This window comes from Aeromonas sp. s5, assembly GCF_040907865.1.
Lineage (GTDB): Bacteria > Pseudomonadota > Gammaproteobacteria > Enterobacterales > Aeromonadaceae > Aeromonas > Aeromonas dhakensis.
In genome coordinates this window covers 110,405-168,075 of sequence record NZ_JBFOCO010000033.1, presented here as the reverse complement: position 1 = coordinate 168,075, position 57,671 = coordinate 110,405, and the positions used below count along the sequence as shown (strand labels likewise).

General features: G+C 60.0%; 51 protein-coding genes (2 of these 51 running past the window's edge). 19 read left to right on the top strand and 32 right to left on the bottom strand.

Annotation, left to right across the window (positions count from 1 at the left end):
* A protein-coding gene (locus tag AB5Y94_RS20120; RefSeq protein ID WP_368206413.1) for a dicarboxylate/amino acid:cation symporter crosses the window boundary here: on the top strand, positions 1-783 show its 3' portion. 477 nt of this gene lie to the left of the window's left edge; 783 of the gene's 1,260 nt are visible here — the last part of the coding sequence; its start codon lies off the left edge, out of view; it ends in the stop codon at positions 781-783.
* Between the two features lie 72 nt (positions 784-855).
* Here the strand turns inward: AB5Y94_RS20120 and AB5Y94_RS20115 are convergent, their stop codons facing one another.
* Complete coding sequence (locus AB5Y94_RS20115; protein WP_368206412.1) at positions 856-1,302, bottom strand: isoprenylcysteine carboxylmethyltransferase family protein; 447 nt, start codon at positions 1,300-1,302, stop codon at positions 856-858.
* Between the two features lie 189 nt (positions 1,303-1,491).
* On the opposite strand from AB5Y94_RS20115, the gene alr reads away from it, so the two are divergent.
* A complete protein-coding gene (alr, locus tag AB5Y94_RS20110; protein ID WP_368206411.1) occupies positions 1,492-2,718 on the top strand; it encodes an alanine racemase in 1,227 nt (408 codons plus the stop codon).
* Positions 2,719-2,774: 56 nt separating this feature from the next.
* On the opposite strand, the gene AB5Y94_RS20105 is transcribed toward alr, so the two are convergent.
* From AB5Y94_RS20105 to AB5Y94_RS20075, 7 genes are all read right to left on the bottom strand, one after another.
* On the bottom strand, positions 2,775-3,719 hold the full coding sequence (locus tag AB5Y94_RS20105; protein WP_368206410.1) for a TerC family protein: 945 nt from the start codon (positions 3,717-3,719) through the stop codon (positions 2,775-2,777).
* A 301-nt stretch (positions 3,720-4,020) separates the two neighbouring features.
* Positions 4,021-5,016 carry a murein tripeptide/oligopeptide ABC transporter ATP binding protein OppF gene (oppF, locus tag AB5Y94_RS20100; protein ID WP_005302185.1) on the bottom strand — a complete coding sequence of 332 codons (996 nt, stop codon included), beginning with the start codon at positions 5,014-5,016 and terminating at the stop codon, positions 4,021-4,023.
* On the bottom strand, positions 5,017-5,997 hold the full coding sequence (locus AB5Y94_RS20095; RefSeq protein WP_017786762.1) for an ABC transporter ATP-binding protein: 981 nt from the start codon (positions 5,995-5,997) through the stop codon (positions 5,017-5,019).
* 119 nt (positions 5,998-6,116) lie between these two features.
* Complete coding sequence (gene oppC / locus AB5Y94_RS20090) at positions 6,117-7,028, bottom strand: oligopeptide ABC transporter permease OppC (protein ID WP_005302192.1); 912 nt, start codon at positions 7,026-7,028, stop codon at positions 6,117-6,119.
* 14 nt (positions 7,029-7,042) lie between these two features.
* Positions 7,043-7,963: an oligopeptide ABC transporter permease OppB gene (gene oppB / locus AB5Y94_RS20085; protein ID WP_005302198.1), complete on the bottom strand. Its 921-nt coding sequence runs from the start codon at positions 7,961-7,963 to the stop codon at positions 7,043-7,045.
* Positions 7,964-8,060: 97 nt separating this feature from the next.
* Complete coding sequence (locus AB5Y94_RS20080) at positions 8,061-9,680, bottom strand: ABC transporter substrate-binding protein (RefSeq protein WP_017764221.1); 1,620 nt, start codon at positions 9,678-9,680, stop codon at positions 8,061-8,063.
* Between the two features lie 279 nt (positions 9,681-9,959).
* Positions 9,960-10,595, bottom strand: a complete 636-nt coding sequence (locus tag AB5Y94_RS20075; protein WP_005302204.1) for a YchE family NAAT transporter — start codon at positions 10,593-10,595, stop codon at positions 9,960-9,962.
* A 269-nt stretch (positions 10,596-10,864) separates the two neighbouring features.
* Here AB5Y94_RS20075 and AB5Y94_RS20070 point away from each other — a divergent pair, with 269 nt between their 5' ends.
* From AB5Y94_RS20070 to AB5Y94_RS20020, 11 genes are all read left to right on the top strand, one after another.
* Positions 10,865-11,497, top strand: a complete 633-nt coding sequence (locus AB5Y94_RS20070) for a 2OG-Fe dioxygenase family protein (protein WP_005302208.1) — start codon at positions 10,865-10,867, stop codon at positions 11,495-11,497.
* A gap of 295 nt (positions 11,498-11,792) precedes the next feature.
* Positions 11,793-14,456 (top strand): bifunctional acetaldehyde-CoA/alcohol dehydrogenase, encoded by a 2,664-nt coding sequence (gene adhE, locus AB5Y94_RS20065; RefSeq protein WP_005302211.1) that lies wholly within the window; start codon positions 11,793-11,795, stop codon positions 14,454-14,456.
* A 109-nt stretch (positions 14,457-14,565) separates the two neighbouring features.
* The gene (locus AB5Y94_RS20060; RefSeq protein WP_005302214.1) at positions 14,566-15,801 is read left to right on the top strand and encodes an HD-GYP domain-containing protein; all 1,236 of its coding nucleotides are present in this window, start codon (positions 14,566-14,568) and stop codon (positions 15,799-15,801) included.
* Between the two features lie 353 nt (positions 15,802-16,154).
* Positions 16,155-17,825 (top strand): sensor histidine kinase, encoded by a 1,671-nt coding sequence (locus AB5Y94_RS20055; protein ID WP_005302216.1) that lies wholly within the window; start codon positions 16,155-16,157, stop codon positions 17,823-17,825.
* Positions 17,826-17,877: 52 nt separating this feature from the next.
* Positions 17,878-18,582, top strand: coding sequence for a two-component system response regulator BtsR (gene btsR / locus AB5Y94_RS20050; RefSeq protein WP_195879240.1), 705 nt, complete (start codon positions 17,878-17,880; stop codon positions 18,580-18,582).
* A 140-nt stretch (positions 18,583-18,722) separates the two neighbouring features.
* Positions 18,723-20,144: a carbon starvation protein A gene (locus tag AB5Y94_RS20045; RefSeq protein WP_010633644.1), complete on the top strand. Its 1,422-nt coding sequence runs from the start codon at positions 18,723-18,725 to the stop codon at positions 20,142-20,144.
* 288 nt (positions 20,145-20,432) lie between these two features.
* Positions 20,433-20,765 carry a DUF3302 domain-containing protein gene (locus AB5Y94_RS20040; protein WP_005302225.1) on the top strand — a complete coding sequence of 111 codons (333 nt, stop codon included), beginning with the start codon at positions 20,433-20,435 and terminating at the stop codon, positions 20,763-20,765.
* Between the two features lie 2 nt (positions 20,766-20,767).
* Positions 20,768-21,805, top strand: coding sequence for an HlyD family secretion protein (locus AB5Y94_RS20035; protein WP_005302227.1), 1,038 nt, complete (start codon positions 20,768-20,770; stop codon positions 21,803-21,805).
* Between the two features lie 113 nt (positions 21,806-21,918).
* The gene (locus AB5Y94_RS20030) at positions 21,919-23,679 is read left to right on the top strand and encodes a DEAD/DEAH box helicase (RefSeq protein WP_368206699.1); all 1,761 of its coding nucleotides are present in this window, start codon (positions 21,919-21,921) and stop codon (positions 23,677-23,679) included.
* Between the two features lie 124 nt (positions 23,680-23,803).
* A complete protein-coding gene (gene dacB / locus AB5Y94_RS20025; RefSeq protein WP_010633641.1) occupies positions 23,804-25,240 on the top strand; it encodes a D-alanyl-D-alanine carboxypeptidase/D-alanyl-D-alanine-endopeptidase in 1,437 nt (478 codons plus the stop codon).
* A gap of 142 nt (positions 25,241-25,382) precedes the next feature.
* Complete coding sequence (locus tag AB5Y94_RS20020) at positions 25,383-25,646, top strand: GrxA family glutaredoxin (RefSeq protein ID WP_010633640.1); 264 nt, start codon at positions 25,383-25,385, stop codon at positions 25,644-25,646.
* Between the two features lie 57 nt (positions 25,647-25,703).
* Here AB5Y94_RS20020 and AB5Y94_RS20015 read toward each other — a convergent pair whose 3' ends face one another.
* Positions 25,704-25,916 carry a DUF1653 domain-containing protein gene (locus AB5Y94_RS20015; protein WP_368206409.1) on the bottom strand — a complete coding sequence of 71 codons (213 nt, stop codon included), beginning with the start codon at positions 25,914-25,916 and terminating at the stop codon, positions 25,704-25,706.
* A gap of 380 nt (positions 25,917-26,296) precedes the next feature.
* Between AB5Y94_RS20015 and AB5Y94_RS20010 the strand changes: the two genes are divergently transcribed.
* Positions 26,297-27,511, top strand: a complete 1,215-nt coding sequence (locus AB5Y94_RS20010) for a pyridoxal phosphate-dependent aminotransferase (protein WP_005302243.1) — start codon at positions 26,297-26,299, stop codon at positions 27,509-27,511.
* A gap of 131 nt (positions 27,512-27,642) precedes the next feature.
* On the opposite strand, the gene AB5Y94_RS20005 is transcribed toward AB5Y94_RS20010, so the two are convergent.
* The 11 genes from AB5Y94_RS20005 to AB5Y94_RS19955 all read right to left on the bottom strand — a co-directional run bounded on the left by AB5Y94_RS20005 (position 27,643) and on the right by AB5Y94_RS19955 (position 44,615).
* Positions 27,643-29,274 carry a mechanosensitive ion channel family protein gene (locus tag AB5Y94_RS20005; protein ID WP_201971250.1) on the bottom strand — a complete coding sequence of 544 codons (1,632 nt, stop codon included), beginning with the start codon at positions 29,272-29,274 and terminating at the stop codon, positions 27,643-27,645.
* Positions 29,275-29,704: 430 nt separating this feature from the next.
* The gene (locus AB5Y94_RS20000) at positions 29,705-31,180 is read right to left on the bottom strand and encodes a YfcC family protein (RefSeq protein WP_042050680.1); all 1,476 of its coding nucleotides are present in this window, start codon (positions 31,178-31,180) and stop codon (positions 29,705-29,707) included.
* Positions 31,181-31,343: 163 nt separating this feature from the next.
* Positions 31,344-32,537, bottom strand: a complete 1,194-nt coding sequence (gene fabV / locus AB5Y94_RS19995) for an enoyl-ACP reductase FabV (RefSeq protein WP_017764212.1) — start codon at positions 32,535-32,537, stop codon at positions 31,344-31,346.
* A gap of 218 nt (positions 32,538-32,755) precedes the next feature.
* Positions 32,756-32,980, bottom strand: a complete 225-nt coding sequence (locus tag AB5Y94_RS19990; protein ID WP_349933316.1) for a hypothetical protein — start codon at positions 32,978-32,980, stop codon at positions 32,756-32,758.
* Positions 32,977-34,929 (bottom strand): hypothetical protein, encoded by a 1,953-nt coding sequence (locus AB5Y94_RS19985; RefSeq protein ID WP_368206408.1) that lies wholly within the window; start codon positions 34,927-34,929, stop codon positions 32,977-32,979. The genes AB5Y94_RS19990 and AB5Y94_RS19985 overlap by 4 nt, the downstream gene beginning before the upstream one ends.
* A gap of 12 nt (positions 34,930-34,941) precedes the next feature.
* On the bottom strand, positions 34,942-35,346 hold the full coding sequence (locus AB5Y94_RS19980) for a hypothetical protein (RefSeq protein WP_368206407.1): 405 nt from the start codon (positions 35,344-35,346) through the stop codon (positions 34,942-34,944).
* A gap of 15 nt (positions 35,347-35,361) precedes the next feature.
* Complete coding sequence (locus tag AB5Y94_RS19975) at positions 35,362-36,537, bottom strand: hypothetical protein (RefSeq protein ID WP_368206406.1); 1,176 nt, start codon at positions 36,535-36,537, stop codon at positions 35,362-35,364.
* 2 nt (positions 36,538-36,539) lie between these two features.
* A complete protein-coding gene (locus AB5Y94_RS19970; RefSeq protein WP_368206405.1) occupies positions 36,540-37,736 on the bottom strand; it encodes a hypothetical protein in 1,197 nt (398 codons plus the stop codon).
* A 71-nt stretch (positions 37,737-37,807) separates the two neighbouring features.
* Positions 37,808-41,422, bottom strand: a complete 3,615-nt coding sequence (locus AB5Y94_RS19965; protein ID WP_368206404.1) for a curculin (mannose-binding) lectin protein — start codon at positions 41,420-41,422, stop codon at positions 37,808-37,810.
* Complete coding sequence (locus AB5Y94_RS19960; protein WP_368206403.1) at positions 41,419-41,787, bottom strand: hypothetical protein; 369 nt, start codon at positions 41,785-41,787, stop codon at positions 41,419-41,421. The genes AB5Y94_RS19965 and AB5Y94_RS19960 overlap by 4 nt, the downstream gene beginning before the upstream one ends.
* The gene (locus tag AB5Y94_RS19955) at positions 41,784-44,615 is read right to left on the bottom strand and encodes a tape measure protein (protein ID WP_368206402.1); all 2,832 of its coding nucleotides are present in this window, start codon (positions 44,613-44,615) and stop codon (positions 41,784-41,786) included. The genes AB5Y94_RS19960 and AB5Y94_RS19955 overlap by 4 nt, the downstream gene beginning before the upstream one ends.
* An 86-nt stretch (positions 44,616-44,701) precedes the next feature.
* On the opposite strand from AB5Y94_RS19955, the gene AB5Y94_RS19950 reads away from it, so the two are divergent.
* From AB5Y94_RS19950 to AB5Y94_RS19935, 4 genes are all read left to right on the top strand, one after another.
* Positions 44,702-45,484, top strand: a complete 783-nt coding sequence (locus AB5Y94_RS19950) for a hypothetical protein (protein WP_368206401.1) — start codon at positions 44,702-44,704, stop codon at positions 45,482-45,484.
* Between the two features lie 254 nt (positions 45,485-45,738).
* Positions 45,739-46,143: a hypothetical protein gene (locus tag AB5Y94_RS19945; protein WP_368206400.1), complete on the top strand. Its 405-nt coding sequence runs from the start codon at positions 45,739-45,741 to the stop codon at positions 46,141-46,143.
* Positions 46,144-46,515: 372 nt separating this feature from the next.
* On the top strand, positions 46,516-46,800 hold the full coding sequence (locus AB5Y94_RS19940; RefSeq protein ID WP_368206698.1) for a hypothetical protein: 285 nt from the start codon (positions 46,516-46,518) through the stop codon (positions 46,798-46,800).
* A 212-nt stretch (positions 46,801-47,012) separates the two neighbouring features.
* Positions 47,013-47,612 (top strand): hypothetical protein, encoded by a 600-nt coding sequence (locus AB5Y94_RS19935; protein WP_368206399.1) that lies wholly within the window; start codon positions 47,013-47,015, stop codon positions 47,610-47,612.
* Positions 47,613-47,720: 108 nt separating this feature from the next.
* Here the strand turns inward: AB5Y94_RS19935 and AB5Y94_RS19930 are convergent, their stop codons facing one another.
* The 7 genes from AB5Y94_RS19930 to AB5Y94_RS19900 form a co-directional block, all read right to left on the bottom strand.
* Positions 47,721-47,903: a hypothetical protein gene (locus tag AB5Y94_RS19930; protein WP_368206398.1), complete on the bottom strand. Its 183-nt coding sequence runs from the start codon at positions 47,901-47,903 to the stop codon at positions 47,721-47,723.
* 192 nt (positions 47,904-48,095) lie between these two features.
* Positions 48,096-48,845, bottom strand: a complete 750-nt coding sequence (locus AB5Y94_RS19925; protein WP_368206397.1) for a hypothetical protein — start codon at positions 48,843-48,845, stop codon at positions 48,096-48,098.
* Entirely contained in the window at positions 48,842-49,291 is a 450-nt protein-coding gene (locus AB5Y94_RS19920) for a hypothetical protein (protein ID WP_368206396.1), read from the bottom strand. Before AB5Y94_RS19920 ends, AB5Y94_RS19925 begins: the two co-directional genes overlap by 4 nt.
* Positions 49,288-49,704, bottom strand: coding sequence for a gp436 family protein (locus tag AB5Y94_RS19915; RefSeq protein ID WP_368206395.1), 417 nt, complete (start codon positions 49,702-49,704; stop codon positions 49,288-49,290). The genes AB5Y94_RS19920 and AB5Y94_RS19915 overlap by 4 nt, the downstream gene beginning before the upstream one ends.
* Positions 49,701-50,009: an HI1506-related protein gene (locus tag AB5Y94_RS19910; RefSeq protein ID WP_368206394.1), complete on the bottom strand. Its 309-nt coding sequence runs from the start codon at positions 50,007-50,009 to the stop codon at positions 49,701-49,703. The genes AB5Y94_RS19915 and AB5Y94_RS19910 overlap by 4 nt, the downstream gene beginning before the upstream one ends.
* 117 nt (positions 50,010-50,126) lie before the next feature.
* Positions 50,127-51,035, bottom strand: a complete 909-nt coding sequence (locus tag AB5Y94_RS19905; RefSeq protein ID WP_368206393.1) for a Mu-like prophage major head subunit gpT family protein — start codon at positions 51,033-51,035, stop codon at positions 50,127-50,129.
* A gap of 58 nt (positions 51,036-51,093) precedes the next feature.
* Complete coding sequence (locus AB5Y94_RS19900; RefSeq protein WP_368206697.1) at positions 51,094-52,263, bottom strand: phage protease; 1,170 nt, start codon at positions 52,261-52,263, stop codon at positions 51,094-51,096.
* A 134-nt stretch (positions 52,264-52,397) separates the two neighbouring features.
* Here AB5Y94_RS19900 and AB5Y94_RS19895 point away from each other — a divergent pair, with 134 nt between their 5' ends.
* The gene (locus AB5Y94_RS19895) at positions 52,398-53,525 is read left to right on the top strand and encodes an HNH endonuclease (protein ID WP_368206392.1); all 1,128 of its coding nucleotides are present in this window, start codon (positions 52,398-52,400) and stop codon (positions 53,523-53,525) included.
* A 117-nt stretch (positions 53,526-53,642) separates the two neighbouring features.
* On the opposite strand, the gene AB5Y94_RS19890 is transcribed toward AB5Y94_RS19895, so the two are convergent.
* The 5 genes in view from AB5Y94_RS19890 to AB5Y94_RS19870 are tightly spaced (at most 2 nt apart) and all read right to left on the bottom strand, a layout consistent with a single transcriptional unit that may run on beyond the window.
* On the bottom strand, positions 53,643-54,089 hold the full coding sequence (locus AB5Y94_RS19890) for a phage virion morphogenesis protein (RefSeq protein WP_368206391.1): 447 nt from the start codon (positions 54,087-54,089) through the stop codon (positions 53,643-53,645).
* Positions 54,090-54,091: 2 nt separating this feature from the next.
* Complete coding sequence (locus tag AB5Y94_RS19885) at positions 54,092-54,292, bottom strand: hypothetical protein (RefSeq protein ID WP_368206390.1); 201 nt, start codon at positions 54,290-54,292, stop codon at positions 54,092-54,094.
* Positions 54,292-55,764 (bottom strand): phage minor head protein, encoded by a 1,473-nt coding sequence (locus AB5Y94_RS19880; RefSeq protein WP_368206389.1) that lies wholly within the window; start codon positions 55,762-55,764, stop codon positions 54,292-54,294. The genes AB5Y94_RS19885 and AB5Y94_RS19880 overlap by 1 nt, the downstream gene beginning before the upstream one ends.
* Positions 55,764-57,347, bottom strand: coding sequence for a DUF935 domain-containing protein (locus AB5Y94_RS19875; RefSeq protein ID WP_368206388.1), 1,584 nt, complete (start codon positions 57,345-57,347; stop codon positions 55,764-55,766). Before AB5Y94_RS19875 ends, AB5Y94_RS19880 begins: the two co-directional genes overlap by 1 nt.
* Positions 57,347-57,671: the end of a hypothetical protein gene (locus AB5Y94_RS19870; protein ID WP_368206387.1), read on the bottom strand. It continues 1,247 nt past the right edge of the window; the window shows 325 of its 1,572 coding nt (coding positions 1,248-1,572); the start codon falls outside the window, past its right edge; it ends in the stop codon at positions 57,347-57,349. Before AB5Y94_RS19870 ends, AB5Y94_RS19875 begins: the two co-directional genes overlap by 1 nt.

Genomic DNA, 57,671 nt, shown 5'->3' with positions numbered 1-57,671 from the left:
TTCTTCGGACTGGCTGCCGCCGCCCTGGGGGACGCCGCCAAGCCGGTGGTGAAGCTGATGGCCAGCGGCGCCGAGATCATGCTCAAAGTGACCGGCTACGTGATGAACTTCGCCCCGTTTGCGGTGTTTGGCGCCATCGCCGCCATGGTCGCCAAGGAAGGGCTCGGCATCCTCGCCACCTACGGCACCTTCATGGCCCAGTTCTACCTGGCACTGGGTTGCCTCTGGCTGCTGCTGATCGCCATGGGCAGCCTGTTCATCCGCCGCCGCATCCTGACCCTGCTGGCCCTGATCCGCGAGCCCATCCTGCTGGCCTTCTCCACCGCCAGCTCCGAGGCCGCCTATCCGAAAACCCTGGATCGGCTGGAGAAGTTCGGTTGTGACAAGCGCATCGCCAGCTTCGTGCTGCCCATGGGCTACTCCTTCAACCTGGACGGCTCCATGATGTACTGCACCTTCGCGGTGATGTTCATTGCCCAGGCCTACGGCATCGAGCTCTCCATGGCCCAGCAGATCACCATGCTGCTGCTGCTGATGGTCACCTCCAAGGGGATGGCCGGCGTACCACGCGCCTCCCTGGTGGTCATTGCCGCCACCCTCAACCAGTTCCAGATCCCGGAGGCGGGCATACTGCTGCTGCTCGGCATCGACCACTTCCTCGACATGGGCCGCTCCGCCACCAACGTGCTAGGCAATGCCATCGCCGCCAGCGTGGTGGCCAAGAGCGAAGACAGCCTGGGGGAAACCGCACCGCTCGGCGAGGTGGATACCGCCAAGGCGTGATCCTCGCCCTCCCATCAAAACGGCCCGCATCTGCGGGCCGTTTTCTTGTGCCTCATGGCAACAGTGCGGTTCCTAGCACCAGCGCCGTACCCGCTGGCAGTAATTCGCATAGGCCTCACCAAAGCGCCCCTGCAGCGCCCGCTCCTCCGGCACTATCTGCCAGCGGCTGAGCCAGCCCCACAGCAGCAGCGGACCGAGCCACACCAGCAGCCCACCCAGATAACAGGCCAACGCCATGGTCCAGCAGAGCAACCCCAGGTACATGGGATTGCGGCTGACACGAAAGATCCCCCCGGTCACCAGTGTACTGGCCTGCTCAGGGCGCAGCGGCGTGACCGTGGTGCCCTGGCGGCGAAAGCGCAGCACGCCCCCCAGGCCAAACACAGTGCCCAGCATGGCCAGCAACAGGGCCGGCAGCGGCCAGCCACCGTTCACGTCACCCGCGCCCCATCCAAGCATGGCTGCCACGATCAGGCCAAACAGCAGCAGCGGTGGTACCCGACACTCAAAACTCATCATCTATTGGCTCCCGGAAGGTGCCACGATCGGCACCTTGCGTTACACTCCCCGGCGGGAAAGCGCCGTGGAAAATTGACAAAGTTCATAATGATAACAATGCCTTGGCTACACTTTATCCCATCTGCATGAAAACGGTCAGCCGCTGACCGTCATGCGCCTCAACCCAAACAATAAAAAAGGAACCACCCCATGCACAAGAAGACACTGCTGGCCACCCTGATCCTGGGCCTGCTGGCCGGTCAGGCCGTCGCAGCCCCCTATCTGCCGCTCGCCAGCGATCACCGCAACGGCGAAGTGCAGACCGCCAGCAATGCCTGGCTGGAAGTTGATCTCGGCGCCTTCGAGCACAACATCCAGACCCTCAAGGATCGCCTCGGCGACAAGGGACCCAAGATCTGCGCCATCATGAAGGCGGACGCCTACGGCCACGGCATCGACCTGCTGGTCCCTTCGGTGGTCAAGGCGGGCATTCCCTGCATCGGTATCGCCAGCAATGAAGAGGCCCGCGTGGCCCGCGAGAAGGGCTTCACCGGCCGCCTGATGCGGGTGCGTGCCGCTACCCCGGCCGAAGTGGAACAGGCCCTGCCCTACAAGATGGAAGAGCTCATCGGCAGCCTGGTGAGTGCCCAGAGCATCGCCGACATCGCCCAGCGCCACCACACCAATATCCCGGTGCACATCGCGCTCAACTCCGCCGGCATGAGCCGCAACGGCATCGATCTGCGCCTGGCTGATTCCAAGGAAGACGCGCTGGCCATGCTCAAGCTCAAAGGGATCACCCCGGTCGGCATCATGACCCACTTCCCGGTGGAGGAGAAAGAGGACGTCAAGATGGGGCTGGCCCAGTTCAAGCTGGACTCCCAGTGGCTGCTGGAAGCGGGCAAGCTGGATCGCAGCAAGATCACCATCCACGCCGCCAACTCCTTCGCCACCCTGGAAGTGCCGGACGCCTACTTCGACATGGTGCGCCCGGGCGGCCTTCTGTACGGTGACTCCATCCCCTCCTACACCGAGTACAAGCGGGTGATGGCGTTCAAGACCCAGGTTGCCTCAATCAACCACTACCCGGCCGGCAACAGCGTCGGTTATGACCGCACCTTCACCCTCAAGCGCGACTCCTGGCTCGCCAACCTGCCGCTGGGTTACTCCGACGGCTATCGCCGGGCGCTGAGCAACAAGGCCTATGTGCTGATCCAGGGCCAGAAGGTGCCGGTGGTGGGCAAGACCTCCATGAACACCATCATGGTGGACGTGACCGATCTCAAGGGGGTCAAACCCGGTGACGAGGTGGTGCTGTTCGGCCGCCAGGGTGAAGCCGAGGTGAAACAGGCGGATCTCGAGGAGTACAACGGCGCCCTGCTGGCGGACATGTACACCATCTGGGGTTACACCAACCCCAAGAAGATCAAGCGCTAAGCCACTCTTTGCCATAAAAAAGGGCTCCCGCGGGAGCCCTTTTGCTTGTTTACCAATTATGTCGTTTTCTTGCGGGTCACCCAGAGGCTCAGCCCCATGGAGGCCAGCAGGATCAGCGCAACCACACCCAATGCAATTCCGGTGGGGATCTTGAACACATCCAGCAGCAGCATCTTGACCCCGATGAACATCAGGATCAGCGCCAGACCGTATTTCAGCAGGGCGAAGCGCTCGGCCACGCCGGCCAGCAGGAAGTACATGGCACGCAGACCCATGATGGCGAAGATGTTGGAGGTCAGCACGATGAAGGGATCCGTGGTCACCGCGAAGATGGCCGGGATGCTGTCCACCGCGAAGATGAGATCGCTCACCTCCACCAGCACCAGAATGAGCAAGAGCGGCGTGGCGTAACGCACCCCATCGCGCCAGACGAAGAAGTTCTCCCCCTCCAGCGTCTCCGTCACCTTGAAGCGGCGGCGCATCCAGCCCAGCAGCGGGTTGTTGGCCAGATCTGGCTCCTTGTCGGCCGCCCACAACATCTTGACCCCGGTCAGCAGCAGGAAGGCGCCGAACAGGTAGAGAATCCAGTGGAACTGCTCGATGAGCCAACTCCCCGCAAACACCATGCCGGCCCGCATCACGATGGCACCCAGTACCCCGTACAGCAACACCCGGCGCTGCAGCTCGGCCGGAATGGCAAAGTAGCCGAACAGCATCAACCAGACGAAGACGTTGTCTACCGCCAGCGCCTTCTCGATGAGGTAACCGGTGAGGAACTCCAGCCCCTTCTGGTTGGCGATCTCGCGGCCGGCGCTGTGATCCAGCCAGAACCAGATGGCCAGGTTGAAGAGGAGCGCCACGCTGACCCAGATGAGGGACCAGATGCCCGCCTCTTTGAGGGACACCTTGTGCGCCTTGCCGCCGCCGACAAAGCGAATATCAATCCATAACAGGACCAGCACTATGCTGAAGAAACCGGCCCACATCCACCATTCACCCATTTTCACTTCTCCCAAAAACGACAAAACCCACGGCCGGGAGGCAGTGGGTTCGCGTCTGGAGCAGATACACCTTGCCTCTCGGCAAGGTCTCACTTACAGCCGATTTTCATCGACTGCCCAGCTGCCGGGTGCACTGCAGGATATGGGTGCACCGTAATGACGACAAACCGGCGAGAAGTTACTCCCCTTGTGCGGCGGATAGTAACAGCGGCAAAAGCGAACGCCAAGGGGCATCTTCATCTCTCTCGCAAAAAAATGGGGCGCCACCTGGGCGCCCCGTTTTTTCGTTGCGACTCATCCATCAAAGCGGGTCGGCCTTGAGGCAGGAGACCGCATGGTCAAAGTTGCCCTCAAGCTGGGGCCGGGTCTTGGCGCACTCCGGACCGGCCACCGGGCAGCGGGTACGAAACACGCAGCCTGAGGGCGGATTCATCGGCGATGGCAGCTCCCCTTCCAGGATCTGGATGGTCTTGCTGCGCTCCAGATCCGGATCCGGAATGGGCACCGCCGACATCAGCGCCTTGGTATAGGGGTGCAAGGGGTTGGCGAAGATCTCCTTGCCAGTCCCCAGCTCCACCGCATTGCCCAGATACATCACCAGCACCCGATCCGAGATGTGCTTGACCACCGACAGGTCGTGGGCGATGAAGATGAGCGACAGCCCCATCTCCTTCTGGATGGACTTGAGCAGGTTCACCACCTGGGCCTGGATCGACACATCCAGCGCCGACACAGGCTCGTCACAGATGATCATCTTGGGCTCCAGGATCAGCGCCCGGGCGATGCCGATGCGCTGGCACTGGCCACCGGAGAACTCGTGGGGGTAGCGGTTGACCAGGTTGGGCAAGAGCCCCACCTTGCTCATCATGGCGCGCACCTTCTCCTTCACCTCCTCTTTCGGCAGAGCCGGGTAGAAGGTGATGAGGGGCTCGGCGATGATGTCACCTATGGTCATGCGCGGGTTGAGGGAGGCCAGCGGATCCTGGAAGATCATCTGGATCTCCTTGCGTTTTTCGCGCAGCGCCTTCTGGTCGAGCTTGGTCAGATCGTTGCCAAGCCACACCACCTTGCCGTCGGTGGCCGGCACCAGGCCGATCAGCGCCCGGGCAAAGGTGGACTTGCCGCAACCCGACTCCCCCACCACGCCTAGGGTCTCCCCTTCGTAGAGGCGCAGAGTCACCCCGTCCACCGCCTTCAGGGCGGAGGGTTTGGCCCAGGGCCAGGCCTTGTCACTCTTGATGCTGAAGTGGACCTTGAGGTCAGACACTTCCAGCAGCAGTTTCTTGTCAGTCCCCATTTAGTTCACTCCCTTGATGATGGCATCCGATACCCAGTGGCAGGCCCGCTCCCGGCCGTCGTTGAACGGCGTCAGAACTGGGGATTGCCGGCCGCAAATCTCGCTCACCCGGTGGCAGCGCTCCTGGAAGGGGCAGCCGGTGGGCAGACGCAGCAGGTTGGGCGGATTGCCCGGGATGGTGGGCAGCACTTCCCCTTCGGTATCGAGGCGGGGAATGGCGCGCAGCAAGCCTTCGGTATAGGGGTGGCTCGGGCGATAGAAGATGTCGTTGACCCGGCCGTACTCCATGGTACGGCCGGCGTACATCACCAGCACCTTGTCGCAGATGCCGGCCACCACACCCAGGTCATGGGTGATCATGATGATGGCGGTGTTGAACTCGCGCTTGAGCTCGTTCATCAGGGTCATGATCTGGGCCTGTACCGTCACGTCCAGCGCCGTGGTCGGTTCATCGGCGATGAGCAGTTGCGGCCGGCACAACAGCGCCATGGCGATCATCACCCGCTGGCGCATGCCGCCGGAGAACTCGTGCGGATACATCCCCATCCGCTTGCGCGCCTCGGGGATCTTCACCGCATCCAGCATGCGCACCGACTCCTCGAACGCCTCGGCCTTGCTGACCCCCTTGTGCAGCATCAGCACTTCCATCAGCTGATCCTTCACCTTCATGTAGGGGTTGAGCGAGGTCATGGGGTCCTGGAAGATCATGGCGATCTTCTCGGAGCGGATCTTGTTGAGCTTGTGCTCCGGCAGGTTGAGGATCTCGTCGCCCTGAAACTTGGCAGACCCTGTGATGATGCCGTTCTTGGCCAGCAGCCCCATGATGGCGAACGCGGTCTGGGACTTGCCCGAACCGGATTCCCCGACGATACCCAGGGTCTCACCGGCAGAGAGAGAGAAGTTGAGGTCGTTGACCGCCACCACATTGCCGTCCGGGGTCTTGAACTCGACCCGCAGATCTTTTACATCCAGTAACTTCATAAAAACTCCTTATCGATCTTTCGTGACGTTTTCCTGTCGATCCGATGCGCTGTCCGCCCGATTGAGCCGCACTGTGCGGCCCTTCGGCGCGTTGTTCCAACGCTCTTTCCGCCGCTTTATCAGCGATCCTTCGGATCGAGGGCGTCACGCAGACCATCCCCGAGGAAGTTGAAGCAAAACAGGGTCACCACCATGAAACCGGCGGGGAACAGGAGTTGCCAGATGGCCACTTCCATCGACTTGGAGCCTTCATCCAGCAGGGCGCCCCAGCTGGTCATGGGCTCTTGCACCCCCAGCCCCAGGAAGCTCAGGAAGGATTCGAACATGATCATGCCCGGCACCAGCAGGGTGGCGTAGACCGCCACTATTCCCAGCACGTTGGGCACGATGTGACGGGTGATGATCTTCCACTTGGAGACGCCGCAGACATGGGCCGCCTCGATGAACTCCTTGCTCTTGAGGCTCAGGGTCTGACCACGGACGATCCGCGCCATGTCGAGCCAGCTCACCGCACCAATGGCGATGAAGATGAGCGCCAGGTTGCGGCCGAAGAAGGTCACCAGCATGATCACGAAGAACATGAAGGGGAAGGCGTTGAGGATCTCCAGTACCCGCATCATCAGGCTGTCGACCCGACCGCCGATGAAACCGGATGCCGCGCCATACAGGGTGCCGATGATGACGGCCACCATGGCCCCCATGATGCCGACCATCAGCGAGATGCGCCCGCCAAGCAGGGTGCGCACGAACAGATCGCGCCCCAGGCTGTCGGTGCCGAACCAGTGGCCGGTCTCCATGTCGGGGCCGGTCTGCATGGCGCCCCAGTCAGGATCGTCGAAGGTGTACTGGGACAGATGGGGCCCCACTATCACCGCCAGGCCGATGATGGAGAGAATGATAAGGCTGGTCAGGGCCGCCTTGTTGCGCAGGAAACGGCGACGGGCATCCTTCCACAGGGAGCGTCCTTCCACCACTTCCACTTTCTGGGCGAACGCCTCGATGGCTTCGCGTTTTTCAGTTGTGACAACCATGATGTACTCCCGGCTTAGTAACGGATCTTGGGATCGATAAAGGCATAGAGAATATCGACCACGGCGTTAAAGGTGATGGTGAGGGCACCGACCAGAATGGTCAGACCGAGCACCATGGAGTAATCACGGTTGAGAGCACCGTTGACGAACAGCTGGCCAATCCCCGGCAGACCGAAGATGGTCTCGATCACCACGGAACCCGTGATGATGCCGACGAAGGCAGGGCCCAGGTAGGAGACCACCGGCAGCATGGCCGGGCGCAGCGCGTGTTTCAGGATGATGTGGCGCAGCGGCAGTCCCTTGGCGCGGGCGGTACGGATGAAGTTGGAGTTCATTGTCTCGATCATGCTGCCCCGCATGATCCGCGAGATGGCGGAGATGTAATACATCATCATGCCGAACACCGGCAGCACCATGAACTGCACGCCACCACCCTGCCAGCCACCGGCCGGGAACCAGCCCAGATGGATACTGAAGAACAGCACCAGCAGGGGCGCCAGCACAAAGCCCGGGATCACCACCCCGGCCATGGCCGACGACATCAACAGGTAGTCGATGACGGTATTCTGTTTGAGGGCGGCAATGGTGCCGAAGGTGACCCCCAGCGTCACCGCAAACAGAAAGGCGAAGGAGCCTATCTTGGCGGAAACCGGCAGTGCCTGGCTCACCAGATCATTGACGGTGAAGTCCTTGTACTTGAAGGAAGGACCGAGATCCCCCTGCACCAGGTTGCCCAGATAGGTGAGATATTGCACCCCGATCGGCTTGTCGAGGCCATATTTGGCTTCGATGTTGGCCATCACTTCGGGTGGCAGGGTGCGTTCGCTGCTGAAGGGGTTACCCGGCGCGAAACGCATCATGAAGAAGGAGACGGTGATCAAGACCAGCAGAGTCGGGATCGCTTCCAGTAGACGTTTAAAAATGAATTTCAACATAGACAATTCCTGTCCTGTACTGCTTCCAAAGGGTCGCGGTTGTAATAAAGGCCCGCCGTCTGGCGGGCCCTGCTTGTTATGCGACTTGTAACGAAAATCAGTGGGCGATGATGTACATGTCTTTGCTGTACAGGTTGTCCAGCGGGTTGGCCGGATAGCCGCCCACGTAGGGCTTGACCATACGGGAAGTCACGTACTGATAGATGGGGGCAATCGGCATGTCCTTGGCCAGGATCTCTTCAGCCTGGACGTAGAGCTTGTTGCGCGCCTCGGCATCCACCTGGTTGCGCGACTCGTTCATCAGCTTGTCGAACGCCAGGTTGGAGTATTTGCCGTCGTTGTTGCCGTGGGTGGTCTGCATCAGATCCAGCATGGAGGAGGCTTCGTTGTAGTCGGCGATCCAGCCGGCACGGCCCACGTCAAACTGACCCTGTTTCTTGGTCTCCAGGTAGGTTTTCCACTCCTGGTTGACCAGGCTCACCTGCACGCCCAGCTTCTTCCACATGGAGGCCACGGCAACCGCCACCTTCTTGTGGTTGTCGTCGGTGTTGTAGAGCAGCTCGAACTTGAGCGGCTTGCCTGGACCGAAACCGGCTTCGGTCAGCAGCTCTTTCGCCTTGGCATCGCGCTCTGCCTGGGTCAGCTTGGACCAGGCCGGCGCCACCGGCTTGAAGCCATCCACGAAATCAGGGACCAGGGTGTAGCCCGGGGTTTCCCCCTTGCCCATCACCTTGTCGGCGATCACGTTGCGGTCGATGGCATAGGAGAGCGCGGTACGCACCCGAACATCATCAAACGGCTTCTTCTTGAAGTTGTACTGGTAGTAGTAGGTACCGACGTAGCCGCTCACCTTCACCTCGTTCGGCAGATCCTTCTTCATCTGCTTGAAGCGCTCGATGGGCATGTTGTAGGTGAGATCCACTTCGCCGGCCAGATAGCGGTTCAGCTCGGCGTTGGTGGACTGGATCGGCAGATAGGTCACCTTGTTGATGACGGTCTTGGCGTCGTTCCAGTAGTTTTTGTTGCGTTCGACGTCGACGCGCTCGTTGACCACCCAATCCTTCAGCACATAGGCGCCGTTGGATACCATGTTGCCGGGCTGGGTCCACTTGTCACCGAACTTCTCGATCACCTTCTTCGGCACCGGGTAGGTGGTGGTGTGGGAGAGCATGCTGACGAAGTAAGGCACCGCCTTCTCCAGCTGCACCTCGAAGGTGTAGTCGTCCACCGCCTTCACGCCCAGCGTATCTGACGGCTTCTTGCCGGCAATGATGTCGGAGGCGTTGACGATGGTCGGGATCTCCAGATACCAGGAGTAGGGAGAGGCGGTTTTCGGATCGACGGCCCGTTTGAAGGCATATTCGAAGTCGTGGGCAGTGACCGGATCCCCGTTGGACCACTTGGCGTTTTTACGCAGGTGGAAGACGAAGTGTTTGTTGTCCTTGGTTTCCCAGGACTCGGCCATGGCGGGGAGCACTTCCCCCTTGGGGCCGGAGGAAACGAGACCTTCGAACAGGTCACGCAGAATATTGGATTCAACCGTTCCTTCGGTTTTGTGCGGGTCGAGGGTTGCGGGCTCGGAGCCGTTGCCTTTCACCAGCTGCTGAACCTCAGCCAGCTTGGTACCTGCGGGCACATCGGCGGCTTGTGCCGCGTTGACACCGCCAAACAGAGCTGCCACCAATAGGGTATTAATCATTGTTTTTTTATGAGTCATTTCCATACTCCACAAGAACATTCCATGCATTTTTCCATCAACGAGATAAGTACCCCGCTGCCAGCATAATTCCCTGACATTTCTGATAATGCAATAGATATCGTCAGGCAGGACTGGACTTCATGGTCAAAAAAGCAGCTTTTGACCAATTATTCAGAATTTAAATATCCCGTAATGGACGTTTTTTATACAAACCCGCTCGATTCTAGGAAATGACCAACAAAAAAGAAACAATAAAAAGCCGGTCACAAGGACCGGCTCCAACAAAACAGACCTGAATCACATCAATCCGGGGAAGACCCCCTTGATCCCCGCCACCATGATCTCGATACCCAGCGACATCATGATGAGACCCATGATCCGGGTCACCACGTTGATGCCGGTGTTACCCATCACCTTGAACAGCAGGGGGGCGGCGCGGAAGATGAGCCAGGAGCAGAAGGCAAACACCATCACCACCAGCGACATGCCCAGCATCTGGGACCAGGTGCTCTGACTGGCGTAGACGATGGAGGAGGAGATGGCACCTGGGCCCGCCATCAACGGCAGCGCCAGCGGCACCACAGCGACAGATTCCCGCGCGGCCAGTTCCCCTTTCTCCTGTTTGTTGTGCTTCACCTCCCCCAGCTTGCCCTGCAGCATGGACCAGGCGATCAGGGTGATGAGCGAGCCGCCGGCGATGCGAAAGGAGGCCAGCGAGATGCCAAACCCGTCCAGGATCAGTTGCCCCATGGACATGGAGACCAGCAGGATGATCATCACCGCAATGTTGGCGGTGGTGTTAGTCTTCATCCGCTCTTCCGGCGTCTGATGGCTGGTCAGGCTGACGAACACAGGCAGCAAGCCGAGCGGGTTGATGATCGCAAACAAACCGATGAAAAACTTCAGATATAAAGAGACGTCAATCGCTGCCATAGGCGCCATCCAGAAGTAGTACGAGGCCCTGTGGGCCACCCCGATAAACCGAGCGTAAATTTACATCATGCCCGAAACCTTCACCAATCAAATAATCTCACCCTTTCCGTGGCTTTTCAGTTAGTTCCTCTAATGCATCGACAAAATTCGACAGATTGAATTGTTAATAAAGATTGTCGCGATTTAACACTCTGATAAAATCGCTTCGAGTTTTATCCGGCCATGGAGTTTGGCCGCAACATTTCATCTCAGCAAACAAGGATTTCGTGATGATTGATACGGACATCAAGTTGCAGTGGCACCTGGATGCACTGCCCGCAGGCACCCTGACCCCATTGCAGGGCTTCTTCGGGCGACTGCCGGTTGATCCCTACATTCAGGGCAGCTTTCGCCAGCGCCGCTACGGCCGGGTGGAGAAAGAAGGCTCCCGCTTTCAGCCTCTCGACAACGGCGTCTTCTTTCAGGCGGCCGCCATCAACAAGTTTCTGGGGGATGTGCCCAGAACCTATGCCGAGCTGGAGCCTGCCTTCGTCGCTCACCCCTCCTTTATACAGCTGCTGAAACTGTTCGCCCGTCACACCCGGCTGGAAGACGGTCAGGCCATCGGCATTCACCAGATGCGCATCGTCACCGGTGAAGGAGAGAGCGTCCCGCCCGCGCCGGAGGGGGTGCACCAGGATGGCTTTGACTTCATCGGGGTCTTCTTCTGCGGCAGCGAAGGGGTCAGCGGCGGCGCCTTGCAGCTCTATCATGGATTAAAAGAACAACCATTTTTCCAACAACAATTAAACGTCGGTGAGTATCTGATCCTGGATGATCGCCGTTTCTATCACAACGCCGCCCCCATTCTGCCCCTGGGCACGGACCGGGGACATTGGGACGTGATCGTGCTAACTGCTTGAAAAATGGCGCGTGAGCCCCTGTTCACGCACCATTCATCCCGCCTCTGGCTCACTAAACAACTGCGCAACATCTGGCAAACATGTATTGTGAAACAAAATTTCTTTTGTTCTTTTGTTACACATGATCCAGATCAAGTTTTTCTGAGTCAGCCCCGCTCTATAATCGACTCAGAAAGCGATTTAGTAAGGCATGTAAATACCCCGTTGTGGTGATTCTGTTCTTGACAGGGCATCTATAATTGCCGGGCATTGCCAAGGTCTTACTAAACAGTTTTCAAATCATCAGGAGATAAACATGGCAGTAACCAATTTGGCTGAACTGGATGCACTGGTTGCCCGCGTCAAAGAAGCGCAGCGTGAATTCGCCAGCTTCTCGCAAGAGCAGGTAGACAAGATCTTCCGTGCCGCCGCCCTGGCCGCCAACAACGCCCGTATCCCCCTGGCCCAGATGGCCGTGGAAGAGTCCGGTATGGGTATCATCGAAGACAAGGTTATCAAGAACCACTTCGCCTCCGAATACATCTACAACAAGTACAAAGAAGAGAAGACCTGCGGCATCCTCAGCGAAGATGACGAGATGGGTACCATCACCATCGCCGAGCCGGTAGGCATCATCTGCGGTATCGTACCGACCACCAACCCGACCTCCACCGCGATCTTCAAGTCCCTGATCTCTCTGAAGACCCGTAACGCCATCATCTTCTCCCCGCACCCCCGTGCCAAAAACTCCACCAATACCGCTGCCAAGCTGGTACTGGATGCAGCCATTGCCGCCGGTGCACCGAAAGACATCATCGGCTGGATTGACCAACCCTCTGTTGAGCTCTCCAACGCCCTGATGAAGCACAACGACATCAACCTGATCCTGGCCACCGGTGGCCCGGGCATGGTGAAGGCCGCCTACTCCTCCGGTAAACCCGCCATCGGCGTAGGTGCCGGTAACGTACCGGTCGTCATCGACGAAACCGCCGATGTGAAGCGTGCCGTCGCCTCCATCCTGATGTCCAAGACCTTCGACAACGGCGTGGTCTGTGCCTCCGAGCAAGCCGCCATCGTGGTCGACTCCGTCTACGACCAGGTGAAAGAGCGTTTCGCCACTCACAATGGTTATGTGCTGTCCAAGGAAGAAGCCGACAAGGTCCGCAAGGTCATCCTGATCAACGGCGCCATGAACGCCAACATCGTGGGTCAGCCTGCGGTCAAGATCGCCGAAATGTCTGGCGTCACCGTGCCTGCCAACACCAAGATCCTGATCGGTGAAGGCGTGAAGATCTGTGAAGAGGAAGAGTTCGCTCACGAGAAGCTCTCCCCGACCCTGGGTCTGTTCCGTGCCAAGAACTTCGAAGAAGCCGTCGAGATGGCCTGCGACATGGTCAACCTGGGTGGTATCGGCCACACCTCCGGTCTCTATACCGACCAGGATCGCAACGCCGACCGCATCAAGTACTTCGGCGACAAGATGAAGACTGCCCGTATTCTGATCAACACCCCGACCACTCAGGGTGGTATCGGTGACCTGTACAACTTCGCGATGGCACCGTCTCTGACGCTGGGCTGCGGCTCCTGGGGCGGCAACTCCATCTCCGAGAACGTGGGTCCCAAGCACCTGATCAACAAGAAGACAGTCGCAAAACGGGCAGAAAACATGCTGTGGCACAAACTTCCGAAATCCATCTACTTCCGTCGTGGCTCCCTGCCGATCGCTCTGGGCGACCTGGAAGGTAAGAAACGCGCCATGATCGTGACCGACCGCTTCCTGTTCAACAACGGCTACGCCGACGAAGTGGTTCGTCTGCTCAAGGGCCTGAAGATGGAAGTGGAAGTGTTCTACGAAGTCGAAGCCGACCCGACCCTGTCCGTGGTGCGCAAGGGTGCCGAAATGGCCAACTCCTTCAAGCCGGACGTGATCGTCGCCCTGGGCGGTGGTTCACCGATGGATGCGGCCAAGATCATGTGGGTGATGTACGAGCACCCGAACACTGCGTTCGAAGATCTGGCCATGCGCTTCATGGACATCCGCAAGCGTATCTACAAGTTCCCGAAAATGGGCGTGAAGGCCGAACTGGTCTGCATCACCACCACGTCCGGTACCGGTTCTGAAGTGACCCCGTTTGCGGTCGTGACCGACGACGCCACCGGCGTGAAATACCCGCTGGCCGACTACGAGCTGACCCCGAACATGGCCATCGTCGACGCCAACCTGGTGATGGGCATGCCCAAGTCCCTGTGCGCCTTCGGTGGTATCGATGCCGTGACCCACGCCATGGAAGCCTATGTTTCCGTGCTGGCCAACGAGTACTCCGACGGTCAGGCACTGCAAGCCCTGAAACTGCTGAAGGACTACCTGCCCTCCAGCTACCTGAACGGTGCCAACGACCCGATCGCTCGTGAGAAGGTACACAACGCGGCCACCATCGCCGGTATCGCGTTCGCCAACGCCTTCCTGGGTGTGTGCCACTCCATGGCCCACAAGCTGGGTGCCGAGTTCCACATCCCGCACGGCCTGGCCAACGCCCTGCTGATCAGCAACGTCATCCGCTACAACGCGAACGACAACCCGACCAAGCAGACCGCGTTCTCCCAGTACGACCGTCCGCAGGCTCGTCGTCGCTACGCCGAAGTGGCCGACCACCTGGGTCTGACCGCCGCCGGTGACCGTACCGCCGCCAAGATCGAGAAGCTGCTGGTATGGCTGGACGAGCTGAAGGCAACCCTGGGTATCCCGGCCTCCATCCGTGAAGCCGGTGTCGCCGAGGCCGACTTCCTGGCCAAGGTTGACCAGCTGGCCGTGGAAGCCTTCGATGACCAGTGCACCGGCGCCAACCCGCGCTACCCGCTGATCAGCGAGCTGAAAGCCATCCTGCTGGACACCTACTACGGCCGTCCGTTCACCGAGGAGGCCCAAGTTGCCGCCAAGGTTGATGCCAAAGTAGAAGGCAAGAAGAAGTCCAAAGCCTGATAAGCTGAGTCGACTCGAGAGCCCGCGCACATGCGCGGGCTTTTTTGTTTGTCTATCTGCTTAATTTTGCTAGCTTGTTCATAGGCATTCATGAAATGCGAGCGAGCGTATGGCGCTGATACAGGCATCCATAGAACAGTTGCGGGTCGGTCACTATATCCATCTTCCCACGGGATGGACCAATCACCCTTTTATGTTCAATGCCTTCAAGATCAAGGATCAACAGCAACTCGACATCATCCGCCACCTTGATCTCAATCTGCTGATGGTCGACCCCGACAAGAGCGACCTCCCTCTCGAGCCCCTGTTGCGTGGCGATATTCCGAGCCCAGGCCCCGATCTCTCCGTTGTCGAAGAGCCGGAGGATAGCGGCCCTCCCCCGTTTGACGAGAAGGCATTTCGTCGCTCCCTGCGCGCCGCCGACAAGGCCTTCGGCCAGTCCATGTCCGAGCTGCGCGATGCCCTGGGCGCCCTCAACCTCAAGCCGGACGAAGGGCTCGCCAACACGGCGCAGATTGTGCGCAACGCTGCCGCCCGCATCAGCGCCCACGAGGGCCCACTCGGGCTGCACCTCATTCGCAGCCCCCATACCGACATCCTGCTGCAGCACAGCCTGAACGTGGCCTTCATCGCCATGTTGATGGCACGGGAGCTGGGCATGACTCCCATCGAGATCGAGGAGACCGGCCTGGCCGGGCTGGTGCACGACATTGGCGAGCTGAAGATCCCGACCCAGATCACCCAGAAGCGGGGGGAACTCAACAAGTCGGAGCAGAACTTCCTCAAGATGCACCCCCAGTACGGACTGGAGATGCTGACCCAGTTGCAGGCCTTCGAGCCCAAGATCCGTCAGGTGGCCCACCTGCATCACGAGCGGCTCGACGGCAGCGGTTTTCCCCTTGGCATCAAGGGGGGGGAGATCCCGCCGCTGGCACGGATCATCGGGTTGGTGGATTACTATGACGAGCTGCTGCACCCGCGCAACAGCGCGACACCGGCGGCGCCGAGCCAGGCCATCAGCCAGCTCTACAAGCTGTCGCAAAAGAAATTCGACCAGGATCTGGTCAAGCTGCTGATCAAGGTACTGGGGGTCTATCCGCCGGGCTCCCTGGTGCTGCTCTCCGACGACTCGGTGGCCCTGGTGCTCTCCACCGAACCCACCATGCCCCTCAAACCCAAGGTGTTGCCCTACATCAAGGCACAACGACCGGAAGGGGTGGCCATGGTCGACCTGCGGGAGGATGAGCGCACCATCAAATCCTTTCTCAAGCAGGAAGATCTGGACGAAGGGCAGCGTCTGTTTTTCAACCTGACCCGACGCTTCTGTTACTATTTTGCATTCTGAGTTATCCCCAGAAGCTGGGGATAACTCATTGGACAAACCTGAATAATTGCCCGATTACCCTCAAAATGGTTTGCCACGTCCCCTGGATAAAAAACGCCCGACCTGCTGGTCGGGCGGAGCATGCCACCTCCGTGTGGCGTATCCAACGGATACATTCATGCTCAATTCAGCAATATCAATCCTTGGGCAATTACACAAATATCAATTTAACATGCTGATTTGATATGGTTTTATTCCGCGTTTCTGGCACACTTCGCCGGCGTTATGGCCAGAATGGCCCACAGAACAAGATCCTGATCACATTTATTCAAGACTGCCGCTTTTTTCGGCACGGACTCTGAGGAACGTTTTTTATGCAGTTGGTCCTCTCCCTGCTTCAACAGATGAGCGTCAGTCTGGTCATCGCCTACCTCTTTTCCAAGAGTCCGCTGCTGCGCCCACTGACCAACTATTCGGTCAGGCTGCCCCACAAGGTGCTGATTTACCTCATATTCTCCTGCTTCTGCATTCTGGGTACCTATGTGGGGCTGGATATCGACGATGCCATCGCCAATACCCGCGCCGTGGGCGCCGTGCTGGGGGGACTGCTGGGAGGCCCGCTGGTGGGATTTCTGGTGGGACTGACCGGCGGGATACACCGTTATACCCTGGGGGGATTCACCGATCTCGCCTGCGCCATCTCCACCACCTGCGAAGGCTTGCTGGGCGGACTGGTGCACTGGCGACTGATGCGGGCAGGCAAGATGGATGCGTTGTTCGAGCCGCGCATCGCCTTCTTCACCACCCTCTACGCCGAGATCATGCAGATGGTGATCATCCTGCTGGTAGCCAGCCCGTTCGACAAATCCCTGCTGCTGGTGCGCACCATCGCCACCCCCATGATCCTCGCCAACTCCTGCGGTGCGGCCCTCTTCATCAGCATGATCCGCGACCAGCAGCGGATGTACGAGAAGTTCTCCCGGGTTTTTTCCGCCAAGGCGCTCACCATCGCCAACCGCACCGTGGGGATCATGAGCCAGGGGTTTACCCCCGAGGCCAGCACCCGCATCGCCCAGATAGTGCAGGAGGAGACCGGGGTCGGTGCGGTCGCCATCACGGATACCGACAAGATCCTCGCCTTCATCGGCATCGGCGAGGATCACCACAAGCCGGGTACCCCCATCACCTCCGCCATCACCATGCAGGCCATCGCCCAGAACAAGGTGCTGTTTGCCGACGGCAACAGCCAGCCCTACCGCTGCAGCATCTCGCCCCAGTGCCAGCTCGGCTCTGTGCTGGTGATCCCGCTGCACGGCGACGAGGGGGTGATCGGCACCATCAAGCTCTATGAACCCAAGAAGCGGCTGTTTCTCAAGATCAACCACACCCTGGGAGAAGGGATCGCCAACCTGCTCTCTCAGCAGCTGCTGACCGGCCGGCTGGAGCAGCAGCAGCGGCTGCTGGTGCAGTCCGAGCTCAAGCTGGTGCAGGCCCAGATCAACCCCCATTTTCTGTTCAACACCCTCAACACCATCAGCGCCATCACCCGGCGCGAGCCCGAGCGGGCGCGTCAGCTGCTGCTCCACCTCTCCCTGTTCTTTCGCAAGAACCTCAAGCGCCAGAGCGGGCTGGCCACCCTGCAGGAGGAGCAGGAGCACTGCCAATCCTATCTGGAGATCGAGCTGGCCCGCTTTGGCGACCGGCTGACGGTGCAAAACGACATCCCGCCCGATCTCGCCGGCCTCAAGCTGCCGAGCTTCACTCTGCAGCCACTGATTGAAAACGCCATCAAGCACGGCATCTCCACCCTGCTGGAGCAGGGGCGCATTCGCCTCTACACCGAGCAGACGGCGGATCGGGTCACCATTCACGTCGAAGACAATGCCGGCACCTGGCAGGAGAAACCGGCCGGTGACGGGCTCGGCATGACCCTGGTGGATCGGCGCCTCAAGAGCGCCTTCGGCAACCGCTACGGCCTGAGCGTCAGCTGCGAGCCCGACTGCTGGACCCGGGTTTCCGTCACCCTGCCCAGGGAAGCGCCATGATCCGGCCGTCACACCAAGCCAGTTTTGTCCCCCAGCCACGCAGGAGAACACCATGATCCGCACCCTCATCGTCGATGACGAGCCGTATGCCCGCGAGGAGCTGATGCAGCAGCTGGCCGCCGAGCCCGATATCGAGCTGCTGGGGACGGCCGCCAACGCCATCGAGGCGCTGCCGCTCATTCAGCGGCTCAGACCCGACGTGGTGTTTCTCGACATCCAGATGCCCAAGCTGAGCGGCATGGAGCTGGTGGCCATGCTCGATCCCCTGCCCCGCATCGTGTTCGTGACCGCGTTTGACGACTATGCCATCCAGGCGTTCGAGGAGAACGCCTTCGACTACCTGCTCAAGCCGGTGGAGCCGGCCCGCCTCGCCAAGACGCTGGCGCGGCTGAGACAGGATCTCAGCCCGCAGCCCATGACGGCGATCGCCCCCACCATTCGCCACATTCCGGGCTACCTGCACAACCGGGTGCGGCTGCTGCCCATCGAACAGGTGGAGTACGCCTTCTCCGATCTCGGCGGCGTGCACGTCGCCAGCCAGGGTGAGCTGTTTCACACCCAGCTCACCCTCAAATCACTGGAAGAGAAGACCCCGCTGCTGCGCTGCCACCGCCAGTATCTGGTGGCCCCGACCGCCATCTTCGAAATCCGGCTGCTGGAGAATCAGCTGGCGGAGATAGTGACCCCGAGCGGTGCCCAGGTGCCGGTCAGCCGCCGCTACCTGAAGGAGTTGAAGGAGCAGCTCGGGCTGGAGTGAGCCGCGCGGTGTGAGCCGGATCACGAGCGCCAACCGCTCGGGTCGCCATACGGCCGCTCGCCCCTTTTTACCTGCCGTTAACAGTGCAAGCCCCTACACTGGCCGCGCACACCAAAAAATAACAAAGCAGGAGCGTAGCAATGATCTGGTTCTTCCTCTGTGTCGGCTTGCTGATAGCCGGCTACTTCGTATACGGCAAATTCATCGAGCGGATATTCGGGCCAAAACCCGAGCTGAAAACCCCCGCCATCACCATGGCGGACGGGGTGGACTATGTTCCCATGTCGGACAAGAAGGTCTACCTGGTGCAGCTGCTCAACATCGCAGGCGTCGGCCCCATCTTCGGCCCCATCCTGGGTGCCCTCTACGGCCCGGTCGCCATGCTCTGGATCGTCTTCGGCTGCATCTTCGCCGGCGCGGTTCACGACTACTTCTCCGGCATGCTGTCGGTACGCGCCAAGGGCGCCTCTGTACCGACCGTGGTTGGTGAGCACCTGGGCACCGCCGCCAAGCACTTCATGAACCTGTTTGCCGTGGTGCTGTTGATGCTGGTGGGCGTGGTGTTCGTGCTGAGCCCGGCGGGCCTCTTGGCCAACCTCACCTCCACCGACCTGGTCTACTGGATTGTGGCCATCTTCGCCTACTACATCCTGGCGACCATAGTCCCCATCGACAAGATCATCGGCCGCTTCTACCCCATCTTCGGCGCCCTGCTGGTGTTCATGTCGGTCGGCCTCATCATCGGCCTCATCGTCTCCGGCAAAGGCTTCTACAACACCGGGATGGACTTCTCCAACCTGCACCCGACCGAGCTGCCGCTCTGGCCGCTGCTGTTCATCACCATCGCCTGCGGCGCCGTGTCCGGTTTTCACGCCACCCAGTCCCCGCTGATGGCGCGCTGCATGCAGAACGAGAAATCCGGCCGCTTCATCTTCTACGGGGCCATGATCGGTGAAGGCATCATCGCCCTCATCTGGTGCACCCTGGGGCTCTCCTTCTACGACAGCACAGAAGCGCTCAACGCCACCCTGGCAAGCGGCGGTCCCTCTGCCGTGGTGCACGAGGTCTCCACCAGCCTGCTCGGCACCGTTGGTGGCATCCTGGCCATCCTCGGTGTGGTGATCCTGCCCATCACCTCCGGTGACACGGCGTTTCGCAGCGCCCGCCTCATCGTGGCGGACTTCCTCAACCTGACCCAGAAACCGATGGCCAAGCGACTGCTGATCGCCATCCCCATGTTCATCCTCGGTTTCATCATCTCCAAGGCCGAATTCGGGGTGATCTGGCGCTACTTTGGCTGGGCCAACCAGACCACCGCCGTGATGATGCTGTGGGCCGCCGCCGCCTACCTCGCCAAAGAGGGCAAGCTGCACTGGGTCTGCACCCTGCCGGCCATGTTCATGACCGCCGTGGTGTTCACCTATCTGGCCAACGCCCCCATCGGGTTCGGACTGGAGATGGGCGTCTCCACCCTCATCGGTCTGGCCAGCACTCTGGTGGTGACCGTCGCCTTCCTGATGAAGTTCAGACCCGCCCTGATCGGCAAGGCCAGCGAAAGCTGATCCACGCCAAACATGTCAGAAAAGGAGCCATAAAGGCTCCTTTTTTTGCTGCTAATTTCCCCTCACTGATGCCATACTCCCTGCGTAAGTCCTTGTCATGGATACGACTTTATGGACTCGCCCCAATAATACCGTCATCTATCTTGACGATTTCGAAGCCACTTAAGCTTCAGTACAACAAGATTGCTTAAGATTTCGGGCCCAACAGGATGGAAACCCGGTTGCTGGTTGTGTTGCAGAACCCGGGATCCAATGACAATGCTGTGCGTCACGCCGGTGGAGGCATAAATGACACTCGATTATTTTGCTCTTGGTCTGCTTTTTTTTGTGGGTTTGGTCATCTTTTACGGGGTCATCGTCATTCACGACATTCCCTATGAAATAGCCAAGCATCGTCAGCATCCCCATCAGGATGCCATTCACGTGGCAGGCTGGGTCAGCCTGTTTACCCTGCACGTGCTGTGGCCCTTCCTCTGGATCTGGGCGACCCTCTACCGGGAGGATCGGGGCTGGGGCTTTACCCAGCGTATCGAGCGCGACGAGAAGCATCTCGCCGAGCTCAAGGATGAGGTCGCCGCCCTGCGCAGCCGCCTCGATCAGCTGACCCAAGAGAAGGAGTGATCATGGATCTCTTGCTGGTACTCACCTACACCGCCATCTGTGTAGCTGTCTTCAAAATCTTCCGCATCCCGCTCAACAAGTGGACCGTGCCCACCGCAGTGCTCGGCGGCGTGCTGCTCATCGGCACCCTCATCATGCTGATGAACTACAACCACCCCTACTCCGAGATGGCGCGCAACTACTATGTCTCCACCCCCATCGTTCCCCTGGTCAAGGGCCGGGTCAGCGAGGTCGCGGTCAAGCCGGACCAGAAGGTGAAGAAGGGTGACGTGCTGTTTCGTATCGACGACGAGCCGTTCCGCCAGCGCGCCGCGAGCCTGGAGGCCAGGGTCAGCTCCAACGAGGAGCACCTAAAATCCATCGAGGCGCGTATGCGCTCGGCCAAGCTCGACCGGGATCGTGCCGCCGAGCTGATGCGCCGCGGCATCGGCAAGCAGCGTGATCTGGACGTGACCCAGGCCAACGTCGACGATCTGGTCGCCCAGCTCGATCAGCAACAAGCCACCCTGGACGATGTACGGGCCCAGCTGCGCGAAGCCAAGTACCAGCTCGACCAGACCGTGGTCTATGCCCCGAGCGACGGCCATGTGGTACAGCTGGCCCTGCGCCCGGGCATGATCGCCACCCCCTTCATGTATCGCCCTGTGATGACCTTCATCCACGAGGACGACAATGCCTACGTCGGCTGGTTCTGGCAAAACAGCATGCAGCGCCTGGCGGTAGGGGACGAGGCCGAAGTGGTGATCGACGGCATCCCCGGCAAGATCTTCAAGGGTGAAGTAGAAGCAGTGATCCCCGCCATCGCCTCGGGCAACGTGCAGGCCAATGCCGCGCTGATCGACCAGAGCTCGGCGGTGATCCCCGGCCGCCTGCCGGTGCGCATCAAGATCACCGACCCGCGCTGGCAGGAGTATCAGGTGATAGCCGGCTCCAGCGGTCAGGCTGCCATCTACACCAAGCATTTCCATCACGTGGCCATCATGCGCAAGGTACTGCTGCGCATGGCCAGCTGGATGAACTACATCTTCCCCTTCCACTAAGCCGCAACGACGCAGCCAGCGGGCCGGCACCATGCCGGCCCGCTGTTTTTTGGCGCCAAGTTCCCTATAATGGCGCCACCCTGCTCCGCCCCTCGTCGATGTACCCAGCCTGCATGTTCGTGCTCAGACCCTACCAGACCGACGCCGTCAACGCCGTCATCAGCCACTTTCGCAAGCACCCAGATCCCGCCGTGGTGGTGCTGCCCACCGGGGCCGGCAAGAGTCTGGTGATCGCCGAGCTGGCCCGCAAGGCGCGCGGCCGGGTGCTGGTGCTGGCTCACGTCAAGGAGCTGGTGGAGCAGAACCACGCCAAGTACGAAGCCTGGGGGCTCCAGGCCGACATCTTCGCCGCCGGGCTCAATCGCAAGGAGGCCCGCGCCCAGGTGGTGTTCGGCTCGGTGCAGTCGGTGGCGCGCAATCTGGACGCCTTCGACGGCGCTTTTTCTCTGCTCATCATCGACGAGTGCCACCGGGTCTCGCTCGATGATGACAGCCAGTACCATCAGGTGTTAGGCCACCTCAAGGCCGCCAATCCGGCCCTCAAGATCCTCGGCCTCACCGCCACCCCCTATCGGCTCGGGCTGGGCTGGATCTACCGGCGCCACTACCACGGCATGGTCAAGAGCCACGGCGAGCGGCTGTTCGGCGACTGCGTGTTCGAGCTGCCGCTGCGCTTCATGGTCAAGAACGGCTACCTGACGCCGCCGCGCATGGTGGATGCCCCCATCGTCCACTACGACTTCAGCCGGCTGGTACCGCGGGAGAATGGCCTCTTCAGCGAGGCGGATCTCAACGGCGAGCTCAAGCGTCAGGAGCGGGTCACCCCCCATATCCTGAGCCAGGTACTGGAGTATGCCCGCGATCGGCAGGGGGTGATGATCTTCGCCGCCACCGTCGAGCATGCCCGGGAAATTCACGGCCTGCTGGGTGCCAGAGGGGAGCAGGCGGCCCTCATCACAGGTGACACCCCGGGGCCGGAGCGCGACGCCCTCATCAGCGCCTTCAAGGCGCGCGAGCTCAAGTTTCTGGTCAACGTGGCGGTGCTCACCACCGGCTTCGATGCCCCCCACGTCGACCTCATCGTGATGCTGCGCCCCACCGAGTCGGTCTCCCTCTACCAGCAGATCGTGGGCAGGGGCCTGCGCCTGTCGCCCGGCAAGACCGACTGTCTGGTGCTCGACTATGCGGGCAACAACTTCAACCTGTTTGCCCCCGAAGTGGGGGAGCCCAGACCCCATGCCGGCACCGAGCCGGTGCAGGTGCCCTGTCCCGCCTGCGGCTTTGCCAACACCTTCTGGGGCAAGACCGACGAGGATGGCAAGGTGATCGAGCACTACGGCCGCCGCTGTCAGGGGCTGTTTGAAGATGACGAGGGCAACCGCGAGGAGTGCGACTACCGCTTTCGCGCCAAGATCTGCCCCGCCTGCGGCAGTGAAAACGACATCGCCGCCCGCCGTTGCCAGAGCTGCGATCAGTTGCTGGTGGACCCTGACGACAAGCTCAAGGAGGCGCTCAATCTCAAGGACTGCATGGTGATCCGCTGCGCGGGGCTGACCTTGACGGCCGGGCGCGGCAAACAGGGGGAGCGGCTGGAGGTGGTCTATCACGACGAGGATGGCCTCACCCTCAATGAGTACTTCGGATTTCACTCGGCAGGCGCACGGCGCTTGTTTCAACAGCACTTTGTGCGTCATCATTGGCCCGCCCCGGGGCTGGAGCCCGAATTTGCCACTCTGGCGAGCGTGCTGGCGGTGGAACACCAGTTTCGCCACCCCGATTTTGTCATCGCCCGCAAGTCAGGGCGCTTCTGGCAGATCAAAGAGAAGATTTTTGATTATGACGGCCGCTATCGCACCGCCAATTCACTGGCGTGATGGCGACCGGCATAAGGCGTATGAATTGCGTTGCCACGGCCGAACAGGCATCGGCGGGTACAACAAGGTTTGAGTTATCAGGGCCGGCCCACTGCCGGGCCCCTTCGTCACGTTAGAGGATGTTATGCAGCGGCTGTTGATTGGTTTTTGTGCTCTCTTTTCCCTGGCGGCCCAGGCCGCCCCGCTGACGCCCCCCCAGGGGGGCCAGTACGCCATAGTGGTGCAGGGCAACAACGGCATCGAGTTTGCCCGCCATGCGGATCAGATGATCGCCCCCGCCTCCACCATGAAGGTGCTCACCGCGCTGGCGGCCCGTCTCGAGCTCGGCGCCGACTTCCGCTTCGCCACCGACATCCAGGCCCAACCTGGCGCCAAGCAGGGCAATGTCATCAACGGTGATATCTGGATCAACTTCGTCGGCGACCCCACCCTGTCACGGATGGACCTGCTGGCCCTGTTCAAGCAACTCGGCGTCAACCAGATCAAGGGCAACGTCTACGTCAACACCGGTGCCTACAACGGCTACGAGCGCGGCAACGGCTGGTCCTGGGGGGATCAGACCCTCTGCTTCGCCGCCCCCGTCTCCTCGGTCATCATCGACAAGAACTGCGCCTACGCCACCATCACCGCCACCCAGATCGGCAAGCCGGCGGTGGGCAACGTGGCCACCGGGGTCCCCATCGGGGTCGGTGCCGACAACGTGGAGGTGATGAGCTATGGCGACATGGCGCGCCAGTTCTGTGCGCTGGAAGTGGACATGGCCAAGGGCAACTTCTACGAGCTCAAGGGCTGCATCACCCCGAACAAGGAGCCCCAGGGGCTGCGTTTCGCCATCCACGACGTGGAAGCCTGGGGCTGGGACAACATCCGCTGGGCCATGGACCGGGCCGGCATCAAGCATGACGGCCTGCTGCGCGTTACCCACAAGTCGCCGGACAATGCCGAAACCCTGGGGACCCACTACTCGGTTTCCCTGCCGGTGATGCTGGCCAAGATGTTGAAGAAATCGGACAACCTCTACGCCGATACCTTCCTCAAGACCGTCGGCCGCCACTACTACAACAAGCCGGGCAGCTATCGCAGCGGCACCATGGCGGTGCGCGCCATCCTGACCAAGAACGGCATCGATCTGGGCAACGCCACCCTGGCCGACGGCTCGGGCCTCTCCGCCCACAACCTCATCAGCGCCCGCCAGATGCTGTCGGTGCTCAACTTCATCCAGAAAAATGATGCCGAACTCGGTCTCATCAAGCTGCTGCCAAGCTCCCAGGTGGACGGCACCCTGGCCTGGCGGCGCAGCGTCACCGCCCCCATGATGAAGAACAAGGTGCATGCCAAGACCGGCACCATCACCGGCACCTCCAACCTGGTGGGCTTCATCGACACCGCCGGCGGCCAGCGCAAGGCGTTCGTGATGTTCCAGCGCGGCCTGTCGCAGGATCCGGCCACCCACGAGCGTTACCGCGCCAGCAAGGCCCCCTGGCCCTGGACCGTGTTCGAGAAAGGGGTGCTGGAGAGCATCTACCAGCAGCAGCCGATCCAGATCGCCGATGAGGGGTGATCCGCTGCGAGGTGAGTGACGATGACGGCCGGCGCAGTGCGCCTTATCGAAGATGGCGAACGGCCGTATCGACAATTTCCACTTTGACTAGTCACGAGGCGGGGCTATCCTGTGCCCAGCCTCAAATGAATGGAGAGAGAACATGTTTGCAGTGATTTTTGGTCGTCCCGGTTGCCCCTATTGTGTCCGTGCCAAGCAGATTGCCGAGCAACTGGTCGAACAGCGTGACGATTTCAAATTCCGCTACGTGGACATCCACGCCGAGGGCATCACCAAGGAAGATCTGGCCAAGAGCGCCGGCAAGCCGGTCAATACCGTGCCGCAAATCTTCCTGGACGAGCAGCACATCGGTGGCTGCACCGATTTCGAAGCCTATGCCAAAGAGAACCTGGGTCTCTACCAGTAAGCTCACGTTGTAAAAAAGGCGCCATCAGGCGCCTTTTTTCATGGTCGTTCCCCGGCGTCACTCCGCCACCGGGCTGAAGCGGCTCACCACCTGACCCTGATGCTCGATCCACTCCATGAACATGACCACGGGACGGGCATAGACGGCGCCATTCTGCTCCGATTGATAGACCACCAGCTGCTCCCCCGTCTCGGTGTGCAAGGCCAAGGTCAGCACCTGATAATAACCACCCTTGAAGTGACGATAACGACCGGCGGCGGGGGCTTGCATGATGACTTCTCCATGGTGTGGGTAGGGGGTCCGGACAGGCCTGACAGCACGCGTCAGCTCCTGTTTTTGGCCGCCGTGGGCAAAAAGAACGGCATTTTTCACGCAAGCCAATCGTGCCAGCGAGCGTGAATATTTCAACACAGTCGGGTAGCTTTGTTAATGAGCCCCTCATCTTTCACTGGATAACCTTGGTTAACACAAACGATCGTGCTGAATTTAACGTTTTTGCAACCCTGTTTCAGGGATAAAAATCAGGGAATTCTACTAAAAAGAGGATTGTTCTAGCATTCAATTCTGTGAAGAATAGGGGAAAAGAAATTTGATACTAAAAACCGCCTTTTTCGCCAACGCGTCCCCATGGGGAAGGAATCACAGTCACCATGTTCACAATCGACAAGTCGCACAAGCTCGACGATGTCTGCTATGACATCCGCGGCCCGGTGCATAAAGAAGCTCGCCGTCTCGAAGACGAAGGCCACCGCATCATCAAGCTCAACATCGGCAACCCGGCTCCGTTCGGCTTCGAAGCGCCGGAAGAGATCATCAAGGATGTGATCCTCAACATGCCCCAGAGCCAGGGCTACTGCGACTCCAAGGGGCTCTTCTCCGCCCGCAAGGCGGTGATGCAGTACTACCAGCAGAAGGGAATGCGCAAGGTCGACATCGACGACATCTACATCGGCAACGGCGCCAGCGAGCTCATCGTGATGGCGATGCAGGCGCTGCTCAACAACGGCGACGAGATGCTGGTGCCCTCCCCTGACTACCCGCTCTGGACCGCGGCAGTGACCCTCTCCGGCGGCCATGCGGTGCACTACCGCTGCGACGAAGGGGCCGACTGGTATCCGGATCTCGACGACATCCGCGCCCGTATCACCCCGCGCACCCGCGGCCTGGTGCTGATCAACCCCAACAACCCGACCGGCGCCGTCTACGGCAGCGAGTTTTTGCTGGAGGTGATCGAAATCGCCCGCCAGCACAACCTCATCATCTTCGCCGACGAGATTTACGACAAGATCCTCTACGACGACATCTCCCACACCAGCGTCTGCACCCTGTGCGACGATGTGATGGTGGTGACCTTCAACGGCCTCTCCAAGGCCTACCGCGCCTGCGGCTTCCGCCAGGGCTGGATGGTCATCACCGGACCCAAGGGCCGTGCCAAAGGCTATATCGAGGGGCTGGAGATGCTGGCCTCCATGCGGCTGTGTGCCAACGTGCCGATGCAGCACGCCATCCAGACCGCCCTGGGTGGCTACCAGAGCATCAACGAGCTGATCCTGCCGGGCGGGCGCCTGCGCCGCCAGCGTGACAAGGCCTGGGAGCTTTTGAACGAGATCCCCGGGGTCTCCTGCGTCAAGCCCAAGGGGGCGCTCTACATGTTCCCACGCCTCGATCCCAAGGTGTACGACATTCGCGACGACCAGAAGATGGTGTTTGACCTGTTGCAGCAGGAGAAGCTCTTGCTGGTGCAGGGCACCGGCTTCAACTGGCCGGCCCCGGATCACTTCCGGCTGGTGTTCCTGCCCCGCGAAGAGGAGCTGGAAGAGGCCATCGGCCGCCTCGCCCGCTTCCTCAAGGGCTACAAGCAGTAACCGCAACGCGGCGTCTGCCCTGGCCTGCTGCCCGCCAGCAGCAGGCCGACCATAAAAAAATCCGAAGCGGTCTGCACCGCTTCGGATTTTTTTATGGCGAGAGAGTCCCGTCGCAAGGCCCGCGTTGCGGGCTATTTCTCCCCGGTGGCCACTTCGACAGGCGGCACGGCAGGAGCCTGATACCACTGCTCGCGGGGCACCAGCACGGCCTGCTCCGGCTGAGCCACGAAATTGGGGGACATGATCTGCACCCCGAACTCGTTGAACACATCCTGGATGTGGCCGTGCAGCTCGGTTCTGACCGGACCGGGCAACAGCCCCTCTTTCATCCGCACCTGCAGCTCGTACTCCACGTACCAGTCCTGCAGATTGAGCTGGCGCACCAGCGGGGCCTGCTCCTGATTGATCAGCTGGCAGCGCCTGGCCGCCAGCTCCAGCATGGCGTGCACCTGACGCCAGGGAGTGTCATAGCCGATGGTGACCTTGGTGAGCAGGGCAATGCCCTTGTCGCTTGCCAGTCGGCTCAGGTTGGTCACCTTGCCCCCCACCACCACGGCGTTGGGCAGGGTCACCTCGTGATCGTGGCGCGTCACCAGCTTGGTCGAGAGGGCGCTCAGCTCGGTGACGACCCCCTCCACCTCCCCTATCTGCACCAGATCCCCCGGCCGCAGGGCCCGCGAGTAGATCAGCACCAGGCCGCTCATGGCATGGTTCATGATCCCGGCCGAGCCCAGGGTCACCATCAGACCGAAGAAGACACTCACCCCCTTGAAGGCGTCCGAATCCGCCCCCGGCAGATAGGGATAGGCGACGGTCAGGGCAAACAGCCAGATCACCACCGAGAGCAGACGGCGGGTCGCCCCTATCGTCTCGGAGTGCAGCCCCTGCACCCGGAAATGGCCGCGCTCGATGCGCGCGAAGATGACCGCCAGCATGCGGATGAACAGCTTGGTCAGCACGAAGATGACCAGCACGGTCGCCAGCCCCGGCATGGCGGCGACGATCCCGCCCAGGATGTTGCTGCACAGCTCCAGCAGGGAGGAGCCCAGCTGATCGCTCCAGATCCGGGTATGCGGGAACAGCCCCAGCACATAGGTGAGCCAGCCATAGGTGAGCAGCAGGATCACCAGCCAGGTGAACACGCCGATGACGCGGATCTCCAGGTTGCCGAGCACCTGGCGCCATTGATGGGGGATCAGCCCCTTCTGTTGCAGCAGGTTGTTGGCGAACCAGCGACGTGCCCGCTGGTGCCCCCGTCGCAGCAGCTGCACCACCATCAGAAACAGCAGGGTCACCAGCAGCGTCTTGCCCGCCGCCTTGAGCAGGTAGGTGTTGGAGTGCAGCTCCAGCACCTTGACCCGCACATTTTCCAGCCGCAGCCGCACCCGCTCTGCGGCCTGATCCAGGGTCAGCTCATCGAGCCACTCCAGATCTTTTTCCAACAACACCAGCAGGTGCTTGTCATTGAGTCTGAACTCTCTGGCCTCCTGACCGAGGCGGGTCGAGCTGACCACGGTCACCGGATGGGTCAGATCCTCGGGCTGCAGTTGCCTTACCCGCTCCTTGACGATCCGCACCCGGGCCGCCCCGTCCAGGCGACCAAACTTCGCCTGCAGCATCACTATGGGTTCGTGAAACAGGGTCAGGGTCTGGGCCTGCTCCTGCTCGGTCGGCTCCAGTCTCGGCTCCGCCGCCCACCCGCTATCGACCATGAGCAGGGCCAGCAGCATCCCTGCCAGCCTGATGATCCCTCTGTGCCCCATAACCTCTCCCTCGTGACCGTCAGGTTTCATCATGATGACCACGTTCGGCAACGGACGGGGCAACGGCCCCCTATCCCTCTCCTGGCGTCATCCATGACACATAGGGCTCATCGCCCTCGCTTGCAAAAAATCGAGTCATAACAAAGATCACCAGCAGTAATAGCACTGCCGTCGCGGCGGCGAAAGGGGCGACATCGCATTCTGCCACTGTGCTCACTTCGCCTGTCTGGCGCCTCAGTCAGGACTCATATTGGTATGCTGCCAGAGGCACGCATAAAAATGAATGCCATGGCATCCTCTTCCTGATCCATCGCGCGTCAAGGTGGCGAGCCAGCGGCTGCCTCTCTCTGCTCTGCGCGACATGAGTAAACAACAGGGCCGCTCAACCCTGGCTGAGCGGCCCTGTTTCATCGAGACGGTGGTCTGCTTATCACCCCTGCAGCAGGGCCCCGGACACCAGCACCGCCATGGTGATGAGGGCCACCCCTATGATGAAGGGCAACACCCAGCGCACGAAGCGATCGTAGGGGATCCTGGCGAGCGCCAGCCCCGCCACCAGGTGGGCGGCGGTGGGGGCGAACAGGTTGATCCAGCCGGAGGCGGACTGATAGGCGGTGATCACCAGATCCCGCGATATGCCGGAGAAGTCAGCCAGCGGCCCCATCAGCGGCATGGAGACAGTCGCCAGCCCCGAGGTGGAGGGGATGAAGAAGCTTAGAATGATGTGTACCAGATAGGCCATCAGGATGAACACCGATGATGACAGCCCGCTCACCAGCCCCTCGGCCCAGTGCAAGATGGTGTCGATGATGACGCCGTGCTCCATCACCACATAGATGCCGCGCGCCACCGCCACCACCAGCGCCACCCCGATGAGATCCCGCGCCCCGTTCAGAAAGGTTGCCACATAGTTGGACTCCGGCATCCGGTTGATCAGCGCAATCAGGATGGAGGCGCTGAAGAAGAGGGTGGAGAGCTCGTCGAACCACCAGCCCAGGGTGGGCAGCAGGTCGATGCCCAGATCGGACCAGGGCACCACCGCATAGATCATCAGCAAGAAGGTGCCGAAGAAGACCAGCATGGTGAGCTTCTGCTTGCCGCTGAAGGCGAGGTTGCCGCTCTTCATCTGGGAGAACTCGTCGTCATAGGCGATGTCGGCCAGCACGGAGCGGGACTTATCCTGCTGCACCTGCTTGGCGTAGCGCATCACGAACCAGGAGGCGAAGATCACCAGCAGCAGCCATTGCACGACCCGCAGGCCAATCCCCTCACCGATGGGGATGCCGGCAAAACCGGAGGCGATGCCGGTGGCAAACGGGTTGACGGTGGAGGCGAGCACCCCGACCCCGGAGCCGAGCAGGATGATCCCCGCCGCTACCATGCGATCGAAGCCCGCCGCCATCATTACCGGAACGATCAGCGCCCAGAAGGCCACCGTCTCCTCCGCCATGCCGAAGGTGGAGCCGCCGAGGGCAAACAGGGCGATCAGCACCGGGATGAGCAGCCGCTCGCGCCCGGCAAAGGCACGGACGATGGCCCCTACCCCGGCATCGAGCGCCCCGCTCTGCATGGTCACCGCCAGAAAGCCACCGATGATGAGCACGAACAGCGCCACGTCCGCCGCCTTGTGAAAGCCCTGAATGGGTGCCTTGAGCACATCGAATAGCCCCTGCGGCTGGGAGGGGAGCTCGGTGTAGCTGCCTGGCACCGGTAACAGCCGCTCGTCGCCGCTGTAATCGGCCACGGCCGCCGCCGCCACCGGCTGCTGGCTCTTGGCGGTCACATAGTTGTATTTGCCCGCCGGCAGCACCCAGGTGAGGGCCGCCATCAGGGCGATGATGATGAAAAGCAGGGTGTAAACCGTGGGGAGTTGGCGCTTCTTGGGCGCGTCATTTGGAGTGGTCATAGCTTCCGTACCTCGGCAATGCCGTCATGTGATCCGATCACCGCCAGACTAGCGGGTTTGATATGGGAAAAAGGTGATCGCGGATAATAAAATTTCGCAACCTGGCGGGATTTTTGCAAAAAAAACAGGGCCCCGCAGGGCCCCGTTTTCACTTGGGTCAGACTCAGAGTTCGACCACGTCGAACTGCACGTCCGGATTCACGTCCGCGTCGTAATCCACCTCGTCCAGCCCGAAACCGAACAGGCGCAGGAACTCCTGCTTGTAGCCGGTGTAATCGGTCAGATCCGAGAGGTTCTCGCTGGTGATGGACGGCCACAGGTCGCGGCAGGTCTGCTGTACGTCTTCGCGCAGCTCCCAGTCATCCATGCGGATGCGGGCCTGCTCGTCCAGCGCCAGATCGGCACCGTACAGACGGGTGCGCATCATGCGATCCACCTGCTCCATGCAGCCCTCGTGAATGCCCTTCTCCTTCATGATCTTGAACGCCATGGAGATGTAGAGCGGCATCACCGGAATGGCGCTTGATGCCTGGGTCACCACGGATTTGAGCACGGCCACGTGGGCGGTGCCGCCCTTGGCAGCCAGATCGCCACGGATGGCGGCGGCGGCGCGGTCCAGATCTTCCTTGGCGCGGCCCAGGGTGCCATGCCAGTAGATGGGCCAGGTCAGATCGGTACCGATGTAGGAGTAGGCCACGGACTTGGCGCCGTCGGCCAGCACGCCCGCATCGCGCAGGGCAGCCATCCACAGCTCCCAGTCCTGACCGCCCATGACGGTGATGGTGTTCTGGATCTCTTCCTCGTTCGCCGGCTCGACGGTGGCGGTGATGATCTGATCCTTGTTGGTGTCGATGGCGGTGGTGGTGTAGACCTCGCCGATGGGTTTGAGGGCGGAGCGCACCACTTCACCGGTTTCCGGCATCTTGCGCACCGGAGAGGCCAGGGAGTAGACCACCAGATCAATCTGACCCAGATCCTGCTTGATGAGCTCGATCACCTTGGCGCGGCATTCGTTGGAGAAGGCATCGCCGTTGACACTTTTCGCGTACAGACCTGCCTCTTTGGCGGCCTTGTCGAAGGCGGCGGAGTTGTACCAGCCGGCGGTACCGGTCTTGGTTTCGCTGCCCGCTTTTTCAAAGAAGACGCCGAGGGTGGCGGCGCCGGAGCCGAAGGCGGCGGCAATGCGAGACGCCAGGCCATAACCTGTGGAGGCACCGATCACCAGCACCTTCTTGGGACCATTCTCGATGGTGCCCTTGGCCTGGGTATAGGCAATCTGACGACGAACATTGGCTTCGCAACCGACCGGGTGAGTGGTGGTGCAGATAAAGCCGCGAACCTTGGGTTTGATGATCATGTGTTGTCTCTTATCCGTTTGATGGATGAAATCGGGGCATAAGATACCTCATCTTGCCGCGATAAGGTGCTCTGATGTGTTGAATCGCAGGGAAAATGTGTAGCCCGCCGCCGAAAATGAAAAAGACTGGCGGGGAAAATGAAAAGCTACCAGCTCGGCAGTTTATCAAACTTGATGACTCAGGAATCACTGAGTTTGATAAGCCACTTAAACAGGCATTAAACCTCTATCTCATAGGTCGGTAAATCCGGCGCCTCCCCTGCCAGCTCCCCTCCCCTGTAAAACGCCTTCTTGCCAATGGCGACCCCGATGCCCCGTACTGTGACCGTTCCACCCGCCAACGCGGTGAGAGTGGTGGTCGTGGTACCTACTGCGGCCACGGTACCGACCAGCAAAGGATCAGCACCGGGGACCAGCTCAAGGAATCGCTTAAACAGGTTCATACAAATCGCTCCACACTCAGCTGCTGGCGTACCGTCATGGCCTTGTTCTGCAGCGCAGCAGATACCCTGACGCCCCGGTTGTAACCCTTCCAGCCATCCACTGCGAGCAACGCGCCTGGCAGTATCAAGCCGGTATCTGCTGACAATGGCAGTTCAATGGTCTGGGTACGCTTGGGCATGGTCTTGGCCAGCCCCACAACGCCCTGAGCACGGGCCGCCGCCACATCACACACCAGCGGATGGGTGATGCTCTGCGCCTGCAGTTCACCTGCGCTACCTTGGCGCACTACCCGCGCACTGATCCCCTGATGGCCACCACTGACCCAGATCCCGTTGGCTGCTCGGCCCGGCTGGAAGTCACTGCCCAGAGTGGTGATGATGGTGCGGGGGATCGCCACATCGGCCAGAGCGCCCTCAAGCTGCCAAGGCACTGTGGGATAGCGCGGCTTGATGACCAGGTGCTGATTGCGCTGGTGTGGCAGCACGAAGCCGCCAGCCGCCTCGGCCAGGTACTTGACCACCTCGATCGGGGTCTGGTTATCCAGGCTGAAAAATCCGGCCGGAACCAGCCAATCCACCGCCTGCCAGTCCAGTGTCCAGCCAAATGGCAGTACAGCCGTTGCCAGTTGGGCCATGGTGGCCGCCGAGCTCTCGCTCACCGCTTGCGCCAGGACATGGGTCGGCGACAGGTAGGCGGTGCGCGAGCGACCGGTCAGGGTGGCCGACTCGCGGGCAAAACTCTGACTCGACTGCCAGCCATCGCACACGCACTCCCACTGCTGCCCGTTGATGTGGATGCTCACCTCTTCCTCATCGGTCAGGGCCGCCGCCGCGATACGCGGGATCTGGGCGCTGAATTGCCATGCCCAGGAGTCGGTATCGAGCTCGATATTCACGGCGGTGGCGGGGATGTCGAGCCCATCCCGTACCCGCACAATGCTTGCTGTGTTACTCACCAGATAAACCCTCCGGGTCGGGATTACGATGCGGGCATCTTGCCCATACCAGATAAACTCCAGCGAGGCGTCGCCGCGCTTGCGGCCGAACACCAGCACCTTGGTGCGCTTGTCGGGACGCTCGGGGATGATCGGCGGTTTCGGATCCGGGCTGATGCCTCGGTCTGGCTGCTTGGCCTCCTCCCACCGCTCCTGCCAGCGCCAGTGCTTGGGCGTACCGTGCCCCCACTGCTGGCCGGTGGTGGCCTTGCCGAGCTTGACCCCCTCCTGCCACTGGTCAGCCTGCCAAACCTTGTCAAAGCGGGGTGGGTTGCGGTAGCCGCTAACTTGCCAGCGATCTACCGGCTCAGCCTCGACCCACAGCGTCCTGATGGCAGCATGCCCTGGCGGCAGGTTGTCGAACGGCTGGCCGTGGGCGGTGCCCGCTGGCACGGCTTCCTCATAGAGCCCACTGGCCAGCTCATAGCGCTTGGGCATCACCTCGCTCACCTGCACCACGCTGGCCGGCACCGGCGCCGACTCTTGCCAGTCTGCGGCGGGGGTGGCTTGCACAGCATCAGGACGCTGCCAGTCGCTGGTCACCCCGCAGCTGACCGTGCCGGACGGTTCCCAGTCGCTGGCGACGACCTGGCTTGGCCCCCTGAACACGTTCACGTCATAGCCGGCCTCGATGCGATGAGTCACCGCCTCGGTGGTCACCGCCATGTCGCAGGAGATCACGATGGTGCCGTCGAACTCGGCCACTGCTGCAGAGGGCTGGCTGGCCAGGGTCCCGGGGTAGATCAGCCCCGCATCGGCGACCAGTACGGGGGCTGTGACCTGACCGGCCACCACCGAAGGCAGCACCAACCCGGGCGAACAGGCCAGCACCGGCGGCAGACTGGTGCCCTGCAGCACCGCCACATAGCGCACCACCATGGCCTGGTTAAGCTCCAGGTTACCATTGCTCTGACGGGCCTTGCGCAGCTCAAGGGAGGCGTCCTTTCTGGCCATAGGTGGCTCCGGTTAGGGTTCGGTGATGGTCGCGGCGTTGATGCGCACCAGGGCGCCAGCAAACAGCTCGTCGGTGGGGATCTCCAGATCGGCTCCGCTCTCCGGCGGCCCCACATCGAGATCCGCCACAAAGGCGCCGTCCCGGTTGAAGATGCGCCCCCAAGCGGGGGCGCCGTTACCGGTGGCCATCTGTTCGGCCAGCGGCTTGAGGGTCAGCACCCCACCCGTCACCGACTGCGCGCAGGGGTTCTGGAACTGCAGCGTGACCAGTAGCTGCTGGCTAGTGATGGCTGCCCCGGGCGTAGGCCGGCCACCGGTGTAGATCTTCAAGGTGGCAGGGCCGGCCGCGCCGGTGTCGATGGCCGTGGCCAGCACCTGGGCGCGGTCGGTGCGCACCGTGTCACTGAACTTGAGCATGCGGTGCTCCTTGCGTTATTGGAAGAACGGGATCGGGACCACGCTGCCATCGGCCGGGTACGGGGTCGGGGCCTGGTAGTCGGCCGCCACCGCGTTGTAGTCGGCGGGGCCATAGGCGGGATCGTCTTGGGCCACGGCCATATAGCGCCGGTTCAACCACAGCAGGTCAAACTGATAGACCCCATCTGCTGCCCGGCTGTAGGTCTCACCAACCAGATCCCCGTCCTGGGTGAAACAGAGTACCCGCCGTCTGACCCCTTCTCCGTTGATGGTCACCGTGCTGCGGATGTAACCCTGCTGCACGCTTTGTACCCCATCCCTGAGCCAGCACTGGTCTCGCCCTCGCGTCATCAAAAGTCGGCTGTTTTTGATGGGGGTAACGGGGCCGGCATACATGGGGGGAGTGCCGTGCCAGGTAACATCCTGCGGTATAAATTGGCTGCGAGGCTCTTGGTTGGCGGTGAGGATGGTGGTTGATACGCGATATACAGAAGGATCCCCCATCCTATATTGCTGGCGACCAGTGATCTCGGCTTGGGTCAGTGGCCGGTCATAGATGGCCATGTCACTCACCTGGCCATTCCCTGCACCGGCCCCCACCGCGCCGTTGTAGTAAAAGGCCCCCACCGTCAGGTAGCTCCCGGCTATCTGCAAGAACACATCCATCGGCACCGTCATGGCCGGGTCTTTTACTCCGTCGATAAACACCTCGGTGGTAGTGCCGGCATCATTCAGTTGCACCACGAAGTGATGTGGCGAATAGCACAGTTCATCCCAGGTCTTGGTCAGCGACTTGTAGAAGGTGTTCCCTCCCAAGGGGCTGATGGCCTGATAGGAACAGACCCCGACCGAGCCGCCATACAGCAAGATGTAGCGATTATTGAACCCCGATGCTGGCTGATTGAGACCAAATACGGTGCTGTAATCGGTACTCTTGCCGCCGGCCAGCCTAAAGAACCCCTCAACCGCTCTGATTTTTGGCAGGGTCGCCTGGGCGATACGCAGCGTTGAACCGCTGTCAGGCGTCAATACCGATGGATGCAAATCCGTGGTCATGGGTGCCATGTTAAAAACCGGCGCCCCCATCGTGGTCAAATGCCGACCATTACCGCTCTGGTCGGTATTGTCAGCGAGCGGCCAATAGGCAAGCAGGCCGCCTGTGCTTTTGATGGTTTCGGCCAGGGTTGTCATGGTTACCTCCAGGGGCCGGTCAGATCAAATCCCATCATGGTCGTGCTGCCAACTGACGTTGATTCTGCATAAGCCGCATAGATAAAACGCACCAGCTTGTTGGGTAGCGCTGGCAGGTTACTGAAGTTCTTCCTTTGCCATGCACCGACACTACCAAACGGGCAGATAAGGCCAGGGAGATAACCCCGCAAGTGGTTGCCCGTTTCCAGTATCATGATCGGGTCAACCGACATATAGAATCCGTTATCTGGACCATTGGGGGCAGACATGCCGCTGCCAAAACGGGAGAACAACCCCTTCATCCACCAACCAACAACCCCAAACAGCTGGCTATATGGCCGTGCCATAACGCGATAGCTGGTGTCATCGAAAGACAAACCTTGGTTGTAATAACTGGTGTAGCTTGCCCCTGCCCCGATGTTCCAGCGACGGTTAGTATCATCGGCAACAGTGGTGCCGTAGTTCAATGTGATCGCGTGATAGCGGTCGCCAGGGCGCAACGACTTGATATAGCCAAAGCAGAACAGCGCTTGATAATTGGCGGTAGCATAGGCCGGCAGGAAATAGAACAGCTGGTTGTCGCCAATAAGATCCCAGCGCTTATCGCTAAAACGGGCCGTTGCGGGCCAACGGGCATCATTGATCAGCGTGAAGGTGTTGATGTCGGTCACATCTTCGACCATCTGGACCTTGGCAAGGTAGCCGTAGTAAGTGGCGCCAGACCATCCTGAAAATGCTGTGTTGTCGATACGCAACGAGACGTTGCCAGACTCACTGATATTCGCCGGCCGGTAGATGGCCACCTTGCCGTCACCGCTTTCATGGGTCAGCGTCCACCCCAGCGGTGCCACTTTCATCGTCATGGATGCCCCAGAACCAGCCGCCCCAGGGTCGCCACCGTCCAGCTCGAACCAGACCTGAGTGGCAGTCACCAGCATGACCCGGTGCTCGCCGTTGTAGGCGGCCGGGCTCACCCCATCGACCTGCACCACCGAGTCCTGCAGATAGGCGTGGCCGCCGGTAAAGGTCGCCACCGCCCAGCCTTTGGTGGCATCGAACGACAGGGCATTGATGGCCAGCGTACCGAAACCGGTCACCAGAATCGATTTGAGCAGGGAAGTCAGTGCGCCATCGGTAGTATCACCAAGGTTGCCTGCACCCTGCATATTGCTCGAATACCACTTCACCGGATAAGCCATCGTGTCTGTCTCCATCAGTGGGGCACCGTGCCCCACGACAAAATAAGGGGTGGGGCAGACTGCCCCACCGGTTAACGGTTGACGTTGCCGCGTAGCTGCAGCTCAAACTTGTCGCTTTCACTGGCCGCCACCGACTGCAGCACGGTACGGATCGCCCAGATCGGGAAGTTGGCCGATTGGGTGTTGAAGCGCAGCACGTTGCCATTTGCCCAGCCTGACCCCCACCCACGCTTGTCCAGCCGAAAATAGGGCTGGCCGTTGTTCGGGTTGACGGGAGCAAAGTCGGTGTTCACATCCCCCACCCCGATCTGGCCCACATGCTCCCCGACCAGCACAAAGGTGGTGCTGGACTGGAAGATGATCGCCCATCGCTCCTCGATGGTGGCCCGGTTGGTCAGCAGCAGCGGATAGTCAGTGTCGTTGTACTGGGCCGTTGACTGGTCGCCGTCCACGTAGTCCTGCCACTTGTTGGTCCATGTTTTCTGGTCGAACAGGCTGGTGTAGCGGGCCCACAGGTTGCCCATGATCAGCGCGCTCGACACGTAGGTGTCACTGGCCGAGTAGGCATGTGACAGCGGGCGGGTCAGCTGCAGCCGGCCGGATATTTCCACATCGCTGACCAGGCTCATGTCCTCGATGCGGTGGACCACGGTCAGCGGCTCCACGTAGCCGGTCAGGTTCAGCGGGGTGGCCAGGGTGACCACCCCGCTGTCCAGGTTGACACAGTAGAGCGCGTCCGCCAGCCGCTTGCCGTTTGTGTCCTCCACATGGGCGTAGGCAAGCCTGGTGCGGCCGGTGGTGAGCTGCTGGCCGGCCGTCACCCCGAGCGGGAACGCAGCGCGCTGGGTGCTGTGCACCACCACGGTGTTGCCCTTGCGCAGGAACGGCACCCGCCCATCGGACGGCAGGCGCACCGGATCCAGGCCGATGATGTCGGCATCGAGCGGCAGATAGCTGAACACCACGCAGTTGAACCGGATGGTGTCAGCCACCACGCTGACCGGCTTCCAGATCTTGCCGTCCTCGCCGATCTGGTCAGGGTCATACCAGGGCTGGGTTTCGTTGCCGGCGGCCGTGATCTTGCGGCCAAAGCGCACCACCACGATCCCGGTCTGGTAGTTGACCCGACCATCCATGTCGGTCGTGGTGAAATAGCCGTCCCCGTCCGCCGTGGCCTCGATGCGGCGGCCGCTGGCGGTGTTAGCGCTGATGTAGAGGCTGCCCGGTGCCAGCGGGGCGCCCGGGGTGCGGAACGTTACCGCATCCACCGACTGGGCACTGAACGAGGTGGCCAGCGACTGCAGCGCCGGCTGGGCGGCCTGCCCAGCGGCCCAGTCAGCCAGCACCGCCAACCCGTTGGAATAGTCGATGGTGCCCGCCTGAATGCCCGCCCCCGTCTCCGGGTCCGGGTTGCGGTACAGCAGCCCCTGCCGGTCAACGTAGGTCGAGCCGCCCAGGGTAAAGCGCAGCGAGCCCTCCAGGATCGCCTCGGCAAAGCCCGGGGTCACGTCGATGCGCAGCGCCTGCGCGGTCAGGGTGGCATTCTGGGCCTGTGCGCTGTTGTTGTTGCGGTAGGTCACCTCGACCCAGCCCTGTTCGCCATCAGGGAATGTGTAAGCGGTGTTGTGGTACTCGATCCCGGTCATGGTCCAGCGCTGCACCGCGATCTGGCTGTTGCCCTCCCAGCGGGTGCCCACGGTCACCCAGGCGTAGGTCGGCTTGGGCAGCGGTGCGCTGCCGTCCGGCATGAAATGCAGGGTGCCGGCGGTGTAGTCGATGGCCCCCAGCTCCACGCCGCTGGCGTCGATCAGCCTGCCCTGGCCGTCATCGCGCAGGGTGATGATGGGGTCACGGGTGGCGATCACCAGCTCCTGGTCGTCCACGTCGAACTTGTGGTAGAGGGCATTGAACTTAACCCGGACCGAGCCCGGGGTGAGGTTGTGCGCCCCACCGCCAGAACCGTCCAGGGTGATGGAGAGGTGCCCCACCTGCCCCGGGGAGCTCAGGCGCCCCGGCTCGACGTGGCGCTCGGTCACCGGCTCACCGTACTGGTACTGGGCCGCATACTCCTGGCCGAGGGCCGGCAGGGTGATGTGCTCCAGATCGATGATACCCTCGGCATAGTTGATGGTGCCGGTGATGTCGCCCCGGATCTTGCCATCCCCCACCGAATCATTGGCGGTCTTGCCGTCAGACCAGGTCAGTACCAGGCTCTTTGGCGTCACCCCGGTATGCGGCAGTTGCCAGGCGCTCTTGCTGATGCTGATCGCCTGCCCGCTGCGGTTGGTGTAGTTCACCGGGGTGGCCCAGCTGAACATGATCGAGGTGTCCACATCCGGCAGGGCGCCCAGGGTCAGCAGCACCGAGCCGCTGGCAAAGTTGAGGGTGCCGGATCCGTAGGAGAGATCCGCGCCGCGCAGCTCGCCCCGGCCGTTGTCCTTCAAGTCGTACCACTTCCCCTGTGCCATAAAGGACACGGTGAGGGTGCCCGGCGCCGGGGTCGGCTGCAGGGTGATGGTGTAGGCATAGCCCCGGTTGTTGGCCTTGATCTCGATGCGGGCCGTGTCGGCGATGCGCGACGGGCGCGCCGCCGGCCAGAACGAGATCGCCTTGCTGGCAGTCCCGTAGTTCGGGCACTGGGCGTTGAACTCCAGCGAGCCACGGCCATAGTCGATAGACCCGATCACCGAGCCCGCCACTACCAGCTCCCCGCCCCGGTCGGTGATCACGGCCGCCCCGATGGTGATGGTCACCGTGCCCGGCTTGGCACCACTGCCGAGGAACAGGCCGCGACTGGGGGCGATGCTGGCGGCAGTGGTGAAGCTCACCAGCCCTTTGCCGGAATCGACCAGGCTGGCCAGCTCGCCGGCGGCCGTCAGATCCACGGCTGGGGTTTCACTGCGGGCAGCCGGCACCAGCTGAGTGAAAATGGTCTTGGCCTTCACCTGCATGGCGCCGAACGCCACATCTTCCGACAACTTGGTGCTGGCGTAGTAGTTGGCCGCATCGGCCACCACTGTCTCGCGCAGGGCCGTCTTGGCGTTGGTCACCACATCGTAGGGGGTCGGCTGCTCCCCCTCAAAGGTGTAGCGCAGCGGGTCGGCCAGGACGCAGGTGACGACGTTGCGGGTGAACTCGGGTATACCCGGGATCTGGAACTTGGCCAGTGCCTGGTTGACCTCAAGGACGCGCACATACTGCTCGAACTCGCCGGCCTTGCCCTCATCGCCGACCAGCACCAGGGTCTCGCCGATCTCCGGCAGGCGCACCTCGACGCGCTGGAAGAAGCGGATCGCCCGTTGCCCTTCCAGCTGGGTGTCGTAGAGAAAGCCGCGCCACTTCGGGCCCCGCGCCAGATAGCGCTCCAGCACGTCGCGGGCCGCCGCCCGGGTGTCATGGTGGTCCTTGGTGCTCATCAGGCACAGCCCCACGTTGGGGTCGGCCGGCGGCAGCAGCACGGTGGCATTGGCACCGAAATAGGTGTCGGTGTCATCGGTCTGTGTGGCCAGGTAGACCTTGCGCATGTTGACCACCCCATAGGCGCGATCAAGATCCGACACATCAGGGAAAATCGAGTTGTGATCACCGCTGACCACCTCCTTGCCGGTGATGCGGCCACCCCCATCAGGGGTGTCCGTCATCCGCTGGCTGGTCAGCAGCTTGATGTCACCAGAAAGAATGGTCATGGGGTTACCTCGGTGAAATTCAGGGTCAGGGCATAGGGTTCACCCGCCTCGGGGTCGGCCATCTCGATCAGGGGCGTGACCACTACGCCGGGGCGGCGCCAGATAACGGTGCGGGCTATCCCGTCCAGCAGGGTCAGGGCCAGCAACTGGCCAGGCACCGCCTCCAGCACCTTGAGACTCTGCACGGTGGCGCGGGCACAGTGGCCAACCAGGGTGATGGGGCGTCCCTCTGGCCGTGGGGTCTCTTCCACCAGAAGCGCGCCGGAGAGGGTCGGCGTCACCACCTGTTCGACGGGAGTCCAGTCGAATTCATCGCGCCAGACCAAGTCATCTGGCAGTGAAATGCTGTTTAACGTCACGTTCATGAGCGCAGCCCCTGCTGTTTAAGAAGGTTGATAAAGGCGTGGGCATTGGCCTCATCGGCCTGCAGTTCGGCCGAGCCCCCTGCCCCTTTGAGCTCGATGGTGATCCGCTCTGTTGCAGGGCGACGGCCATCCCCTGGGGATGCGCTCGTGGGGGATGGGGATTGCACGGGAGGTGGGACTGCGGCCTGGGGCTGGCTGGCCACCTCCTTGGCCTGGGCCTTGCTGAGCTCCGCCTTGAGCTGAGCCCGCATAGCCTCCATCTCCTTCTGGAACTTTTCGCCGTAATACTTGCTCCACTCGCTATAGGCCGGAATGTCTTTGACCTTCTGGCTGTAGCGGGCCAGCTCCTCCTCCACCCCGGCCAAGGTATTGGCCAGCCCCTCGGCATTACCGCGCAGGCTGTTGATATCCACGCTCTTGTAGTAGAAAGAGCCGGCATTGACGGTGCGGGTATTGCCACTGCCGCCACCACCGCCGCTGGAGAGGCTGGCATGGGTCTGCTCGGCCTCGTCCTGCACGCCCTTGAGCCCGGCCCGCATGGCGTCGGTCGCCCCCTTGGCCCGCGCCGCCGCGTCGTCAAAACCATCGCCAATGGCTGCCACCGCCTTCTTGGCCTCCCCGCTCCCCCCTTTCACCTTGCTCATGGCATCGGCGGCAATGGCCATGGAGCGGGCCAACGCATCCCCGGTGATCTTGCCCTGGGCGGCCAGTTGTTTCTGACGCTCGATCACCGCATCGATCTCCGCCTTGGTCTTGGCACTGTTGTAGGCACTGGCCAGCGCCTCCTCGATGGCGGCACTGCTGGCGCCGGTATGCTGTACCAGCACATCCAGGGCGCCGAGCGTCTTCTGAAAGCCGGCGCCGATACGGCCATTGGCCCGCTCGAAGTCCAGCCCCAGCTGATCGAATGCCTTGGCCAGCTTGGCCGGGCCATCGGCGGCGGTCTGTTTGGCCACGGCATTGATTTCAGCCAGATAGTCGCGGGTCTGCTTGGCTTCATCCCCCAGGGCTTTGACGGCAGCCGCCCCTTGTCGCCAGCTGCCGGTGGCGTCGTCGTAATGCACCTTGCCCTCGGCAACCAGGCGATCGAGGTCCGCCATGCTGGTGATGGCCACCCCCAGCTCGGCCGACAGCGCCGCAAACTGGCCGTTGAGACGGGCCTGAGTTTCCGAGCGCAGGATCTGCGCCTCTCTGAGGGCCAGTTCGGCCTGCACCAATTGGCGAAGTGCTGCGGCGAACTGGGTGATCTGGATGATGGCCTCCACCGTCACGGCAGCCAGCAGTCCCCTGACCGCCGCGCCCAGCGCCCTGACGCCGATGGCAGCGCCAGCCGCTACCGTACCGGCCGTGGTCATGCCACCGGCTGCCGTGGCCGTCGCCGTGGGCAGGGCGATGAACTGGGCATAGAGACTGCGCAGATCCCCGATCCAGCCGACAATCTTGAGCCCTAACCACGCCTGGGCCAGCACGGTCAACGCCGTGCGCCACTCATAGAGGGTCTGGATCAGTGACTTGAGGGTTTCCCCCATGGTGATAAAACCATCGGACAGGCGCTTGGCCCACACCTGCAGCCGGCCATCCCGGGCTATCTGTTCAAATTCACGGTTCAGGCTGGCCAGCTGGTTCTTGAGCCAGGTCAACGCCCCGTTCTCGGCCACAATCCGGTAGAACTTGGCCAGGTTGTCCTGAGCGTTGGAGACAAGCCCGGAGAGCAGGCTCATGTTGGCGGCGGCCGCCCCGCCCGATTGAGCGGCGATCTCATTCATCAGGGCGGCAATGGTGTCGCGGCCAAGCTTGCCCGCCTCTGAGAGCTTCTGCAGCTCGGCGGTGTTCTTGCCGGTGACCTGTTCAAGCAATTGCCACACCGGCACCCCGCGCTCGATCAGCTGCAGGATCTCCTCCCCCTGCAGCTTCTGCTTGGCCCAGGCTTGGCCAAGGGCCAGGGAGATGCCTTGCACCTCTTCAAAACCACCGCCCAATTTGAACGCCTGATCGACAATGCCCTGCATGGCCCCCGCCATGGGGTCAATGCCGAACGCCTTGAGGCGCACGAATACCTGGGTGACTTCACTGAGCTGCAGGGGGGTGTTCTTGGCAAAGTCCTGGATCCAGGCTGACGCCTCTTTGCCACCAGCAATCGACCCCATCACCGCCTTGAGTTGCACATCGAGGCGCTCGGCCTGATCGCCGGTCTGGAACATGGCGAGCAATTGGGTAGTCAGGGTTTGGATACCGAACCAAGTACCCGCCAGCGCCACCAGGCGCCCAGTCAGGCTGCCAATGGCCCCTTGTAAGCCACCGGCCTGCTGACTGCCTTGGCGAAGCTCGCGCCCCAGCCGCTCGGTCTGGGCAACACTCTTGGTCAGCTCACGCTGCAGCCGCTGCTGTTCCTGGGCAAGATTCTTGGTATCGAGCCCGGACTGCTTGAGCCCCGCGTGCAGGCGGATATGACTGGCGGACTGAGCGACCAACTGGCGCTCCAGCTGCTTGACCTCGGAAGCCAGCAACCGCTCTTGTTCGGCCAGCGCCTTGGCATCCCCCGTCCCTGCCTGCTGCTCAGCACGCAGCTGCGCCAGCTTGTCGCGGCTCAGCACTGTCGCCAGTTCGAGCTGTGTCAGGGCGGCTTTGGCGTCATTGAACTGCCGGATCAGAGTCTGCTGCTGGCTCAGAGATTCGAGCGTCTGTGCCAAGCGTTCAGTCTCGGCGGCCGTCTCATCTGAGATAGGCCCCAGCTCCTGCACCTCCCCCGCCAGCGCGGCCAGATCCTCACGGCCGGTGACTTTGGCCGCCAGCTCCAAGGCAAGTTTGAGGGAGGAAGAGGTGGACATGGGGCATTCCGATCAGATTCAGATATGCCCTATTGTGAAGAAATGGCAAGATAGGAAGGTTTATGGCGAATTACTGAGGATACAGAATGAGCGGCAACCTAAAACTTAGATATCTTTTTCTTGGCTTTTTCGTCTGCACATTGCCAGTGTTAGTTTATTTTTTGAATTTTGGTACAACCAAAGACTATAAACTCATCTACGAACTTTCTCATGATATGACAATATGGGGCCAATTTGGGGACTTCATTGGGGGGACAACTGGCACACTGATATCTGCCGCTGCATTTGCCGCAGTTTATTTCACCCTCCAGCAGCAAAGAGAGTCTATTAGAAAACAAGAAGAAGAACTGGCAGAAATGAAGAGGCAATCTCAAATTTCCAGACTTGAGAACATATTGAATCAAACGACCATTGACCTTGAGTCGCAATTAAAACAAAGACACTCTTTTACCCATGTAGACCCATTCACAGGTTTGCCAATTGAGTTTGATTGCACACTGCAAGACCACTTAGCTGGTCTTTCAACACTTGATGGCAGAGACCTAAACTCCCTATATATATTTCCGATGCCATTTTTAGAGCTTCAAAAAATATTCGCAATTATAACTCTAACCGAAGAATTACGGCCACAAATAGCAGAGTTTATAATGACAGCGGAGACAATATGCCACCTATTGCTCGCTATCAATGAACTTTCCATTGATGATGTTGCAACAAAATATTATAAGTACAAGTATTTATTGGTTTTCACCGTATTGCACGATTGTAACTTAAATACTGAAACTTTAAATAAATGCTTCGACTTCAAAAAGCTCAATGACATTATTAATTCCAACGCCCCCATTTCAGAAGTATTAAAAATCCTTTGAATCTTTAACGGCGGGTCTCCCCGCCATTCTTCATATCCACAGCCCTTTCTCTGTCGCAGGCCAATTCACATTGAAGGGTGTGGCCTCGCAGTCCAGCACCAGTAGCCTTCCTCCAGTTTGATTTCGATAGGCTTGCCGCTGAAGGGATCTACCGTTTCAATGGCGCCAAGCGAATCGCCCACAGGCGTCTATAATATGTTTGTGAATAAAACATTTTAAGACAATTCCCTAAAAATTAACGACAAGGATGCATTATGAAAACTATCTGGGGACTACTTCTGAATTTCATAAGCTTTTTTGGCATATGGTTACTGGCTGCATTTGTTTCCTATGCTATCGCATTTCGAGGCTGGGGAGATTCCACAATAGGTGAATATCTACGTCTAGGAACTACATGGTTTATTTGTCCGGGTATTGGGGGATACTTCGCACCAAGGGTGACAACGTATTTCATCTCTGAACTAAACGTGGACTCCGTTATTGCATCATTCATTACAACAATATCTATTGTATTCACGGTGCTTATAGGATTCTCAATCTTTGCCTATGGATCCAGCCTTGGTAGTTCCGTATATGAGATGTTTCAATTTACGCTTCAGTTTTTGTCAGTAATTGTGGGGACGTTGATGGGGAAAATGGCAGTGAAGGAAAGCGCCTAGAAATTTCATGTACCACTCAAGATATTAGATTATAGAAGCACAATCAAACATTCACGAAAAGCAAGAACGGCGGGTCTACTCGCCGTTCTTCATTCCTTCCAAACCTATACCATTCCTGGCCGGCCCACATAGAAGGATTCGGTCTCACCATCCAGGGTCAGCAGCTCCCCTTCTAACTCGCTCCAGATGGGCTTATCGCAGGGGATCTAACGCTGTCTTGAGTGCTTAGTTGGGTTGGCACACGACCAGCTCATTACCCATTTCCGATGAGACCATCAGCGCCCATTGAGACTCCACCTGTCATATCTGACAGTGGCAAGGGAGCCTCTAGGGTTAATACTCAAATTTTGCTGAACAATGGAGCAAAAGTATATGCACCAATTTGGCGTTTGGCATGAAGGTGGGCACCAAACTATCTATGGGCTGCCGATCCTGAAGCATCTGCTGCAATCCCTCCAGGGTGAGGTGATGGTGCGCTACATCTGTCGTGCAGACACACCATGCACCTTGTTTTTGACCGTCAAGGAAGGGGTACCCTACCAGAAATTCAAGCAGGGTAATCCACCGCTGGATTGGCAGTGGTTAGAAAATGCCATCCTACCTCTCTCTGCCTCATCCCAACCGCTGGCCATGATCAAACGGCTTGAGCTTCGTTAAAAAACCGAAATACTTACCTCTGCAATCGCTATTGATCTTCCAGATTCTCAGCCTCCTCCCTTGGCCCCACTTGGCGATTTGTGGTGTAAATCACATTTTCATTGCGCGTGTTTAGAGCTAAAACCCTACACTTTAAAGTGTAAGCAGGAAGCGATCATGGTGGTGAGCTCTATCTGCTCTGCAGTCCCCATACATAAATGGAGAGTGCGATCATGGAAAAAATTCCCTGTCTAATCTTGGCTACTTGTATGGGAGTTCTAGCAGGCTGCTCAAGCATACCGGACAAGATAGCAGAATCCACGGCCATCGAATGGCCTTGGCCCGACAACAAGCCCAGCGATAACGCTCAAGCCGAATATCTAAAAGCAACGGCGTATTGCGTCAAACTCCAACAGTATTACGCCGCAGGTGGCAGTTCTGGAAAAGCAGCAAAATTCGGTCTGGCGGCTCTAGGAACATTAGCAGGTGCAGTCTTCGCCCCGATTGCCACTGGCACTGCGGCTACCGCATGGGCAGGTTTTTCAGGGGCGACCAATGCTCTACAAATATCCTATGACCAGTCCTTTGACTATGCGCTTGTTACGGCTAGGCGGGCACAAATTCAGAGAGAAATGGAGAAGGGGCAAGATGCTTATGCAGAAAAGCCAACTGTTCTAAGTGCCATTAATTTGGCATCCAGATGCGCCATGGCACCAGCACAAGTTGACCAAGCATTTATGGCAACGCTTAACAATTTAAGAAACAGTGATAAAAAACCAGAAGAGGCAAAACCACCAGAAACCTCAGATGACAAAAAAGCCAAGGTGAAATAATAGTAACGGCGGGGCTCCCCGCCGTTACTCTATCTACTACACCGTCCCCAGTCTGTCTACATAGAAAGGGATTGTCAGGTCGCAGATTCGATACCTAATAGTCTGGGTTCAGTCAGAGGATACATCGAGGAATTCGACTAACGTTCCCTCGCGCTCAATATGATGACCGCTTTCGTCATACAGTTGGACCCGAACTACCTTGCCGATAAAGTCAGACGCAAGCTGTTCATTCAAGTTGTCCATGCAGATTGTACCCACGGTGCCATCGCTCAAAAGAACTGTGTATTTCATGGTCATCCTTCCTTTGAAACCCGCCCGACTGACTTCATTTGACAACATAAATTGTTGCCGACCGTCACCCGGTCGCTACAGTGGCCAATGTGGTAGCTTCCAGAATCAGCGCCATAGTTTTTAGAGTCTGCTCCTGGTATATGGTTCCAAGAAGACAAACGGCGGGCCTCCCCGCCGTTCTGTTATCCAACCCTATACCGTCTCTGGCCGATCCACATAGAAAGGCGCGCTTTCGCCATCCAGCGCCAACAGCTCCCCCTCCAGTTCGATCTCGATGGGTTTGTCACTGAGGAAATCCACCGCCTTCTTGGGGGCCAGGCTGGCACGGGGGATGGTCAGTTTGATGGCCTCCCCACCGATGATGCTTCGGCCATCGAGCAGCAAGCGCGCCTTCACCTCCGGCTGCACGTTGCCCGCAATGCGCGAACCCGTCACCGCGTTATAGCTGGCGCTGACCATTACCGGGCCGCCGTCTGCCACAGCGCCCCCCTTGGTGGCCCGCAGCAGTCCCAGGGCATAGTTGATCTCGAAGTCGGTACCAAGCACTAAGGAGGTCGCGCCCTCCTTCACCACCAGGCCGGTGGCCGAGAGATTGGTCTTGCCCAGGCTCACCCACTTGGGGTGCGCCAGCAGGGTCACCGGCAGATCGGTCAGCGTCCCCGCCCCCTGATTGATGGGGCTCTCCAGCCCCATAAAGGCGGCGGCCAGCAGTACCGGCGGGATCTCGCTGGTTTTGATATTGACCGTGGCCGGCTTGGGGACGAAGTAGGTCTCCCTCGGCTGCCCCAACTTGCCTTTGCGCTTGCTCGGGATACTGATCTTCTCGCTGTCCGGTTTGACTTCCAGGCTGTTGACGTCCACCGGGCCGATCACCCCGTTCGAGACATTGTTGGTGAAGGTCTCGATAAAGAGATCCCCTTCCAGGTGCAGTGTTTCGCTCATGACCGTTCTCCCTTGAATTTCACTGTCGTCTTGAAGGCAAGGGGTAGATACACCGCCCCGCCCTTGTAACTCGGCCTGACAGATGCGGTTTCACGCCGAAAGGTGCTGTCACCACACACTCGGCCTGCCACAGCCTGCAACATGCGCCCCAACCACACGCCTGCGCTGGCCTCTTTGGGGGTGGCACGATGTACCAACACCAGCAGCCAAACCTGATCGAACACGCTTTGCCGCCCGCTTTGGGCCGTGTCACTCTCTCGCTCGCCCTGGTAAATCACATGAATGGCCGGGGTGTGTTGCCCCAGGTTGGCCACCGCCTCTAGGTCGGTGGCCACAAACACCTCCTTGAGCCCTTGACCCTTCAAGGGCAGCAGCAATTCGCGCAACCGCTCCCCCGCCGCCAGGTAGTCGAACTCAGGAGATGAAGTGCTGGCTTGAGTGCTCATAGAAAGCCCCCACTACCTCGCCCAAACACCCGGCCATCGGACTGCAGTTGGGCCAGGTTCTGGCTTTCCACCTGTTCGCCGTCAGCAGCAAGCCCCAGCGCCAGCTCCCCCTTGCCCACTGACTTGAGGAAGGCCAGGGCCGCCTCATTGCGTTTGGCGATCTGCTCCGGTGCCTGCTCGCCATAGAGGCGGTGGCGGGCGATATCGGCGCAGATGGGCACCAGGGCGCTCGGGACATGAGCAAGCGGCAAGGGGTAGCGCCCCGCCAAGTAACCGTCGATCAGCGCGCTGGCGTCACTCAGGGCGAGCGCAATGGCCGCACTGTCCAACTCGCCGGCCGGGGTTATGGCAAGGCGCAACAGCTCCACCTCACCAAAGCGGGTCACCATGTCGCTGACGCTGGCGTAGCTCATTTGCCCTTACCCTTGCCACTGGCGGGCGCAGGGGATGCGACCTCAGGCTCTGGGCTACCTGGCTCTGCACTCACACCGCCCAATGCTGCATCGTCCAGATCCCCCGCCGTCTGCGGTGCATCCGGCGCCGGCTCGGGCCCCGCCATATCCTCAGCCAGGCGGATGACCACCAGACGCGGATCCCCTTCCAGGGCCTCGAACTGCAGATCCGACACAACCAGCTCAGACTCGCCAGGTGCAATCGCCTGGCCCGCCCGGTGATAGCCCTGATGGAGTTTCGATATAACGCGCACTCGAATAGCCATCTCATGTTTCCCTCTGTCTTGTTCAATCCGAAAACCGGTTTAAACGGGGGTTAAACGCCCGGACTGGGACGGTTTAACCCCACCGTTAAACAGCACGTTCTGGGTTACAGCTCTGGTTTACAAATAATCAGCCACCACCATTTCCAGCTTGCCCTTGAGCTCGTTGCTGGAGCTCTCGGAGAGCTCGCGCTCCAGCATCTGGGTTGCCAGCTTCTCAAGCGACGCTGGCACCACCAACAGGGTCGGCTTGATGCCAAGCTGGCGGCCACCGTCCGACTTGAACTCGCGCATCCTAGTGATCGCATCCCACAGGTTGTCGGGGGTCAGGGCCCGCTTGTTGGCGAACGCCAGTTGCCAGAAGCCGAAGCCTGCCGCATCGCGGCAATCCACCCCATAGCGAAACTGCTTGGAAGTGAACACCGCCTCGTCATCTGCCTTGGTCATGGCGATAAGCTGCGGCGATTTGCGATCCTGGAAGATAATGGGCTTGAGTGCGCGGCTGGTGTCGAGCAGGAACCAGGGCTCGCCCGCATAGGCGCCATCCACTACCAGGTTGGCGGCCACTACGGCGGTGCCGGTGCCATCAGCCTTGGGATAGACCGGGTGATCGGTGTCGAAGAAGTACTGGCCGTCATAGCAGGGGCTGGTGAAACCAGCACCGAGCAGACCGAAGCAGAGCTCGTCAGGATGTACCCCGGCCGAGCGTCCCATCTCGGCGAACAGCGGGGCGTAAATGCCCAGCTCGTCGTCCTCGATATCGTTGCGATCCACCCCCACGGTCGCCTCGAAGTCTTCGTTGACGATCTGGTAGCTGTGGGCCTTCATCGACTCGATCACCCGGTCTCCGATCCACTTGCGCAGGGTCGGGAACTTGCCGAGCCAGCCATAGGTGTTGGATTTGGTGGTCGATTTGATCACCGTGGCGATCTTCTGGTATTGCGTCGGCGCCTCGCTCTTGGCGTCTTCAAAGTTCTTCTTGAAGCCGGTAAAGAGGGCCTGCAGCAGCGCGGGGGTAACAATGGCCATGGTCTATTCCTTCTCTGGTTAAACGGAACTGCCTTCGCGTGAATAGGGAGGCGCTTGCTTAGGCTTTGGCCTTGGCAAAGTCCTCGTGGCTGATGCCAAGCTGATCAGCGGCGTACTTGTCCTCGGCTGAAAGCACTGCCTCACCCTTCTTCTCCGGCAGGGTGACGGCGGCGGTCTGGCTCGCCGTGAGCGCGGCGATGGCCGGACGCGGTTCCAGCAGCGCCTTGAGGGCAGCCACCCCCTTCTGGGCGGCGTAGGCGGTCAGGTATTCCTCTTCGGCCGCCACCACCTTGCCCGCGGTGCGGGCCTCCTTGATGAGGGTTGCGGCATCGGTGATATCCACCTGGGCGGTCAGGGCCGCCACCTGGGTGACCAGGGCGTTATAGGTCGCCACCGGCACGTATTGCGCCAGGTCAACCTGGGCTCCTTGTTGTACTGACGTCGTCTGTGCCTTGAGGGCAACCAGCGAGGTGCGCTCGGCCGCGAGTGCGGCCTCCAGCTCCGGCGCCTTTTTGGCACTGGCCTGCAGGGTATCCAAGGCCGCCAGCGCGGCAGTGCCCTGCTCGGCGGTAAACTGTCCATCGGCCCCCGGCTGGATGCCGAGTTTGCCGAGCAGCGCGATCAAGTGTTCGTTCATGGATTTCTCCTTGATTGAGGTGGCCAACTGGCCGGGTTGGATAGGCATAAGGCTTGAAGCAGGTAACGCACTCAGGGCCGCCAGCGCCTGCATGCCCACCACCCCCGGGTCGTTGGTGATGGCGGTCATGCGCAGCTCCAGAGGGCGACCTTGAGCGTCATAGGGGAAGACGGCAGAGAGGAAGCGATACTCTTTGGCAGCAACCAGGGCAGCAGCCCGCTCCGTCCAGCGGGGTTTGATAAAGAGTCCCTGCCCTTCGCGCCACTCGATTTCATCGCCGTTGTACCAACCGGCTGCGGGCGCAGGCTGACCGTTCTGATCAACTTTGAGGGTCTGGTGGTCGTAGTCGATGAGGATGTCTTGACCAAGCGCCTTGGCACGGGCAATCAGGGCCGCGGCGATCTGCCCGTCCAGCTGCCAGTGACCACTCGCCACATCAAAGGGGCGACCGTCACGGGCCTTGAACGGGCCAACCGGCAACAACTGGTGCCAACCGTCGTCGCTCGGGCCAAGCGCCGCATCGAGCACAGCCATCCCCAGGGGGGTGGGTCTGGTATTCAAGATGGCCACGGCAATCTCAGATAGGGGCATCACTCTCACTCCGACGCAGGGTACAACAAAACACTGCTGCCAGTTTCAGGGCATGGAGTTATCGGTGGGGTTTATTGTGGGTTACAATGCTATTATTCTTATTTATATGATATTCACCTTCCTACGGGGCCACTATGAATTGTTATGTCTGCAGTGCCGAACTAGATGGTAAGAATAAGACCGAAGAACATATTATTCTCAACTCCTGTGGTGGCAAGCTAAAATCCAGCAGTTTGATATGCAAAACATGCAACTCCTTATTGGGTGAAAGATATGATGCAACCCTTGCATCTCAGCTTAATTTTTACTCTAATATGTTTAATGTACGTAGAGATAATGGACGCGTACCAAATATATATGGAATACAAAAAACATCCGGCCATGAATTTAGTATCACCCCCGGAGGGTTTCCATCTTTCAGATTCCCAATAATAAAGGATGAGGTGGACATAGAAAACTCCAACATTGAAATTCAAGTCAATGCTTCAAGTATGAAGCAACTCAAGCAAGTCATTGCTGGATTGCATAGAAGATATCCGCAGCTAGATGTGAATGAAGCCATATCGTCGGCACAGAGTAAGCAAGTCTACCTAGGTTCACCGGTATCGATATCTACTAGTATTGGTGGAGACCTATCATTCAGAGCAGTGTGCAAAGCCGCCATCAATTTTCACCTTGTTTCTGGTGGTGACAAAAATGATATTTCACATCTAATACCTTATATAAGAGGAGGGGTTGATTTACGGTGCGTTTTCAATCATCCATCTAAAGTTGTGGAGGCCACGCTTGCACCGAACGAATCCTCACATATAATTCATCTAGAAGGCGACCCACACGAACAACTACTCTATTGTTACATAGAGTATTTTAATGCTCATTGTTATCTCATTATCCTAAACTCAAATTACACTGGCCCCGAGATTTCAAACACATATTGTTATGATGTCGTAGCAAGGCGTGAAATAAAAAGAGTGATACCTAAGATCATAAAAAAACACGAAATCACTGAAGGCTTTGGGGAACTAAATGAGCACAATATAAATGCAATAAAATCACGATGTGCTAGAGCATATGAAATTGCCATACGGATACAGCATGACCTTCATCGTGCAGACTTAATTGAAAAAGCTCTTGATGATATTTTAAAAAAACACCCAATGGGAACCCTCGTGACGAAGGCTGTAGCTGATGATATGACTGCTGTTATTATGGAACGCTTAACACCATACTTACTTAGATATATACAGAGACGTAAGATGTAGACCTTCACATCACCATATTTAATGGTGTTTAAGGCTGTTTAAATCCTTCTACAACACATTTTACGTAATGGTCCTAAGCCATCCTATCTCTTCATGTCCTCAATGCTGTTTGGTTCGTTACTGTCGATCTAGTGAAAGATATCCGTTTAGAATCTCCAATATACTCTCTCGGTCAGCTTCCGAGAGCCCCAGATAGGGGCGCTCTGGCAGGTTGCTCTCGGGACGGCCAAACTGGTGGGCAGCGCCGTATTCGAGCGGAGTGCCGAAATAGAGGGTCTGGGAATCGGCCTGATAGTTGAGGGTATCGCGCAGATCGTCGTTGAGGCGCAGCACCTCGTCGGCATGTCGGGGCTTGCGGGCACGGTACTCGTCCGAGAGCGGAGCCCAGGGCTCTCCGTCCGGGCTCTCTTGGGTATCCCAGCGATCCCGGTGCGACAGCAGCAGTCCCTCCCCGATATCTGCCAGCGGTTCACTGAGATCACCAGTGCGCTGGTAGAGGCGAGACAACAGCTCATGAGCATCAGCTACCCCATGATGGCTGATGGCGATAAAGCTACCAGCCATGGCTACTCCTCAAAATGGGTCAGATAATGGAACGCCTCGTCGTCAGCTGCGACAATGGCCGCCTCCCAGAGCTCACCAATCAGGTTACGCTCTGCACCACTGGCCTGTGCCTCCAGCTGCTCTAGAGCATGAACATCAGCCAAGGTGAAGTCCCCTCCCTTTTCAAAGAGGCGGGACGCTTGCTCCAGCAGACTCTCGCTCATCATTTCTCTCCTTTGGTGACGGCTTTGGCCGCCTGTTCGATCATGGCTTGCACCGCCTTGGCCAACTCGGGGTAGTGAGCCACCATCGTTTCTCTGGCCAGCATCCAGGCAGCAAAAGCCTCTGCGGCCGCTTCTTTGCCATTCGTACCGGCATATTGAGTGAGTAATCCCAGCCCAGCCACATCCGGTTCACCGGCCCAGAAATGAACCTGGTGGCCCAGCTCGTGCAACCAGGTGGAGATCCGCTGGGCCGACTCCCCCAAGCGCCCTCCTACGCAGGCTGACACGCTAAAGTGACGGCGCAAGGTCTCACCACTGGTTCCCCTTGGCAGCCACTGGCGGGGCCCGGTGTTGGTATGGGCATCGGTCACCACCTCGGCCGCCGCCGCTTGTACTGCCTGCATATCGACCGTTTTTAGAGTATCAGTCGCCTTGACCTTGATAACCAGGTGATCCCAACGCTTGCTGGTAAAGCCATTGGTGCGTGCGGCGGTTCGGTGGTAATAGAGCGAGCGTATCGAGTAGGTATCGTGACCAAGGTATTCGGCGATGGCCGGGGCCACCTTGAGCCCCGCAGCCCCCTTGCCCATTTCGGTCTGCTTGATAAACAGGGTCTTGATCGGGTGCGCCTTGAGAAAGGCCGCCAAGGGTTTGCGTTGGGGTGCGGGTAGCTGGGCCAGCAGATCGCTGAGCCTCTGCGCCGTTACCCCCTTGGCCGTCGAAAAGGCGCTCTCTACCAACCGCTGTGGCAAGCGTTCGGCCAGCGCGGGTTTCACCGCCTCCCACTTGGCCATGGCCTCAGTCAGGGCGGCCGGGGTCTGCGGGCGATAATCGAAACCCGGATCGATGCCACGGGGGATCCGGTGTATCTCCCCGGTCGCCTTGTCCACCCACTCATATTCGCCATCATCCGGGGCCTTACCCACCACCAAGCCGCGCCGCTTGAGATCGGCCTCTGAGAGCAGGAACTTCTTGCACTTGCAGCCATAGCCGTTGCTGGGGCTGTGGGTATCCCACCAGGGATGGTCCACCGGCAGCACCAGGTTGTTCCACTTGAGGTGCAACTCTCTGGGGTGCTCGGAGTCGCCGTGGCGATAGAGGGCATAGGGGCGTTTGTGCTTGATGCGCTCAATCTGGTCATCACGCCCGGCGTTATAGCTCTGGCGCAGGTTGGTCTCGAAGATAACGCGAGAGCGCCAGGACGCCGGACCGGTATGCGCCCAACCGTGGCGAGCCACTACTTCCTTGAACGCCTTCTGAAAGGCCCCGATGGATTGCCCTTCGCTGATCGCTTTGTCCACCGCCCCACGTAGATCGGCCAGCAGATCAACTTTGGTCGCCCCCGCCACCATAAAGGCACGGTTATGGGCATCGCGCCACACATCAGCCCAGCGCTCGCTCGGCATGTCGAGCTTCTGGCGGAAGAAGGCGATCGCCTCAGCAAAGGGGAGCGAGCCATAACGAACGGGCATCAGTTGCCCTCCTCCATCTCCAGCATGCCGAGCAGTTCGCTGGCGGCGATGGCCTGGGCCAGCAGAGCCCCCAGTTCGTCATGACTGAGATTTGGCTCCAGCGCCAGCAAGCCATCCCGGATCTCCTCCAGGGTGGTGGCCTGCATCACCAACGCCTGAACGGCATCGGTCATGCCAGCGAGCAAGGGGGCCACCTCCGCTTGCAGGCGGGCCAGCTGGGCGTCGTTGTTATCGCCCTGGACAGGGTGCTTTACCGCCAGCGCCGCCAATCTCTTGCTCGCAGAGAGAGCTTTGAGCGCCGCCTCTCCCGGGGGAGCCTTGACGTCAGTGATCACCAGTACCTCCTCGCCGTCCTTGGGGACCGGGATCTGCAGCTTGTCCCGTACCCACTGCGCCGGGATCTGCATCCCCATGCCCACCAGGGCGCGCAGCGGATAAGCCAGATCGCGCATGTCCTCCGGCTCGGTCACGTCGAACTCCAACCGGGGAGCACGGCGCGGGCCCTGGAAGCTCTTGCCGTTCAGGGCAAACAGCGGATAGACCAGATCCCGGGTCAGGGTCGCGGCGAGCTGGCGCAGGTCCGCATCCCGCACCTCCTGGCGCACCTCGTTATGGACGTTGCCAAGCGCATTGGTCGAGCTCTTGCCATCGGCCTGACTGGTCAAGGTGCCCCCCAAGATGGCTTTGCTGATGGAGCGCTCGCACCAGTCCATCATCACCACAAAGGGATCAGCCTGACCATTGGCGGCGTTTTGGAACTCGATCTCCATTCCCCGGGGGATGATGCCGCCGGCGTTGTGGCCGATGGAGAGCACCGCCTGCAGCAGGGTCGTCTTCTCCTTCTCGGTGGCCCCTTCCGGGTATTTGCCGAGGCGCACCGGCAGGCCATAGATCTCCAGAAACTCGGCGAGATCCCGTACGCTGTAGTTCTTGAACAGGAAGGGCCAGACCAGAGTGCGGATAAGGCCGGTGCGGGCCAGATACCCCGACTTGGACTTGGCCTTGTGAAGCAGCCAACCGAACGGATTGAGGGCTGCCCCCTCCTTGCTGCCGTCTCGCAGCCGCAACTGATTCCAGTCATCCGGGTGGGTCTGGAACCAGGCAGGGTCGCGCCAGACGATGCCCTTGGGCAGTTGCAGCCCCTCCACCAGTTCCCAGCCGCTGAACTCCTGGGCGCTGAACCCCTTGAGCACCGCATCGGTGGCGTCGAAAATGGCATCGTCCAGCCAGGTGAAGTCCTCCAGCAGCTCGCGGATCATCTCGCTGTCGCGCTTCTCGGCCGCGCTGGCGTTGCGCGGCGGCTCTATGGTCCAGCTCACCCCAAGCAGGGCACGCCGGCGCTTGCCGAGCTCGCTCTGCAGGTGGGCGTCCTTCTCCTCCATATCCTCGGCCAGCTCGCACTGGGCGATGAGGCTCCCCTCCTCCGCCTCTTTCAGTGCTGCTGCAGCCTTGCCAGGCGTCAGCCCCACGGTCGGGTGCTCGCTGTAGTGACGGCGCAACTGGGCCAGCTTGGCGTCGTTCTCGGTCTGAGGCTCCTTTTGCAGGCGCAGCGCGTTGCCATGAATGTCGATGAGTCCGGCCATTACCAACCCCCTCTCTCACTTTTGATCAGATCCCTCGTCCCGAGGGATGGGTGATAGTCGTCGCTGCGGTCGCGGCCGTGTTTGCCTGGCAAGGGGGTGAACTCGATGGCGCCCCCCTCCATCCAGCTGGCCCGCACGGCCATGGCCAGGGCCACTGCAAAGTCGCCGTGGCGCTGCTGGCCGCCCTGGCCGGTGTTCTTGCCCTTGTCGATCTTGGGGATGCCGTTGATGACCTGGATCTTGCCCAGATCGTCCTGCACGTCCGCATGGCGCGGGATAATGAGGTTGCCATCCTCGAACTCGGCCTTGAGCTTGGGCATCCAC

Coding starts and splice junctions, on each gene's coding strand:
- AB5Y94_RS19900 (WP_368206697.1), bottom strand. CDS start 52,263: ATGCCCCTATCTGAGATTGCCGTGGCCATCTTGAATACCAGACCCACC.
- AB5Y94_RS19945 (WP_368206400.1), top strand. CDS start 45,739: ATGAAAACTATCTGGGGACTACTTCTGAATTTCATAAGCTTTTTTGGC.
- AB5Y94_RS19915 (WP_368206395.1), bottom strand. CDS start 49,704: ATGAGCTACGCCAGCGTCAGCGACATGGTGACCCGCTTTGGTGAGGTG.
- AB5Y94_RS19890 (WP_368206391.1), bottom strand. CDS start 54,089: ATGGCTGGTAGCTTTATCGCCATCAGCCATCATGGGGTAGCTGATGCT.
- fabV (WP_017764212.1), bottom strand. CDS start 32,537: ATGATCATCAAACCCAAGGTTCGCGGCTTTATCTGCACCACCACTCAC.
- AB5Y94_RS20115 (WP_368206412.1), bottom strand. CDS start 1,302: ATGATGAGTTTTGAGTGTCGGGTACCACCGCTGCTGCTGTTTGGCCTG.
- AB5Y94_RS19905 (WP_368206393.1), bottom strand. CDS start 51,035: ATGGCCATTGTTACCCCCGCGCTGCTGCAGGCCCTCTTTACCGGCTTC.
- AB5Y94_RS20000 (WP_042050680.1), bottom strand. CDS start 31,180: ATGACCACTCCAAATGACGCGCCCAAGAAGCGCCAACTCCCCACGGTT.
- AB5Y94_RS20030 (WP_368206699.1), top strand. CDS start 21,919: ATGTTCGTGCTCAGACCCTACCAGACCGACGCCGTCAACGCCGTCATC.
- AB5Y94_RS19975 (WP_368206406.1), bottom strand. CDS start 36,537: ATGACAACCCTGGCCGAAACCATCAAAAGCACAGGCGGCCTGCTTGCC.
- AB5Y94_RS20080 (WP_017764221.1), bottom strand. CDS start 9,680: ATGACTCATAAAAAAACAATGATTAATACCCTATTGGTGGCAGCTCTG.
- AB5Y94_RS19965 (WP_368206404.1), bottom strand. CDS start 41,422: ATGACCATTCTTTCTGGTGACATCAAGCTGCTGACCAGCCAGCGGATG.
- AB5Y94_RS19895 (WP_368206392.1), top strand. CDS start 52,398: ATGAATTGTTATGTCTGCAGTGCCGAACTAGATGGTAAGAATAAGACC.
- AB5Y94_RS19980 (WP_368206407.1), bottom strand. CDS start 35,346: ATGCTCAAGTTCAGTGACACGGTGCGCACCGACCGCGCCCAGGTGCTG.
- AB5Y94_RS19930 (WP_368206398.1), bottom strand. CDS start 47,903: ATGAAATACACAGTTCTTTTGAGCGATGGCACCGTGGGTACAATCTGC.
- AB5Y94_RS19875 (WP_368206388.1), bottom strand. CDS start 57,347: ATGGCCGGACTCATCGACATTCATGGCAACGCGCTGCGCCTGCAAAAG.
- AB5Y94_RS19920 (WP_368206396.1), bottom strand. CDS start 49,291: ATGAGCACTCAAGCCAGCACTTCATCTCCTGAGTTCGACTACCTGGCG.
- AB5Y94_RS20095 (WP_017786762.1), bottom strand. CDS start 5,997: ATGAAGTTACTGGATGTAAAAGATCTGCGGGTCGAGTTCAAGACCCCG.
- AB5Y94_RS20020 (WP_010633640.1), top strand. CDS start 25,383: ATGTTTGCAGTGATTTTTGGTCGTCCCGGTTGCCCCTATTGTGTCCGT.
- AB5Y94_RS20060 (WP_005302214.1), top strand. CDS start 14,566: ATGGCGCTGATACAGGCATCCATAGAACAGTTGCGGGTCGGTCACTAT.
- adhE (WP_005302211.1), top strand. CDS start 11,793: ATGGCAGTAACCAATTTGGCTGAACTGGATGCACTGGTTGCCCGCGTC.
- AB5Y94_RS20040 (WP_005302225.1), top strand. CDS start 20,433: ATGACACTCGATTATTTTGCTCTTGGTCTGCTTTTTTTTGTGGGTTTG.
- oppB (WP_005302198.1), bottom strand. CDS start 7,963: ATGTTGAAATTCATTTTTAAACGTCTACTGGAAGCGATCCCGACTCTG.
- oppF (WP_005302185.1), bottom strand. CDS start 5,016: ATGGGGACTGACAAGAAACTGCTGCTGGAAGTGTCTGACCTCAAGGTC.
- AB5Y94_RS19990 (WP_349933316.1), bottom strand. CDS start 32,980: ATGAACCTGTTTAAGCGATTCCTTGAGCTGGTCCCCGGTGCTGATCCT.
- AB5Y94_RS19935 (WP_368206399.1), top strand. CDS start 47,013: ATGGAAAAAATTCCCTGTCTAATCTTGGCTACTTGTATGGGAGTTCTA.
- AB5Y94_RS20015 (WP_368206409.1), bottom strand. CDS start 25,916: ATGCAAGCCCCCGCCGCCGGTCGTTATCGTCACTTCAAGGGTGGTTAT.
- AB5Y94_RS20035 (WP_005302227.1), top strand. CDS start 20,768: ATGGATCTCTTGCTGGTACTCACCTACACCGCCATCTGTGTAGCTGTC.
- AB5Y94_RS19955 (WP_368206402.1), bottom strand. CDS start 44,615: ATGTCCACCTCTTCCTCCCTCAAACTTGCCTTGGAGCTGGCGGCCAAA.
- AB5Y94_RS20005 (WP_201971250.1), bottom strand. CDS start 29,274: ATGGGGCACAGAGGGATCATCAGGCTGGCAGGGATGCTGCTGGCCCTG.
- AB5Y94_RS19885 (WP_368206390.1), bottom strand. CDS start 54,292: ATGAGCGAGAGTCTGCTGGAGCAAGCGTCCCGCCTCTTTGAAAAGGGA.
- AB5Y94_RS19880 (WP_368206389.1), bottom strand. CDS start 55,764: ATGCCCGTTCGTTATGGCTCGCTCCCCTTTGCTGAGGCGATCGCCTTC.
- AB5Y94_RS20010 (WP_005302243.1), top strand. CDS start 26,297: ATGTTCACAATCGACAAGTCGCACAAGCTCGACGATGTCTGCTATGAC.
- AB5Y94_RS20075 (WP_005302204.1), bottom strand. CDS start 10,595: ATGGCAGCGATTGACGTCTCTTTATATCTGAAGTTTTTCATCGGTTTG.
- AB5Y94_RS19970 (WP_368206405.1), bottom strand. CDS start 37,736: ATGGCTTATCCGGTGAAGTGGTATTCGAGCAATATGCAGGGTGCAGGC.
- AB5Y94_RS19985 (WP_368206408.1), bottom strand. CDS start 34,929: ATGGCCAGAAAGGACGCCTCCCTTGAGCTGCGCAAGGCCCGTCAGAGC.
- AB5Y94_RS19910 (WP_368206394.1), bottom strand. CDS start 50,009: ATGGCTATTCGAGTGCGCGTTATATCGAAACTCCATCAGGGCTATCAC.
- alr (WP_368206411.1), top strand. CDS start 1,492: ATGCACAAGAAGACACTGCTGGCCACCCTGATCCTGGGCCTGCTGGCC.
- dacB (WP_010633641.1), top strand. CDS start 23,804: ATGCAGCGGCTGTTGATTGGTTTTTGTGCTCTCTTTTCCCTGGCGGCC.
- AB5Y94_RS19940 (WP_368206698.1), top strand. CDS start 46,516: ATGCACCAATTTGGCGTTTGGCATGAAGGTGGGCACCAAACTATCTAT.
- AB5Y94_RS20055 (WP_005302216.1), top strand. CDS start 16,155: ATGCAGTTGGTCCTCTCCCTGCTTCAACAGATGAGCGTCAGTCTGGTC.
- AB5Y94_RS20045 (WP_010633644.1), top strand. CDS start 18,723: ATGATCTGGTTCTTCCTCTGTGTCGGCTTGCTGATAGCCGGCTACTTC.
- btsR (WP_195879240.1), top strand. CDS start 17,878: ATGATCCGCACCCTCATCGTCGATGACGAGCCGTATGCCCGCGAGGAG.
- AB5Y94_RS19925 (WP_368206397.1), bottom strand. CDS start 48,845: ATGAGCGAAACACTGCACCTGGAAGGGGATCTCTTTATCGAGACCTTC.
- AB5Y94_RS19960 (WP_368206403.1), bottom strand. CDS start 41,787: ATGAACGTGACGTTAAACAGCATTTCACTGCCAGATGACTTGGTCTGG.
- AB5Y94_RS19950 (WP_368206401.1), top strand. CDS start 44,702: ATGAGCGGCAACCTAAAACTTAGATATCTTTTTCTTGGCTTTTTCGTC.
- AB5Y94_RS20070 (WP_005302208.1), top strand. CDS start 10,865: ATGATTGATACGGACATCAAGTTGCAGTGGCACCTGGATGCACTGCCC.
- AB5Y94_RS20105 (WP_368206410.1), bottom strand. CDS start 3,719: ATGGGTGAATGGTGGATGTGGGCCGGTTTCTTCAGCATAGTGCTGGTC.
- oppC (WP_005302192.1), bottom strand. CDS start 7,028: ATGGTTGTCACAACTGAAAAACGCGAAGCCATCGAGGCGTTCGCCCAG.